The organism is Bradyrhizobium lablabi (assembly GCF_001440475.1).
Lineage (GTDB): Bacteria > Pseudomonadota > Alphaproteobacteria > Rhizobiales > Xanthobacteraceae > Bradyrhizobium > Bradyrhizobium lablabi.
The window spans coordinates 1-53815 of sequence record NZ_LLYB01000082.1 but is presented as its reverse complement, the minus strand read 5'-3'; the positions used below and the strand labels follow the sequence as shown (position 1 = coordinate 53815).

The 53815-nt window shown below is 63.6% G+C and carries 64 protein-coding genes and 1 pseudogene (1 of these 65 cut by a window edge); 34 read left to right on the top strand and 31 right to left on the bottom strand.

Annotated features, from left to right (window positions below; genetic code table 11):
* Positions 1-239, top strand: the 3' end of a protein-coding gene (gene gcvP / locus CQ14_RS22820; protein WP_057860084.1) for an aminomethyl-transferring glycine dehydrogenase. The gene continues 2635 nt to the left of window position 1, outside the view; only the last 239 of its 2874 coding nucleotides appear in the window; its start codon lies beyond the left edge, outside the window; it ends in the stop codon at positions 237-239.
* Between the two features lie 166 nt (positions 240-405).
* Here the strand turns inward: gcvP and CQ14_RS22815 are convergent, their stop codons facing one another.
* A complete protein-coding gene (locus CQ14_RS22815; RefSeq protein ID WP_057860083.1) occupies positions 406-1386 on the bottom strand; it encodes a hypothetical protein in 981 nt (326 codons plus the stop codon).
* 112 nt (positions 1387-1498) lie between these two features.
* Positions 1499-2590 (bottom strand): recombinase RecA, encoded by a 1092-nt coding sequence (gene recA, locus CQ14_RS22810; RefSeq protein WP_057860082.1) that lies wholly within the window; start codon positions 2588-2590, stop codon positions 1499-1501.
* A gap of 1032 nt (positions 2591-3622) precedes the next feature.
* On the opposite strand from recA, the gene CQ14_RS42465 reads away from it, so the two are divergent.
* From CQ14_RS42465 to CQ14_RS22790, 5 genes are all read left to right on the top strand, one after another.
* A complete protein-coding gene (locus CQ14_RS42465) occupies positions 3623-3823 on the top strand; it encodes a hypothetical protein (protein WP_082649992.1) in 201 nt (66 codons plus the stop codon).
* Positions 3824-4572: 749 nt separating this feature from the next.
* Positions 4573-4698: a hypothetical protein gene (locus CQ14_RS47650; RefSeq protein ID WP_283807258.1), complete on the top strand. Its 126-nt coding sequence runs from the start codon at positions 4573-4575 to the stop codon at positions 4696-4698.
* A gap of 526 nt (positions 4699-5224) precedes the next feature.
* Complete coding sequence (locus CQ14_RS22800; protein WP_057860080.1) at positions 5225-5548, top strand: hypothetical protein; 324 nt, start codon at positions 5225-5227, stop codon at positions 5546-5548.
* A gap of 699 nt (positions 5549-6247) precedes the next feature.
* Positions 6248-6427 (top strand): hypothetical protein, encoded by a 180-nt coding sequence (locus CQ14_RS22795; protein WP_057860079.1) that lies wholly within the window; start codon positions 6248-6250, stop codon positions 6425-6427.
* A gap of 206 nt (positions 6428-6633) precedes the next feature.
* Positions 6634-6888, top strand: coding sequence for a DUF6894 family protein (locus CQ14_RS22790; RefSeq protein WP_057860171.1), 255 nt, complete (start codon positions 6634-6636; stop codon positions 6886-6888).
* Here the strand turns inward: CQ14_RS22790 and CQ14_RS22785 are convergent.
* From CQ14_RS22785 to CQ14_RS22775, 3 genes are all read right to left on the bottom strand, one after another.
* Positions 6885-7223, bottom strand: a complete 339-nt coding sequence (locus CQ14_RS22785; protein ID WP_082649991.1) for a PilZ domain-containing protein — start codon at positions 7221-7223, stop codon at positions 6885-6887. The genes CQ14_RS22790 and CQ14_RS22785 overlap by 4 nt on opposite strands.
* A 105-nt stretch (positions 7224-7328) precedes the next feature.
* Positions 7329-7559 carry a hypothetical protein gene (locus CQ14_RS22780; protein ID WP_057860077.1) on the bottom strand — a complete coding sequence of 77 codons (231 nt, stop codon included), beginning with the start codon at positions 7557-7559 and terminating at the stop codon, positions 7329-7331.
* 81 nt (positions 7560-7640) lie between these two features.
* Entirely contained in the window at positions 7641-7919 is a 279-nt protein-coding gene (locus tag CQ14_RS22775) for a hypothetical protein (RefSeq protein ID WP_057860076.1), read from the bottom strand.
* A 207-nt stretch (positions 7920-8126) separates the two neighbouring features.
* Between CQ14_RS22775 and CQ14_RS22770 the strand changes: the two genes are divergently transcribed.
* Complete coding sequence (locus CQ14_RS22770; protein WP_057860075.1) at positions 8127-8588, top strand: PaaI family thioesterase; 462 nt, start codon at positions 8127-8129, stop codon at positions 8586-8588.
* Here CQ14_RS22770 and CQ14_RS22765 read toward each other — a convergent pair whose 3' ends face one another.
* Positions 8589-10643, bottom strand: coding sequence for a pyrroloquinoline quinone-dependent dehydrogenase (locus tag CQ14_RS22765; protein WP_057860074.1), 2055 nt, complete (start codon positions 10641-10643; stop codon positions 8589-8591).
* 55 nt (positions 10644-10698) lie between these two features.
* Positions 10699-12132: a caspase family protein gene (locus CQ14_RS22760; protein WP_057860073.1), complete on the bottom strand. Its 1434-nt coding sequence runs from the start codon at positions 12130-12132 to the stop codon at positions 10699-10701.
* Between the two features lie 220 nt (positions 12133-12352).
* Here CQ14_RS22760 and CQ14_RS22755 point away from each other — a divergent pair, with 220 nt between their 5' ends.
* Positions 12353-12760, top strand: coding sequence for an LPS-assembly lipoprotein LptE (locus CQ14_RS22755; protein WP_057860072.1), 408 nt, complete (start codon positions 12353-12355; stop codon positions 12758-12760).
* A 1-nt stretch (position 12761) separates the two neighbouring features.
* Here CQ14_RS22755 and CQ14_RS22750 read toward each other — a convergent pair whose 3' ends face one another.
* Positions 12762-14549, bottom strand: coding sequence for a ShlB/FhaC/HecB family hemolysin secretion/activation protein (locus CQ14_RS22750; RefSeq protein ID WP_082649990.1), 1788 nt, complete (start codon positions 14547-14549; stop codon positions 12762-12764).
* Between the two features lie 128 nt (positions 14550-14677).
* Between CQ14_RS22750 and CQ14_RS22745 the strand changes: the two genes are divergently transcribed.
* The 4 genes and pseudogenes from CQ14_RS22745 to CQ14_RS22730 all read left to right on the top strand — a co-directional run bounded on the left by CQ14_RS22745 (position 14678) and on the right by CQ14_RS22730 (position 20936).
* Positions 14678-15814, top strand: a complete 1137-nt coding sequence (locus CQ14_RS22745) for a FecR domain-containing protein (RefSeq protein WP_057860071.1) — start codon at positions 14678-14680, stop codon at positions 15812-15814.
* An 83-nt stretch (positions 15815-15897) separates the two neighbouring features.
* Positions 15898-18621, top strand: coding sequence for an EAL domain-containing protein (locus CQ14_RS22740; protein ID WP_057860070.1), 2724 nt, complete (start codon positions 15898-15900; stop codon positions 18619-18621).
* 173 nt (positions 18622-18794) lie between these two features.
* Positions 18795-19973: pseudogene (locus CQ14_RS42460) on the top strand (GNAT family N-acetyltransferase); the annotation flags it as partial.
* 18 nt (positions 19974-19991) lie between these two features.
* Positions 19992-20936: a cupin-like domain-containing protein gene (locus tag CQ14_RS22730; protein ID WP_057860169.1), complete on the top strand. Its 945-nt coding sequence runs from the start codon at positions 19992-19994 to the stop codon at positions 20934-20936.
* Between the two features lie 98 nt (positions 20937-21034).
* On the opposite strand, the gene CQ14_RS22725 is transcribed toward CQ14_RS22730, so the two are convergent.
* On the bottom strand, positions 21035-21673 hold the full coding sequence (locus tag CQ14_RS22725; RefSeq protein ID WP_057860069.1) for an NIPSNAP family protein: 639 nt from the start codon (positions 21671-21673) through the stop codon (positions 21035-21037).
* A 164-nt stretch (positions 21674-21837) separates the two neighbouring features.
* Positions 21838-22503 (bottom strand): DsbA family oxidoreductase, encoded by a 666-nt coding sequence (locus tag CQ14_RS22720; RefSeq protein ID WP_057860068.1) that lies wholly within the window; start codon positions 22501-22503, stop codon positions 21838-21840.
* A 160-nt stretch (positions 22504-22663) separates the two neighbouring features.
* On the opposite strand from CQ14_RS22720, the gene CQ14_RS22715 reads away from it, so the two are divergent.
* Positions 22664-23458: a thioesterase family protein gene (locus CQ14_RS22715; RefSeq protein ID WP_057860067.1), complete on the top strand. Its 795-nt coding sequence runs from the start codon at positions 22664-22666 to the stop codon at positions 23456-23458.
* Here the strand turns inward: CQ14_RS22715 and CQ14_RS22710 are convergent.
* Positions 23446-24267: a helix-turn-helix domain-containing protein gene (locus CQ14_RS22710; protein WP_057860066.1), complete on the bottom strand. Its 822-nt coding sequence runs from the start codon at positions 24265-24267 to the stop codon at positions 23446-23448. The genes CQ14_RS22715 and CQ14_RS22710 overlap by 13 nt on opposite strands.
* A gap of 48 nt (positions 24268-24315) precedes the next feature.
* A complete protein-coding gene (locus tag CQ14_RS22705; RefSeq protein WP_057860065.1) occupies positions 24316-25137 on the bottom strand; it encodes a helix-turn-helix domain-containing protein in 822 nt (273 codons plus the stop codon).
* Between the two features lie 100 nt (positions 25138-25237).
* Between CQ14_RS22705 and CQ14_RS22700 the strand changes: the two genes are divergently transcribed.
* Both CQ14_RS22700 and CQ14_RS22695 read left to right on the top strand, forming a co-directional pair.
* On the top strand, positions 25238-25459 hold the full coding sequence (locus CQ14_RS22700; RefSeq protein ID WP_057860064.1) for a hypothetical protein: 222 nt from the start codon (positions 25238-25240) through the stop codon (positions 25457-25459).
* Between the two features lie 41 nt (positions 25460-25500).
* Positions 25501-25899, top strand: coding sequence for a hypothetical protein (locus CQ14_RS22695; protein WP_057860063.1), 399 nt, complete (start codon positions 25501-25503; stop codon positions 25897-25899).
* A gap of 103 nt (positions 25900-26002) precedes the next feature.
* Here the strand turns inward: CQ14_RS22695 and CQ14_RS47645 are convergent, their stop codons facing one another.
* Positions 26003-26137 (bottom strand): hypothetical protein, encoded by a 135-nt coding sequence (locus CQ14_RS47645; RefSeq protein WP_256380295.1) that lies wholly within the window; start codon positions 26135-26137, stop codon positions 26003-26005.
* Positions 26137-26607: a group III truncated hemoglobin gene (locus CQ14_RS22690; RefSeq protein WP_057860062.1), complete on the bottom strand. Its 471-nt coding sequence runs from the start codon at positions 26605-26607 to the stop codon at positions 26137-26139. The genes CQ14_RS47645 and CQ14_RS22690 overlap by 1 nt, the downstream gene beginning before the upstream one ends.
* A gap of 87 nt (positions 26608-26694) precedes the next feature.
* Here CQ14_RS22690 and CQ14_RS22685 point away from each other — a divergent pair, with 87 nt between their 5' ends.
* Together CQ14_RS22685 and CQ14_RS22680 are read left to right on the top strand one after the other, a co-directional pair.
* Complete coding sequence (locus CQ14_RS22685) at positions 26695-27123, top strand: RrF2 family transcriptional regulator (protein WP_057860061.1); 429 nt, start codon at positions 26695-26697, stop codon at positions 27121-27123.
* Positions 27120-27440 carry a DUF6522 family protein gene (locus CQ14_RS22680; RefSeq protein WP_245320456.1) on the top strand — a complete coding sequence of 107 codons (321 nt, stop codon included), beginning with the start codon at positions 27120-27122 and terminating at the stop codon, positions 27438-27440. The genes CQ14_RS22685 and CQ14_RS22680 overlap by 4 nt, the downstream gene beginning before the upstream one ends.
* A 3-nt stretch (positions 27441-27443) precedes the next feature.
* Here the strand turns inward: CQ14_RS22680 and CQ14_RS22675 are convergent, their stop codons facing one another.
* Entirely contained in the window at positions 27444-28142 is a 699-nt protein-coding gene (locus CQ14_RS22675) for an SET domain-containing protein (RefSeq protein WP_057860060.1), read from the bottom strand.
* Positions 28143-28296: 154 nt separating this feature from the next.
* Here CQ14_RS22675 and CQ14_RS22670 point away from each other — a divergent pair, with 154 nt between their 5' ends.
* Together CQ14_RS22670 and CQ14_RS22665 are read left to right on the top strand one after the other, a co-directional pair.
* Positions 28297-28920 carry a hypothetical protein gene (locus CQ14_RS22670; protein WP_245320455.1) on the top strand — a complete coding sequence of 208 codons (624 nt, stop codon included), beginning with the start codon at positions 28297-28299 and terminating at the stop codon, positions 28918-28920.
* A gap of 107 nt (positions 28921-29027) precedes the next feature.
* Positions 29028-29375, top strand: a complete 348-nt coding sequence (locus CQ14_RS22665) for a hypothetical protein (RefSeq protein WP_057860058.1) — start codon at positions 29028-29030, stop codon at positions 29373-29375.
* Positions 29376-29412: 37 nt separating this feature from the next.
* Here the strand turns inward: CQ14_RS22665 and CQ14_RS22660 are convergent, their stop codons facing one another.
* Both CQ14_RS22660 and CQ14_RS22655 read right to left on the bottom strand, forming a co-directional pair.
* Entirely contained in the window at positions 29413-29901 is a 489-nt protein-coding gene (locus tag CQ14_RS22660) for a DUF4188 domain-containing protein (RefSeq protein WP_057860167.1), read from the bottom strand.
* A gap of 35 nt (positions 29902-29936) precedes the next feature.
* Complete coding sequence (locus tag CQ14_RS22655) at positions 29937-30671, bottom strand: TetR/AcrR family transcriptional regulator (RefSeq protein ID WP_057860057.1); 735 nt, start codon at positions 30669-30671, stop codon at positions 29937-29939.
* A 113-nt stretch (positions 30672-30784) separates the two neighbouring features.
* Between CQ14_RS22655 and CQ14_RS22650 the strand changes: the two genes are divergently transcribed.
* From CQ14_RS22650 to CQ14_RS48290, 8 genes are all read left to right on the top strand, one after another.
* Positions 30785-32188, top strand: coding sequence for a carotenoid oxygenase family protein (locus CQ14_RS22650; RefSeq protein WP_057860056.1), 1404 nt, complete (start codon positions 30785-30787; stop codon positions 32186-32188).
* Between the two features lie 140 nt (positions 32189-32328).
* Positions 32329-32736 carry an MAPEG family protein gene (locus CQ14_RS22645; protein ID WP_057860055.1) on the top strand — a complete coding sequence of 136 codons (408 nt, stop codon included), beginning with the start codon at positions 32329-32331 and terminating at the stop codon, positions 32734-32736.
* Positions 32737-32890: 154 nt separating this feature from the next.
* The gene (locus CQ14_RS22640; RefSeq protein WP_057860054.1) at positions 32891-33469 is read left to right on the top strand and encodes a hypothetical protein; all 579 of its coding nucleotides are present in this window, start codon (positions 32891-32893) and stop codon (positions 33467-33469) included.
* 43 nt (positions 33470-33512) lie between these two features.
* Positions 33513-34070: an inner membrane-spanning protein YciB gene (locus CQ14_RS22635; RefSeq protein ID WP_057860053.1), complete on the top strand. Its 558-nt coding sequence runs from the start codon at positions 33513-33515 to the stop codon at positions 34068-34070.
* 128 nt (positions 34071-34198) lie between these two features.
* Entirely contained in the window at positions 34199-34495 is a 297-nt protein-coding gene (locus CQ14_RS22630) for a hypothetical protein (RefSeq protein ID WP_057860052.1), read from the top strand.
* 38 nt (positions 34496-34533) lie between these two features.
* Positions 34534-35502, top strand: coding sequence for an SH3 domain-containing protein (locus tag CQ14_RS22625; protein ID WP_156435298.1), 969 nt, complete (start codon positions 34534-34536; stop codon positions 35500-35502).
* Positions 35503-35689: 187 nt separating this feature from the next.
* Positions 35690-36061: an N-acetylmuramoyl-L-alanine amidase gene (locus tag CQ14_RS48295; RefSeq protein WP_082649989.1), complete on the top strand. Its 372-nt coding sequence runs from the start codon at positions 35690-35692 to the stop codon at positions 36059-36061.
* Positions 36034-36240 (top strand): N-acetylmuramoyl-L-alanine amidase, encoded by a 207-nt coding sequence (locus tag CQ14_RS48290; RefSeq protein WP_430650204.1) that lies wholly within the window; start codon positions 36034-36036, stop codon positions 36238-36240. Before CQ14_RS48295 ends, CQ14_RS48290 begins: the two co-directional genes overlap by 28 nt.
* Before the next feature lie 157 nt (positions 36241-36397).
* On the opposite strand, the gene CQ14_RS22615 is transcribed toward CQ14_RS48290, so the two are convergent.
* The 4 genes from CQ14_RS22615 to CQ14_RS22600 all read right to left on the bottom strand — a co-directional run bounded on the left by CQ14_RS22615 (position 36398) and on the right by CQ14_RS22600 (position 40203).
* Entirely contained in the window at positions 36398-36979 is a 582-nt protein-coding gene (locus CQ14_RS22615; RefSeq protein WP_156435296.1) for a hypothetical protein, read from the bottom strand.
* Between the two features lie 79 nt (positions 36980-37058).
* Positions 37059-37604 carry a hypothetical protein gene (locus CQ14_RS22610; protein WP_057860049.1) on the bottom strand — a complete coding sequence of 182 codons (546 nt, stop codon included), beginning with the start codon at positions 37602-37604 and terminating at the stop codon, positions 37059-37061.
* Positions 37605-37879: 275 nt separating this feature from the next.
* Positions 37880-38554, bottom strand: coding sequence for a DUF429 domain-containing protein (locus tag CQ14_RS22605; protein ID WP_082649987.1), 675 nt, complete (start codon positions 38552-38554; stop codon positions 37880-37882).
* Positions 38551-40203 (bottom strand): fumarate hydratase, encoded by a 1653-nt coding sequence (locus CQ14_RS22600; protein ID WP_057860048.1) that lies wholly within the window; start codon positions 40201-40203, stop codon positions 38551-38553. Before CQ14_RS22600 ends, CQ14_RS22605 begins: the two co-directional genes overlap by 4 nt.
* Before the next feature lie 214 nt (positions 40204-40417).
* On the opposite strand from CQ14_RS22600, the gene CQ14_RS22595 reads away from it, so the two are divergent.
* The 5 genes from CQ14_RS22595 (at position 40418) to CQ14_RS22575 (ending at position 43144) form a co-directional block, all read left to right on the top strand.
* Positions 40418-40948, top strand: a complete 531-nt coding sequence (locus tag CQ14_RS22595; RefSeq protein WP_057860047.1) for a hypothetical protein — start codon at positions 40418-40420, stop codon at positions 40946-40948.
* A gap of 77 nt (positions 40949-41025) precedes the next feature.
* On the top strand, positions 41026-41502 hold the full coding sequence (locus CQ14_RS22590; protein ID WP_057860046.1) for a hypothetical protein: 477 nt from the start codon (positions 41026-41028) through the stop codon (positions 41500-41502).
* 153 nt (positions 41503-41655) lie between these two features.
* Positions 41656-41841 (top strand): hypothetical protein, encoded by a 186-nt coding sequence (locus CQ14_RS22585; RefSeq protein WP_156435294.1) that lies wholly within the window; start codon positions 41656-41658, stop codon positions 41839-41841.
* A gap of 229 nt (positions 41842-42070) precedes the next feature.
* Complete coding sequence (locus tag CQ14_RS22580) at positions 42071-42745, top strand: methyltransferase family protein (RefSeq protein WP_057860164.1); 675 nt, start codon at positions 42071-42073, stop codon at positions 42743-42745.
* Positions 42746-42784: 39 nt separating this feature from the next.
* Complete coding sequence (locus CQ14_RS22575) at positions 42785-43144, top strand: GFA family protein (RefSeq protein WP_057860044.1); 360 nt, start codon at positions 42785-42787, stop codon at positions 43142-43144.
* Between the two features lie 7 nt (positions 43145-43151).
* Here the strand turns inward: CQ14_RS22575 and CQ14_RS22570 are convergent, their stop codons facing one another.
* Positions 43152-43859 (bottom strand): glutathione S-transferase, encoded by a 708-nt coding sequence (locus CQ14_RS22570; RefSeq protein WP_057860163.1) that lies wholly within the window; start codon positions 43857-43859, stop codon positions 43152-43154.
* 184 nt (positions 43860-44043) lie between these two features.
* Between CQ14_RS22570 and CQ14_RS22565 the strand changes: the two genes are divergently transcribed.
* Complete coding sequence (locus tag CQ14_RS22565; protein WP_057860043.1) at positions 44044-44463, top strand: DUF3606 domain-containing protein; 420 nt, start codon at positions 44044-44046, stop codon at positions 44461-44463.
* A gap of 148 nt (positions 44464-44611) precedes the next feature.
* Here the strand turns inward: CQ14_RS22565 and CQ14_RS22560 are convergent, their stop codons facing one another.
* The 9 genes from CQ14_RS22560 to flgB all read right to left on the bottom strand — a co-directional run bounded on the left by CQ14_RS22560 (position 44612) and on the right by flgB (position 52909).
* Positions 44612-45295 (bottom strand): lectin, encoded by a 684-nt coding sequence (locus CQ14_RS22560; protein WP_057860042.1) that lies wholly within the window; start codon positions 45293-45295, stop codon positions 44612-44614.
* A 145-nt stretch (positions 45296-45440) separates the two neighbouring features.
* Positions 45441-46427, bottom strand: coding sequence for a Tim44 domain-containing protein (locus tag CQ14_RS22555; protein ID WP_156435290.1), 987 nt, complete (start codon positions 46425-46427; stop codon positions 45441-45443).
* Positions 46428-46609: 182 nt separating this feature from the next.
* A complete protein-coding gene (cckA, locus tag CQ14_RS22550; RefSeq protein ID WP_057860040.1) occupies positions 46610-49174 on the bottom strand; it encodes a cell cycle histidine kinase CckA in 2565 nt (854 codons plus the stop codon).
* Between the two features lie 147 nt (positions 49175-49321).
* Positions 49322-50395, bottom strand: a complete 1074-nt coding sequence (gene flhB, locus CQ14_RS22545; RefSeq protein ID WP_057860039.1) for a flagellar biosynthesis protein FlhB — start codon at positions 50393-50395, stop codon at positions 49322-49324.
* Between the two features lie 98 nt (positions 50396-50493).
* Positions 50494-51264 carry a flagellar biosynthetic protein FliR gene (fliR, locus tag CQ14_RS22540; protein ID WP_057860038.1) on the bottom strand — a complete coding sequence of 257 codons (771 nt, stop codon included), beginning with the start codon at positions 51262-51264 and terminating at the stop codon, positions 50494-50496.
* A gap of 14 nt (positions 51265-51278) precedes the next feature.
* Positions 51279-51542 (bottom strand): flagellar biosynthesis protein FliQ, encoded by a 264-nt coding sequence (gene fliQ / locus CQ14_RS22535; RefSeq protein WP_057860162.1) that lies wholly within the window; start codon positions 51540-51542, stop codon positions 51279-51281.
* A gap of 176 nt (positions 51543-51718) precedes the next feature.
* A complete protein-coding gene (gene fliE, locus CQ14_RS22530; RefSeq protein ID WP_057860037.1) occupies positions 51719-52030 on the bottom strand; it encodes a flagellar hook-basal body complex protein FliE in 312 nt (103 codons plus the stop codon).
* Between the two features lie 16 nt (positions 52031-52046).
* The gene (gene flgC, locus CQ14_RS22525) at positions 52047-52472 is read right to left on the bottom strand and encodes a flagellar basal body rod protein FlgC (RefSeq protein WP_057860036.1); all 426 of its coding nucleotides are present in this window, start codon (positions 52470-52472) and stop codon (positions 52047-52049) included.
* A gap of 26 nt (positions 52473-52498) precedes the next feature.
* Entirely contained in the window at positions 52499-52909 is a 411-nt protein-coding gene (flgB, locus tag CQ14_RS22520) for a flagellar basal body rod protein FlgB (RefSeq protein ID WP_057860035.1), read from the bottom strand.
* Positions 52910-53345: 436 nt separating this feature from the next.
* Between flgB and CQ14_RS22515 the strand changes: the two genes are divergently transcribed.
* Positions 53346-53815: flagellar biosynthetic protein FliO (locus CQ14_RS22515; protein ID WP_199805590.1), on the top strand; the 470-nt coding region annotated here is incomplete at its 3' end.

Here is a 53815-nt window from a genome sequence, read left to right as displayed (position 1 = left end):
AGATCGGCCGCTGGAAGGTTGAAGCCTCGCCGCTCCGCCACGCCCCACACACCGTGCACGACATTGTCGATGATGCATGGAATCGTCCCTATGGCCGCGCCACGGGTTGTTTCCCCGATGGCGTCTCGCGCACGGACAAATACTGGAGTCCGGTCGGGCGCGTCGACAACGTCTATGGCGACCGCAATCTGGTGTGCTCATGCCCGCCGGTCGCGGACTACGCGCAAGCCGCGGAGTGATGGCCGTGTAGGATGGGTAAAGCGCAAGCGAAACCCATCACAGCTATCACCGTATGCGGCACGATGATGGGGCTCGCTTCCGCCTTCGCTCGTTGAGCTACGGCGGGCAAGTCGCTCTACCCATCCTACGGTCTACCGTGAGGCGTTCGCTTTCGCGCACCCGCTGCTACGGCACGAGCAGGACGGGATCCCAGCGCCACAGCCGGTCGTTGGTCAGGTGCGTGCCGCCCCACCAGCGATCGATCGGGTTGTGCCGGCTGAAATCCTCGGTGCCGGCCAAAATTGCCTTGCCGAGCGCGGTGAGCGACAGCCGGCTTGCCTTGTATCGCGCGAGACGCTCACGCTCATTGTGCACCAGCGTGAACGGCCATTCCGCGAGGCCTGACACGGCCGGTACCGGGGCGAGCGCAAGCCCTTCCAGGAGAGCGCCGGCCTCCCAATAGCCGAACACGCGGCGCTGAAAGCGCTGCCTGTAGTGGGGAAACACGTCGAACGGATACACATACCCGGCTGCGATCAACTCCAGAATCCGCAGCTCCGACGCACCCAGCCCGGTTGCGCGCGCCGGCAGCTCTTCGAGCATTTCCAGAACGCATCTCCGAAGCTGCGGCAAGATGCTCAGATCCCTGCTCAGCAGGTTGAACCAGTCGTGCGGCGTCGGTGCCCGGATGGACTGCCACGCCAGGCCGGCGACCTCGATATGGCGGTCATCGATGGCGACACCCGGAAATTTCATCTCGGCGAGGCGTGCCGGTTCTGTCTCGCCGAGAGAGGCATCGACGTGCCGCAGCGTGATGCCCAGGCTCTTCGCCTGCGGGCCGAGATGATCGAGCAGCCAGATCAGGACCAGCTGAGCATTCGGCTCTGTATCCATCCAGAACTCGACGGTTTCAGCGCGCCGGCACGCGTCGATCAATCCGAGATCGCTCATGCCGAATTTCTGCAGACGCCACGGCGGCACCGAATCGAGCCAGTGGGAGCCTGGCTCCTGGCTCGTTCTCGCCGCCCAAAAGGCTGCAAGCTCCGCATCGGAGCGTGGCGGTCCCCAGACCATCCGAAGCTCGATGGCGACAGCCAGATCGGCGTGACCGGCCGATACAACGCCGCCCGCACTTGAGGAATCCGCCGTCAGGACCAGATGCGTCATACTCGTCACCATTCACAGACAACAAAACGGGCGCTGTAGACGTCGGCAACTCAACGTCCGCAGCACCCGTCCGTCACGTTTCAGGCCTTAACCCCTGAAGCGTTTCTGAAATTTATTCGTCGTCCGCCGGCTCCTCGCCGTCGGCGTCGCGCTCGGCGGGGCCAGCCAGAATCTGCTCGGCGATCAGGCCGGAGTTCTGGCGGATCGCCGTCTCGATCTTGGCGACCATGTCGGGATTGGCCTTGAGGAAGGTCTTGGCGTTCTCGCGTCCCTGCCCGAGACGTTGGCTGTCATAGGAGAACCAGGCGCCGGACTTTTCGACGATGCCGGCCTTGACGCCGAGATCGAGGATCTCGCCCATCTTGGAGACGCCCTCGCCATACATGATGTCGAATTCGACCTGCTTGAAGGGCGGCGCCAGCTTGTTCTTCACCACCTTGACGCGGGTGGTGTTGCCGACGACTTCGTCGCGCTCCTTGATCGCGCCGATGCGGCGGATGTCGAGGCGGACGGAGGCGTAAAATTTCAAGGCGTTGCCGCCGGTGGTGGTTTCCGGCGAGCCGTACATCACGCCGATCTTCATGCGGATCTGGTTGATGAAGATCACCATGGTGTTGGACTTGTTGATCGAGGCGGTGAGCTTGCGCAGTGCCTGGCTCATCAACCGCGCCTGCAAGCCAGGCAGCGCATCGCCCATCTCGCCCTCGAGTTCGGCCTTCGGCACCAGGGCGGCGACCGAATCGACCACCAGCACGTCGATCGCGCCCGAGCGCACCAGCGTGTCGCAGATTTCCAGCGCCTGCTCGCCGGTGTCGGGCTGCGAGATCAGGAGTTCGTCGATGTTGACGCCGAGCTTGCGCGCATAGACCGGATCGAGCGCGTGTTCGGCGTCGATGAAGGCGCAGATGCCGCCCTTCTTCTGCCCTTCCGCCACCGTGTGCAGCGCCAGCGTGGTCTTGCCTGACGATTCCGGCCCGTAGATTTCGACCACCCGCCCCTTCGGCAGGCCGCCGACGCCGAGCGCGATGTCGAGCCCGAGCGAGCCCGTCGACACGGTCTCGACGTCCATCGAACGGTCGTTCTTGCCCAGCTTCATTACCGAGCCCTTGCCGAACTGGCGCTCGATCTGGGAGAGCGCGGCGGACAGGGCCTTGGTCTTATCCATGGAGGATCCTTCAACGATACGCAGGGCAGTGGCGGACATATTACGTGCTCCTTATGGCGGGGATTCGCGAGCGGGACAAACGGCGGCGAGAGGCTTTTTTGTTCGATTTCGTCTGGGAATCTTTGTACCACGTTTGTTCTATGTTCGCAATATGTTCTTCGCGCGCTGGGGATGCTGTCCCATATTCCGCTCCCCGGTCCCCTGGTTTGTGGTTACCGCTGTCCTAATCTCAAATTCGAGCGTAGGTTTCACGGCCTCACAACCTCTGGAGGCAACGCCAAATGTCTCTCTCAACAAGGAATTTCATCGCAGGCTCGGCAATCTGCCTGGCTTTCGCAGCCTTGAATGGAGCCGCCATGGCAGCGCAGGCGGAGTCGCTGGGGTATCAGTGCCGCGCCGCGGTCCGCGCGGAATTGAAGGGGCCTGATTGCCGGATGGCGTTGCCCCCTAGCCCGACCAGCCACTGCAACATACCGGCTAACGCCGACGTCGAGGTCATGGACAACAAAGTCAATGAATGCGTCAGGCGGGGTGGCCCGGGACGACAATCAAAAATCCGATCCTGATCAAGGTCTCGAGGCCGCCTGAGTTGGCGGCCTCTTGATTTGGGTGCTGGCCTGTTTCGACCCTGATGGCCTGATTTGAATTTGGCGGTCGCCTGGTTTGGGATTACGATGGCTCCATGAGCCCCCGCGCACGATATTGGACTCTGCATTGGATCAGAGTCTTGCTTTGGCCGCTGCCCGTCCTGACGATAGTCAGGGCTTGCACCGCCCGACGGTCCGTCATCGCCGCGAAGTAAGGCCAGCTCAAATTGGCGGGCCTCTTTCATTACGAGCCCTTCCCCGCATCTCCTCTGCGAGTGGTCCAGCGAGAGTTGGGGCGCATATCCTGTCCTGGATACAGAGACAGCGCGCCGTCTAAAGTTAACGCGCGTTGCGTACACAAGTGGACAGAACTATGCCCGTCTGTGGTGCATCATAAGATCATCACCGCACGGTGCTTGGCTTCTATCGGTGATGAGAACGCCTCATTGCGCTCCCGCCTTCCTCCAATGGAAAGGAACAGCGCGTGCGAAAGCGTCGCCGTTTCAAACAGACATCAACGTTAGAAGAGCGACTGGCCGAAGATACGGCTCAGTTGCGCGAGCAGGCTGAGACGCTCAAACCAGGCCTCGCACGGGATAATGTCCTGCGCCGAATCCGGCAGAACGAAACCGCCATCCACATCAGCGAATGGTTGGCATCGCCCGATCTGAAAGCTCCGATCTGAAGCAAGTCCGTCTCAGGTGGGCGCCGTCCGAGGACAGCACCGGAGTGATGCCCCGCTCCGGCCAGCAAGGAAATAGCTGTCTGAACCCACCTCGGCCGGCGGCCTCTCTTCGCAAGCCGTGGTCCGCCTGCGCGCAAAATGAAAGGGCCGCCTCGCAGGCGGCCCCCAGCCGGTACAAATTGGTTCGGGATGAAAAGCAGCCCCGGCGACAGTCACCATAGGGCTTTCGACGCGCGTTGGGGATTCCGTAACACCACGGTGTTTTCATACCCGGACCGCTCAAGCCAACTACGCAAACATACGGAAGTGACCCGGCCCCGGAGGCCCGGCATATTTCCCGCCCATGGGCCGACATATCCTGTTCAAATGTCCACGGCTGGGCACCAACGTTCAGCATTGGCTTCCGGCGATCGCCCCGGAAGACGGACCCAATTCGTATGTTTCCGTCGTCTGCCTAGCCTGCACCCGGCTTCATTTCATCCACAAGGAAACCGGCAAGCTTCTGGGCGAGGACTGACGGCTGGAACCGGCCCGGACCGGCCGCTGCCACCATGGCCCGCAGGGGCCGAGCGAGCGACCGGGTGTGGCGAGCCTGCTCTAAGTTCACTTTTGTACTTTTTCTCCGGAACGGATTCCGCCGCAGCGCGTAATCGCATCGGGTGCAGCGCGAAGGGTAGTAACGGGGAACCAGTATTGTGCCGGGAAAAAAATACCTGACGGAACAAGCGGCAACCTTTCTCAAGTTTGCAATGGCCACCACGGATCCGGATGTCGCAGCGGGCTTTCTCGACAAGGCCGCCGACCTTTCGGCGAGAAGTGAAGAGGCGCCGGACGCCAGCCCCCGGGCGCCTGATGTAGAGCAGCCGAAAGGCTAGCTCTCCGATGAGGCCGCCACCGGGGCGGCCTCATCGTCATTGGCTGGCCTGCACGTGAGACACCGGCGAGGTCGCTTACAATTTTAGAAGTGCTTGCAGCTTTCGCTGCACCGTCCGTCAAGGCGCGCGCGCTATGCATCGTACATGCAGACACAAATGACCGCCCTCGCCTACGAACCGATCCTGCCAATGCTTCAACGCCATGGCGCCGCTCTCCTCACACGGCTCTTCAGCCTGAGCCGCTCACCGGAGCCTTCGCGGGTACCGCCGCCCGTCCGGCCGGGAGACGCGCCGTCGCGAACCCACATTCCATCGCGGCAGCCTTATCCATCGCGTCAGGATTGAGAGCGGCAGCTGCCGCGCTCTCTCCCTTCAAACGCGTCGCCTGCCCCGCTGCATCCTGCCGTGGTCGAGCTTGCGTTCGGCGGCTTGGGCAATCCCTCGCACATTGCCGAAATGTTAGACGACGACTCTCATCCTTCGTGGTTGCATGCCGCACATAACAACACCGCGAAGGGAGAGCCGAATGAAGATCGCCGCTGTCGTCCTGTCGCTTGCCGTTTCCGGCATTGTCCTGTCGACCCCGCTTGCGCCCGCGTCCGCCTCTAAAATGAACGGCAAGTGTTGCCAGTCGTCCGATGGCGGCCGCTCGGCCGCCTACGTCAGGCAAATGAACCGCCGCGCGATCCCGCACACCTGCAGCGCCTACGCGGCTTCGTGCCTTCGCGATTCCGCCGACCGATCCGACAGCGTTCAGATGTGCACAGCCGCCAAGACGGAGTGCATGAAGACCGGCGTTCATGTCGGCCCTTATAGCGGCAGACATTACGCCGGCATGGCCAGGATCTAGCGCACGATCCGAAAAAGCCGGCACCGGTTTTCCCGGCGCAAGGAGGGCTGGCCGCCCGCGCCAGCCCAACGACCCCGCCGCATGGGGCTATGCAGCGAGGTCGCCGACGGCGGGGAAAATCTGGAGGACCACCCCGCCCTCGCGAGCAGATACGTCCGCCCCACGCCGCTCGTTTCAGCGCGCAAATCGCCCGGCAAATTCGCCTGAATGGCGTTGAACCTTTTTCGTCGCCCCCAGACAAAATTGTTGCCTGGGCAATTGCATACTCGGGGAATAGGCCTGCGCCGCCAAGCGACGATATTCCGCTTGCGCGGCGCAGTGCTTTTTGCGGGGCATAAAAACGGGACAGCCGGGAATTTGGACGCGTCCGCGGGGTTGAAACGCCTACAGCGGAGGAGGACTTCGCCGTGCGCACCCCGCGCGGCGACCGTTATTTATCGAACAGACGACCAGCGCTTGCGCTAATAGCCCTGCGTCGCATCCAGTTGAAGAATTGATCGCGAGCTGACGCAACGGCGCGCCAAGCTGACGCCCCGAATCGGGGCCTGCGCAGGTAACTGCAAACCTCCCCCGCTCCCGTCGCCGGTGTTAAAGACCGGCATGTGACAGGCTCCCTGTCTAGCTGTACCGAATGCCAATTGCAATTTTAAGTATGGGGATTGAATTTTGAAGCGGTGGGAACCGCAGCAGGATTCTTATATGATTCACAAGGGCGTTGAATACAGCGTGACCGCGGTCGCTCCGGGCGTCTGGAAATGGCAGTTCCGTATTGGCGAGCGGGTGGTCGCGGGAAAGACCGAAGCCAAGCTCAATCTGCTTGCCATCCGGCGGGTCCAGCTTCGGATCGACCGGGAGCTAAAAAAAGCTGACCAGGAATAACCCGTTGGCCGGCTGCCTTTGCAGGAAGAGATTTTTCAGCACTTACATCAAGTTAGAGGCGAGGGATCATCCCCTTTATATGCCCGTCAACGTGCTTAGCCCGTAAAAACCCGGAGTTGATCTTTGGATAGGCCAGGAATTCACTCCACGGCGCTTGGGTGGAGCACGGGCCAGCGGTGGCCCATTTTGCATTTGGTCAGCTTGCCATGCCGATCTTCTTCTTCTGCGTTCGACATGGCGAGGACGCAAGCGTCAGTAATGATGGCGCGGAATTTGCCGACCATAACGCCGCCTGGAAGGAAATGACCGGGGTCTGCGGCGACATGATCGCGGATGTTTCCCGGAAACTCTCCGAAAATGCCGAGTGGCAGATGGAATTGCTGGATGAATCCAAAAAGCCGGTGTTCCGGATTCGCCTGGTTGCGGAGACGCTGCAGGATACTGATCGAGACGAGCGCTAGTTAGCGGGCGCCTTCCGGGAAGCGGGATCTCCTTCGGCTGGCGGCGCCACCTCGCCCCGAAGCTCCTTGGCAGATACAAATCGGACGCCGACCAGTTCGCCCCTGCGCCAGATCAACGTGCAGACCCGCCGCACCTCGCCGCCTGCGGTCAGCGAAAGGCCGAACATCTTCGGCACCGCGAGGTCGCCGACATCAAGACAGGCGCCATTGTCTGATATGTCGAGGATGTAGCACTGGATCCATGGCGCATCCGGCGCCGGGATCAGGAATCCCTGCTTGTGCAGGTCGACCCGAACGAACTTGCGGGCCCCCAAGTCTTTGCGGTCTCTCGCCATGATTTCTCCACTACGTAGAAATTACTAGGCGGAACACCTGAATACCGAGTTATCGGAATTCGGCAAAAATCGGGGAGTCGATGTTAATTCCGGCGGGACCCAAGCTTAATCGGCGCTGGCAAGCCGGCGCATCGTGAATTCGATCTCGCCGCCGGGCAGCTCGCGCCAGCTTTCGACCGAGCTCATATAAGCCGCCTTGGGATAACGGGTGAGGAAATCGCGCGCCCTCGCCCTCGCTTGGTCGCGCGGCAGCGTAAACGTCTCGCGCAGATAGCCGTCGCCCGGCTTGCGCCGGCCGGCCATCCGACTCGCGAGATCGCGCGGACGAAAGACCATGTCGCAACTCCAGACACGATGACGACAGGTCAAATATATGGGACGCGGCGAGTGAATCCTACTCGCCGTTGTCGCGAGGCATTACTGGCTGCTGGTGCCGGTCTTGCTCTTTGACTGCTTGACGGGCGCAGCGGCCTTGGGGGTATCCGTGCTGCGCACGGTCCCCCAGGGATCGGAAGCGGCCTTGGCATCGGGAATCTTCTTCAAGGATTCCTTGTAGGCCTTATCCTTGATCGCATCCGCCTCCTTCTCCTCCGGCGATTTGGACTGGAACTCCGGCATCAGGTTGATGTTGGGGGTCTGCGCGTAGGCCGGCGCCGTCAACAACACCACCACTGCGGCCGCGCTCAGCATTCTCATGACGATCTCCTTTAGGACGCTGACTTTGCGTTTCCGGGTAGGATACCACCGGCCCAACCGCGTCGCCAAGCATTGGAGCCCAACCTTTGATTCGACGCGGACTCGCAGGATTTCTTGCCGTATTTGTGGCCCGCCGCCGGTGTTCCCTTCATCGAAATGACCACTACAATCGGCCGGCAACAATATCAGGCGGGGAAACGGGCGTTCATGCAACAACAACCACAAACGGCGGAATTTGGTATCGCGGAAGCCAGGCGCGTGCTCGGCGAGGTCTTTGCGCCCTGGGTGATGGATCTCAACCTGTCGATCGAGCGCTTTGACGCTACCCCGCCCGAGGATGCCGCCGACTGGCAGCCGGGCGCGGTGCTGCGCCTGCCGTTCTCGGAGCGGCTGTGCCGCAATGGCGGCACCGTGTCGGGCCAGGCGCTGATGGCGTTCGCCGACACCGCGATGGTGATCGCCAACCTCGCCGCCAACCGCGGCTACCGGCCGATGACGACGGTCGACCAGACCACGCATTTCATGCGCGCGGTCGCCGCCTCCGACGTCCTGGCGGATGCCCGCGTCGTCCGCCTCGGCCGCACCATGAGTTTTGGCCGCGTCACGCTGCTTTCCGCCGCCGACAACAAGCCGGTGGCCATGGTCTCGAGCGCGTTCGCGATGCTTTAGCTACTGTGCATGGGGTTGTTTTCGTAGTTTTCGATTCCGCCGCCAGCGCCAGGCCAGCATCGCCATCAGCAGCACCACGACCGCAGCCGCGGCCGCACCGGCTGAGAATCTTCCGCCCGGCCGGTCGATGGTTCTCGACATCAGCGAGGGCGACTCGCCCGGTCGCGCCAGGCGGAACGCCACCACGCTGTCGCCAATGGTCGTGCCCGACTCGGAATGACCGCCGGCGCCGATCGCGACATATTGCTCGCCCTTCCATAGATACGTCATGGGATTGGCAACGCCCGGCACCGGCAGCCTTCCCTGCCACAGCTCCTGCCCCGATCGTGCGTCGAAGGCGCGCAGATACGCATCCATCGCGCCGCTGAAGACAAGGCCGCCGGCAGTGATCGCGACGCCGCTGACGAGCGGCGTGCCGAAATGAAAGGCGATGCCGAGCGGCGCGCGATCCTCCGTGGTACCGACCCGCGCGCGCCAGAGAATTTTCCCTGCCTTGAGATCGACCGCGACCATCTCACCCCAGGGCGGCTTGTTGCATAACAGCCCGAGCGGCGACAACGCGACCGCGCGCGTCATCGCAAACGGCGTGCCCTGCTGCCGTCCGAAGTCGTGGCCGGGCGGCGGGTTGAAGCCATCGGCGACCGTCGCGCGTGGCAGCAGCTTGACGATATGGATCGCCCGCGTCGTATTGGCGTAAAGGATCTGATTGACCGGATCGAACGCCGCGCCGCCCCAGTTCACGCCGCCACCGGTCATCGGATACACCACGGTGCCTTGCGTCGACGGCGGCGTGTAGAGACCATCATTGCGCGCCGACGCGACCTGCGCGCGGCAGGCTTCGCCATCCCAGAACGGAATCAGGCCAAACACGCCATCGGCCGAAATTTGCTGCGGCAGCATCGCCGGCACGTGGGTCGGAAACGGCTGCGTCGGCGAAAGCTGCTCGCCTTCGGCGCCGCCTTGCGGAACGCTGCGCTCCTCCACCGGCCATATCGGCTTGCCGGTGTCGCGATCGAGCACGAACACAAAACCCTGCTTGGTCGGCTGGATCACGACGTCGCGCTGGCCCTCGCCGGTATCGATGCGCGCCAATGTCGGCTGCGCCGGCAGGTCGTAATCCCAGACATCGTGATGCACGGTCTGATACGACCAGACCCGTTCGCCGGTCCCGGCGCGCAGCGCCACGACCGAATTGGCATGATCGTTGTTGCCGGGCCGCTTGCCGCCCCAGAAATCCGGGCTCGGCGACGACGTCGGCAGGAACACGAGCCCGCGCTCCTCGTCCACCGACATCGGCGCCCAGACATTGGCGTGGCCGGCGGTGACGCCGTCATGCAGCAGCGGATCAAAACTCCAGCGCGGCTGTCCCGTCCGTGCATCGAAGGCGCGCACCGTGCCGGGCGGCGCTTCGGCGCGGCGGTTGTCCGCGATTGCGGAGCCGACGATGACGGTGTCGCTGGCGATGACCGGCGCCGATGTGATCTGGAATTCGCCGGGCCATTCCAGCGCCATGTCGGTCTCGAGCCTGATCTCGCCATTGGCGCCGAAATCGGTGCAGGGAGTGCCGGTCCTCGCGTCGAGCGCGATCACGCGCGCGTCGTTGGTGCCCATGAAGATGCGCGCGCGGCAGGCGGCATTTTCAGCGGCGCGTCCGTCGACCCAATAAGCGACGCCCCGGCAGTTGTAGCGGTTGGCCGGACGCTGCGCGGTCGAGATCTTCGGATCGTATCGCCACTTCTGCGCACCGCTGCCGGGATCGAGCGCAATGACTTCGTTGAAGGGCGAGCAGAAGATCAGGCTGTCCTCGACAAGCAGCGGGGTCGCCTGAAATTTGGTCCGCCGCATCACCTCGGGTGCGCGGCGGTCGAGATCGCCGGTGCGAAACTCCCAGGCGCGGACGAGATTGCCGACATTATCGGGCGTGATCTGGTTGAGCGGCGAAAACCGCGATCCCCCGCGATCGCCGCCCCAATGCTCCCAGGCCGAAGCAGGAAGCAGGTTACCCGCGCCAAATATGGCAATGACGAAAGCGAACAGACAAACCGGATTTCGCATCCTGCCCCGCAAACGCAACCTAAACGCTTGCGGGACCGATTACCCTATTGCCGACTCAGTATCCACCCCTCTGGCCGCCATAGTGGCCGCCGCGTCCGCCGCCGAACCCGCCGAGACCGATCCCGATGCCGATGCTGACCGGCGGTGGCGGCGGCGCATCGTACACCACGCGCGGGGGCGGACGGCGAACGACCACGACGTCGTCATCTTCCTCGCGTACGCGCCGCGGCGGCTTGCGATCGACCCGCTTCGGCGGATCGGGCTCGATCCGCCGGACCGGCGCATTGACCTTGATCGGCTGCGGCAGCTGTGGCGGCTGCACGTTGCAGGGACAGGTCAGCGCGACGTTCTGCGGCAGCGCGGCGTTGGCAGCCGCAACGGCTGGCGAGAACTCGGGACGGTTGCGCAGCCGCTCCTCCAGCTTGCGCGCGGTCGCGCTGAGATCGCTGTCGGGGAATCGCGTCAGGAACGAGCGATAGCCGGATGCGGTGTTGATCAGCACGGCATTATTCCACGCCACCATACGGCGGTGCCTGACCAGCCAATCCCGCGCCAGCCGCCCGAGCGACGTCTGCGGGTAGAGGCCGGCAAAGGCCTCATAGGCTTCGTCGGTGCCGTCGGCCACGATCAGATCGTTCGCCGCCTCGACCGGCTTGCCGTTCAGGTCGCGCGTCCACTCGGCAACGCTCTTCTTGGGCGCAGCGGCCGGCTTGGGCCCTGCGATGGAGGTGCCTGAAAAGCGGAAATCCTCGGTCAGCGACGAGCTGTCCCACGGGGTCTGCCGGCCTTCGGTGACCTTGTTCACCGCCAGCCGCACGCGCTTGAAGGTCTCCTCGATCGGAATCCCCTGCTCCTTGCCGGCCGCGAGCAGCGCGGTCGTATACGGGCTGTTGTTGCCGGAGCCGTCCTCCGCGACCGCGCCGGGCGAGGTTGAGAACGACAGGAAGGTGCCGGGCGCGCCGACCTTGGCATCGACCAGCGCCAGCCCGCTGCCGGCGGTCTTCAGCTCGGGGAACGGATTGTTGCGGCAGGCATCGAGCATCAGGATGCGCATTCTGCTCGGCACCGACGTCAGCGTATTGAGGATGTCGTTGAGGCGCACCGCCTGGATCGGAATGTCGGCTTCGCGCTTCGCATCGATGTCGACCGGGATCAGAAAATTCTCGCCGTCGACCTGCAAGCCATGGCCGGCGTAAAACACCAGTGCCACGGTGTCGGCGCCCTTGGCCGCTACCCGGCCCGCAAATTCGCTCACCGCCTCGCGCATCTGATTTTGCGAAAGATCGGACGCGGTCGAAACCTCGAAGCCGGAATCGGTCAGCAATTTCGTGACCGCCTTGGCGTCGTTGGCCGGATTGGGCAGCGCCGGCACCGAGCGATAGGCGGATTGGCCGATCACCAGCGCGAGGCGATTTTCGGCGAAGGCAGATGGTGCGCCCAACAGCAACGCGGCTGGAACCATCAAACTAAACAGCGTGTGACGGAGCATGATGCCATCTCCCGACAATGCAGGCTTCGGGTTGGTCACGCCCCCGAAGCCAAAGGTTCAAGCCGGTCGCGCCATGTGAGGCGCGACGACGGCCCGATTGAAGGGCGATGTTGTCGCAGGCCGAGAATCCCCTGCAGTGATCCAAATCACAGTCGCGAGATCGTTTTGTGTGCGGCGATCCCCTGTCCGGAATGGCCCTGCCGGGCTAAAACAACCTCCGATGCGGCGGATTGGGGTTCATATAGCGCTGGTGGCGGGCGCGGCGCTAACGCTCGCGGGTTGCGGCTTCGCCGACGTCCGCGCGCCGGTGCCCGACTTCATGCGCGGCAAGGCGCCCGACCCGCCCACGCTGGGAACGCCGCCCGACGTCAAATTGCTGCTGCGGCAGAAGCTGGACTCAGTATTCGTAGCAGCCTCGCAGCCTACGCATGTTCGCGTCTCCGAGCCGCGCCCCAACCTCCGCGGCCCCGGCTGGACCGCCTGCGTCAAGGCCGAAGTGGTTTCGGTGACCGGCAAGCCCTTGGGCACGCAGACCTATCGGATCGAGATTTCCGACGGCGTGATCGCCGACCGGCAAAAGGTCGAAGCCGAGGACACCTGCACCAGCGAAAGCTACGAGCCGGTCTGAGCTACAAGCACCTTGTCGTCGCGCGCACCGGGCAGAGCTTCAGCGCGCTCGTCAGCGAGAACAGCACGCGCGCGCCGCGGGTTGGATTATCTGGCGCGCGGTAGCTGAGCGGCGCGGCGGCGCCGATGTCGGCTTGCAGGCCGTCGGCGAGGAAGAAGCGGACGCCGGCGCCGGCCGAGGTCAGCGACAGGCCGTCGCTCAGATGATAGCCGTCGTTCCAGGCGACGCCGCTGTCGACGAAGGCGTAGATCTGGTAGCCGCTGAGATATGGCAGGTTAGTCTTCTGGTCGAAGCGCAGTTCGGCCGTGCCGGCAAGACCGTTGTCGCCGCTGATCTCGGCGCTGCCATAGCCGCGGCCGAACGCGAGGCCGCCGAGATAGAATTGCTGCGAGGTGAAGAGCGGACCGGACGCGGTCTGGCCGGCCGCGGCCAGTTTCAGCGACCACGCATCTGTTATCGTTTGGTAGCGCGTGAACCAGAAATTCAGCGCGGAAAATGTGGCTGACGCGCCGAAGCGCGACAGGTCGTCGTCGCCGCGCTGCGAGGCGCCGAAAATGTCGAGGCCCTGGCGATAGCTCGCGGTCAGATAATTGGTGCCGCCGAAATCGTCCTGCAGGCGGTAGTCGGCCGTGAGGCTGGCGGTGCGGATGCGGTCGGCGTAGATCGGGCCGAACACGTCTTTCTCGGACGCATTGGTGAATCCGGCAGCCGCAGTCAGCATCAAGCCGGACTTCTGCGATTGCAAGGGAACGATGCTGCCGCGAATTTCGAACGACTCGGTCTTGATGGTGTCGCTATAGAGACGGCGGTAATCGCCGGGCCGAACCTCGCTGTAATAGCCGGACGCGCCGACGCGGGCGCCGTCGGTGCCGACCGGCACCTCGTAGGACATGCGGCCGAATGCGAGCTGCCTGACATCGCCGGGCGTGGTCGAGAGATTCACCACCAAGGAATCGCCTGCTACGAGATAGGAGTTGAACGCCGCCGTTCCGTAACTCTGCCATGGACCGACCGAGGACGATCCGAAATTGTCGACGCCGAACGAGGTGAAGACGTGCCAGGTTTTCACCGACAGGATCAGGCGGAAGTGACCGCTCGCGGTGCCGATCTCCTCGATCGCGGTGTCCTCGATCCGCACGCCAGGCCTGCCGTTGATCAGCAGCAATTGCCGTTCGAGCGTTGCAAGCCGCGACGGCCGTTCCGCCAGCACGGCAGCGAGCATCGGCTGGACGCCGAATTGCTCGGCGCCGTCGCCCTTCAATGTCAGATCCGTGATGCTGCCTTCGATGACTTGAATGCGAAGCACGCCGCTCTGAACGTCCTGCGGCGGAACGATCGCCCGGCTGAGATGAAAGCCGGCAGCGCGATAGACATCGCCGACCGCGGCGGCCATCGCGGCTAGGTCAGCCTGCGATACTTTTTTCCCGATGTAGGGTTGATACGCCGTTACCAGCCGGTCCTGCGGGATCGCGACGGCGCCGCTGATCGAAACGCGTCGAAGCACGAACAGCGGCATGGCGCTCCCCTGCCCCTCCGTTCCGGCGAATTGCGGCGACGGCAGCCGCGGCCGCCCGTTCGCGCCCTGACTCGATTGCTGGTTCTCGAAACGTTTCTCGGTCTGCCTTGGATCGTATCCGGGCTGGTTGGCGTGCTGCGCTTGCGCCGGGCAGCAGGCGATCAAACTCCACAGGCCGAGGCTAATCGTCACCACGCGGGACAAAGCTGAAATGGCCTGTCTCCGTAGTTGTACGGATGACGAACCCAAGTTGGTGACGGGACTGGTAGCCATATGATTTTTAATAAAAAATTATGGTCAATGAACGGTTAATGCATCGCGACGGGCACATGGCTTTCGCTCACGCAATATTGAAACATTTCTCCTAGCCTCCGGGACAAAGCGGCAATGGAGAGCGTTTCATGCGTGCGGCCAATCCGATCTCGTCAGCACTCGCCGGAGCATTGATGCTGGCGGCGACGTCCGGTGCGTTTGCCGCCGACGGCGGCGACTGGACCGTGAGCAAATCCTCGGGCGAAGTCTGGCTCGCCGGCAGCGGCGTGCAGCAGGTGTCACTGAAGCAGGAAGACGTGTTGAAGCCGGGCGACACCGTCCGCACCGGCCGTAACGGCCGCGTCCTGCTGACACGCGGCGACGAAACGATCCTGGTTGCGCCGAATTCCGAGGTCGGCGTCCCCACCGGCAAGAAGGAAGGGCTGTCGACGACGATCATGCAGAAGGCGGGCACGATCCTGCTCGACATCGAAAAGCGCAACGTCAAGCATTTCGAAGTCGAGACGCCTTACCTCGCCGCCGTGGTGAAGGGCACGCAATTCCGCGTCACCATCAATGCGGGCAAGACCAGCGTCGACGTGATCCGCGGCCAGGTCGAGGTCTCCGACTTCAAGACCGGCCAGATCGCGCAAGTGATGGCCGGCCAGCATGCGACCGCCTTCGCCACCGGCAAGACCGGCCTTTCGCTCGGCGGATCCGGCGTCCTCGCCCCGATCGAGCAGGGCAAGCCCCGCGCGCCCTCGATCGAGCGCACGCCGGTGCCGCGCGGAGGCTTTACGGCGATCCGCCACGCCGGCAATGGACAGGGCGTCCAGCCCTCGCGCCAATCGGGCGTGCATCTCGTAAGACCGGGCGTGACCCGCATTTCGTCGTCGATCGGTGAAATCCGCCTCAACGTCCATCGCGTCACGCACGGCCTCGCCCGCGAAAAGTCTGCGGTGCATGGCGGATCGCGTAATGCCGCCAGGAACGACACGATCTGGGACGCGTCCGATACCGCGAACAACAGCCAGAGCAACGGCGCCACCAACAGTGCAGCGAGCAGCGCGTCCAGCGTCAGCGCTGCGATAGCTGCCTCCAGCGGCTCGGAAGGCGGCGGAAACGGCAATGGCAAAAGCAACAATGGGAACGGAAACGGAAACGGCAACAGCAACGGCAACGGCAACGGCAACGGGGCCAATGGCAATGGCCGGGGCAATGGCAACGCGAATGGCCATGGAAACGGCAATGGGAATGGCAACGGCAACGGCCGGGGCAGAAGCTGAACCGGCAAGCCGATGTGCATAACCTGAACTGAAAGTCATCAAGCCCAACGACGCCATATTCGAACCACCAGAATGGTGACCACGTGAAACAGTATCGGCCGCATGTTTTCGTGATGATCGCGTTGGCGATCGTCCTGGCGGGCGGCTGGCATGGCTCGCTGCGCCACGCTTTGGCCGACCTGCGATTTTCCTGGCAGTCACGCCAGGTCAGCGGCGACATCGTGGTGATCGCGATCGACGCATCGTCAATCGAAAGGATCGGCGTCTGGCCGTGGCCGCGCCAGCTCCACGCCGAGCTGCTCCGGCAGCTTCAGAAGGCGGACGTCCAGGACATCGCGCTCGACGTCGATTTCTCGACGCCGTCCGACGCTTGGTCGGATCGAAACTTTGCCGAAGCCCTGCACGGCGCCGGCGGATCGGTCGTGCTGCCCTCCTTCCAGCAGCCCCGCACCGACAGGGCGACGCTTCACGTCAACCGCCCGCTGCCGCAATTCGCGGAACATTCATGGCCCGCGCTCGTCAATGTCGAGGTCGGAACCGACGGTCTCGTTCGCCGCTATCCGTTCGGCGAGAAGCTGGATGGCAAATTCGTGCCCTCGATGGCCGCCGTCCTCTCCGGCCAATACGCCGAGAAGCGAACGCCGTTCCTGATCGACTTCAGCATCCGAACGGCCGGCATTCCCAAAGTATCCTTTGTCGACGTCCTGCATGGCGACCCGGCGACACTGCAAAAGCTTCGGGGCAAGAAGGTCGTCGTCGGCGGCACCGCCCTCGAACTCGGTGACCGCTTCAGCGTTCCGAACGGCGTGATCCTGTCCGGCCCCGTGCTGCAGACACTGGCTGCGGAATCGCTGCTGCAGAACCGCGCATTGCAATGGACTTCAGGGGTCGTCACGGCGACGGGGCTGGTCCTGCTTGCCTTGATCATGCTGCTCTCATGGCGTCGCCTTTCCGCCGGCAAGCGTGTCGCGATGCTCGGCGCAACGGCGCTCACCCTCGAGGTCGGCGCCTTTGCCCTGCAGGCGGCCTTCCCGCTCATTCTCGACACGTCGCTGTTTCACATCGCCATCATCGTCTATGTCGCCGCCATTGCGCTCGACGAAATCAACATCCGCGATCTGCTCGGCAGGGTCGCCGAGAGCCGCTTTCAGCGCGTGGCTATGTCGCTCGGCGACGGCCTGATCTGCACGGATTCCCGTTACTTGATTACGGTCTGGAATCCCGGCGCGACCGCGATCTTCGGCTATCGGCCCGAGGAAATGATCGGCCGCCCCTTCGACGAGATCTGCGCCCGCGACGAAGCCCTCCCCACGTCTTCCTTTTCGATCGAGAGCGCTGCCCATCTGGCCGCCGGATCGGTGGTCGAGTTCGACGGACGCCGCAGCAATGGCGAGGTGTTTCCGGTCGAAGCCTCGTTCTCCGGCTGGCAAGGCGCCGACGGATTTCAATTCGGCGCGATCCTGCGCGACATCTCGGTGCGCAAGCGCGAGGCCGAGAGAGTCAAATATCTGGCGGAACACGACACGCTGACGGGGCTCATCAACCGAAACACCCTTCACGCCCAACTCGACACGAAAATTTCCGCCGACGAGGCAAGCGGCGACAAGGTGGCACTGTTGGTGATCGGCATCGACGGCTTCCAGCAGATCAACGACATGCTCGGCCATACCTGTGGCGATCTCGTGCTTCGCGCCATTTCGCAGCGACTGGCGGCGGCTACTCCTCCGACGGGGCTGGTCGCGCGTTTGAGTGGCGACGAATTCGCCATCGCAGTTCCGACGAGCGACATCGCAGAAAACCTCAGCCGCTTTGCCGAACAGATCGGCGACAGCTTCGACGCGCCGCTATTGGCCGGAAGCCGCCACCTCCGCGTCAAGGTCAGCATCGGCGCCGCCGTTTGCCCGGGCGATGGACGAAGGGCGGACGAGCTTCTCAGCAATGCGCACCTGGCGCTGAGCCGCGCCAAGGCGACCAACCGCGGCGGCCATGTGCTGTTCGAGGACTCGATCCGCCGCGAACTGGAGAAGCGCCTGACGCTGGAAGCGGAGCTGGCGCTGGCCGCGGAACGCAACGAGTTCGAATTGTTCTACCAGCCGCAACTGCGTCTGGCCGACGGCCGGTTGATGGGCGCCGAAGCCCTGATCCGCTGGCGTCATCCCGAGCGGGGCCTGATTTCACCGGCGGAGTTCATGCCGGTCGTCAACACCTCACCGATTTCCGAGCGGATTGCCGAATGGGTGCTCCAGACCGCCTGCGCCAAGGGTGCGGCCTGGGAACGCGCGGGACACAAGCTCCGCATCGGCGTCAACCTTTCGCCGTCCCAGTTGGAGTCCGGTGGCCTCGCCGTTTCGGTCGCACAGGTGCTCGCCAGCACGGGTTTGAGTCCAACCAGCCTCGAGCTCGAGGTCACCGAGGATATCCTGCTCCACGATGAGCAGGGCGCGCTGAATACGTTCCTCGAGATTCAGGAGCTTGGCGTTCGCCTCGTCTTCGACGATTTCGGCACCGGCTTTGCCAGCTTGAGCTATCTGAAGAAATTCCCGCTCGACGGGCTGAAGATCGACCGCTCCTTCGTATTGGGCTTGCTGACCAATCCCGATGACGCCGCGATCGTCAGTTCGACCATCGGGCTCAGCAAGCAGCTCGGCCTGTCCGTCATCGCCGAAGGCATCGAGGACGAGGCCACCGCCGACTTCCTGGTCCGGATGGGCTGCGAAGAAGGCCAGGGCTATTGCTTCGGCAAGCCGATGCCGGCCCGCGATTTTGAAGCCAAGTTCCTGACGGCTCCCGCCGCCGAGGTGGCGTAGCGGCCGGCGGCCTGACCAGGCTGAACGATCCGTTAACGCGACCGCTCAAATCCGGCCCTCGCCACAACGCGATTTTCCACCTCTTACCACTAGCCTTGCCCCGTGAACGCGATGGACCACCCGGCGCCCTCCAGGCGTCGCTGGCCACATAATCGCGAGCGGGGATTGGGGAAGTGGCCGATATTGCCGATACATCAACGGTGCGCCGCGCATCGGGCAAGGACGCGGACGCACGCGCGCCGGGCTCCGGCGGGGCGCTGACGCCGCTTGCGGACATTTCCGCGTCCCACTGGCGCGCGCTCTCGATGCGCGCCGCCGAGCCGAACGGCTATTACTTGCCCGAATGGGAATTGGCAGTAAACGCTTCGGCGCCGGGGCGTGGCAATGCTGCCGCGCTCGGCGCGTGGCGCGATGCATCCACCCTGATCGGTCTCGTGCCCGTGGTTTCTATGTGGTGCACCTACAGGATCCCGCTGCCCGCATTGGTCAGCGCCGACCCCTATGGCACGCTTTGCACGCCGCTGCTCGACCGCGACATGGCGGCGGAAGCGGTGACCGGCATCTTGCGGCGCGCCCGGCGGGCCGGCGCGCATGCGCTGATATTCCGCGCCACCTCGCTCGATGGCCCAGCCATGAAGGCGTTTACCGACGTCCTGCATCGCGGCGGCATGCAGCCGCTGGTGCTGCAATCGCATGTCCGCGCCTGCCTCGACGCCACCGGTGACGCGGATGCGCTGCTGCGCGAGGCGCTTGGCGCGAAGAAACTGAAAGAACTGCGCCGCCAGCGTAATCGCCTCGCCGAACACGGCGCCGTCCATTTCGACGTGGCGCGGACGCCGGCCGAGGTCGCTGCCGCCATCGAAACATTCCTGGTGCTGGAAGCCAGCGGCTGGAAAGGCCAGCGCGGCACCGCGCTCGGCCAGGACGAGGGCGACGCTGCCTTCATCCGCCGCGCCACGTCGGCGCTGGCCGAGACCGGCCAGTGCGAGATCGTCATCTTGCGCGCCGGCGAGATGCCGGTAGCGGCGGCGATCGTGCTGCGCCACCAGGACCGCGCCTTCTACTTCAAGCTCGGCGTCGACGAGCGCTTCGCAAAATTCTCACCGGGCGTGCAACTGACGCTGGAGCTGACGCAGCATCTCTGCGCCGATCCGGCCATTACCAGGGTGGATTCCACCGCCAGTCCCGACCATCCCATGATCAACCCGATCTGGCGCGGACGCCTTGCGATCGGCGACGTGCTGATCCCGCTGCGGCGGAACGATCCCGTTGTCGCGCTGGTCCGCGCTGCCCTGGCATTGCGCGGCGCGATCCGCGAGCCGGCGCGCCGGATGGTTCATCTGATCAGAAAACGGCAGGAGCGATCCCAAATGAACACCCTCACCGCCATCGCCTCCGTCATTACGGCCGATCACGATGCGCTCCGCCGCGACTTTCCGCTAAAGCCATTTGCGATCCATCACAAGCTCGCCGGCCATCCGCTGCTGACGCTGCCGCGCATCGCGCAACTGGCCTCCGAACTGCCGCGCGACCTGATCGAATATAATTCCGGCAAGGTCGCGATCAGCCAGGATCCGGATGCGATTCCCAGCGTCGATCTCGACCCCGTCGAAGTCGTCAAAAGCATCGAGACCGCCGGCGCCTGGATGGTGCTCAAGCGCGTGGAAAACTCACCGGAATACCGGGCCCTGCTGGAGGACACGCTGCTTTCGGTCGCCCGCGCCCGCGGCTACAACAGCCTTCTCGATGCCGGCTTCGAGCAGGTCGAGGGCTTCCTGTTCGTGTCCTCGCCGAACTCGACCACGCCGTTCCATCTCGACAGCGAAGACAATTTCTTCGTGCACATCCACGGCGAAAAGTTCTTCACGATCTTCGACAACACCGACCGCTCGATCGTGTCCGACGACGAGATCGAGCGCTCGATGACCAAGCACCGCAACCTGAAATACGACGAGAGCATTGCGCCGCGGGGCACCGAATTCCACCTGTTCGCGGGCGACGGCTGCTACGTGCCCTATCAATGGCCGCACTGGGTGCGCACCGCCGGCTCGTTCTCGATCTCGATGGCGATCACCTGGAAGACGCGTGAAGTGCGGCGGATGAACGATCTGCACTTCTTCAATTCGATGCTGCGCGGCATCGGCATGCCGCAGCAGCCGCCCGGCAAGCAGCCGGTGCTCGATGCGGTGAAGCTCGCCTTCTATCGCACGGTGACGACGGCGATCAAACCGCTGCGGGCCTCGATGGCGATGCGTCGCGTACTGCGGCGGATCGCGCTCGGAAAACGGGCGAATTATTATTTGAAGGGGGCGTAGTCGTAGCCCGGGTGAAGCGAAGCGTAACCCGGGATCGGGCGGCTAGATGCGGCAGCCCGGATTGCGCTTCGCTCCATCCGGGCTACGTTGTTCGCAACTCACTTCAACGGCGAATGCGGCGCCGGCAGCATGATGGTCGAGTGCATTTCCTCGAGGAAGCCCGGCCCCTTGCCCAAAAATTCCTGCCACGCCGGATCCTTCATCGCATTGCCGCGCGCTTCAGCCCGCGCATTCAAGCTGGGATAGGCCCAGATGTGGCAGGCTTCATTCGGTTGGCCCGCTTCGGTGGTCCAGAGGCCGACGATCTTTGAATATTTCTCGCGCTCCGGCAGCACGCCGGTGAACGCATCCAGCCATTGCTTGAGGCCGCCCGCCGCCTTGGCGCGGTAATTGCGGAGTTCATAGACATTGCCCGTCGATGCCGGGGCAACCGGCGGCCTCACCGCGTTCATCAGGCGTACCTCCTGCCGGACGAGCAAGGGGCGGATCAGCGGCACATACTCGCCGGTCCAGCGCGGGTTCTTGGCCAGCTCGGCCCGCATCTTCGTGCGTTCGTCGAAACTGTTGTAGCTCCACATGTGCAGGACCTGGTTGAGCGGCCCGATCTCGGTCGACCAGTAGCCTTCCAGCTTGCCGTAATCGTCCTTGCGGATGTCGCGCGAGATGGTGCTCGCGGCCTTGATCATGTCGCCGAGCGTGCCGGGCTTTACGGTGTAGGTTCGCAGTTCGTAGATCATGACGCCTCCCCGAGTGTTTTCTTGCTGCTAGTTCCATGGGGCAACGCACATCGTCAACCGCTAGACCGCGTTGGCGGAGAGAAGCCCCTCACTCACCCCTCTAAGAGCGAGCTTTCGCTCGTCTCGACCCCGCAAGAACGGGGCGAGGGAGAAGAAGTCCTCGCTTACTCCGCCGCCTGCGCGTTGATCTCGGCCGAGACCTGCTGGATCGCGCGGGCGAGTTGCTCGGCGGGCTGGGCGCCGTTCACCGCATATTTCTGCGCGAACACGAAGGTGGGCACGCCCGAGATTCCCTTGTCGGAGGCTTCCTGCGCCTGGCCGGAAATCAGTGCGACGTCTTCGTCGGTCGCAAGTCGCTTGCGCACGTCATCGGCATCGAGGCCGATATCGGCTGCGGCCTGCACCAGCACGTTCACGTCGGTGAGGTCACCGCCATCGCGAAAGTACAATTCCATCAGGCGCTGCTTCATCTCGGCCGATTTGCCCTTGGCATCGGCCCAATGGATCAGCCGATGGCAATCGATGGTATTGGGCTGGCGCTTCACGAGCTCAGGCCGGTAGGTCAGCCCCTCCTCGCCCGCGGCCGCCACGACGCGGCCGGCGATGCCCTTGTAGGCTTCGACCGAGCCGAATTTGGCGGTGAGATATTCGTCGCGGCTGATGCCCTCTCGCGGCACCCAGGAATTGAGGAAGAACGGCCGCCAGCGCACTTCGACCGGAACATCGGGCACCAGCGCCAGCGCGTTCTCGATCCGGCGCTTGCCGATGTAGCACCAGGGGCAAACCACGTCGGAGACGATGTCGATCTTCAGGGGTTTTAAGGTGCTCATCGGGGTCTCCTCGCAGAATGATGCCCGGAAGGTAATGAGATCGCCGAAGGAGACAAGGGTGCAGCTTGCATGTCTCGTATCACTTCACCTCCGCGGTTATTGTGGCAGCCGGCCGGCCTTTCTAGAACTCCGCGTATCGATCTGAACCGGAGCCCTGCAAATGACCGCCATTTTCAAGCCGGAAGGCCCCCTGTTTCGCGCCACCGAACATGCCGGCGGGCCATGGTCGCCGGATATGCTGCAGGGCAGCGCGACCACCGCGCTGATGACCCGCGAGGTCGAGCGGCTGGCGAAAACTTCCGGCTTCGCGGTGCGCCGCCTCACCTTCGATCTGTGGCGGCCGGCCGGGTTGCGCGCCTTTGGACTGGAGACGGAGATGCTGCGCGACGGCCGCAAGGCCAAGACCATCCAGGTGCGCCTCCTGGACGGCGATGTCGAGATCGGCCGCTGCACGGCGCTATTGACGGTGCAAGGCGGCGAGTCCCCGGCCGATCCATTCTCGAAGGACGCCAGCGACGCCGCGCCGGAGACCGGAAGGCCGCCGCCGTCCTTTGCGCAGAAATGGAGCCGCTACTTTCAGAACGTCTCGGTGCGGCTGATCGAGGGCGCGCTGGAAAAGCCTGGCCCTGCGGCGGCCTGGATGCGGCTCGACGTGCCCATGGTCGAAGGCGAGACCAACACGCCGCTGTTGCAGGCGGTGCAGGCGGCGGATTTTGCCAGCGGCGTCGGCCAGATCGTCGACATGCGCGAATGGACCTTCATCAATCCCGAGATCAGCCTGTATTTCTTCCGCCCGCCGGAGGGCGAATGGATTCTGATCCGTTCGCGCACCCGTGCGGGCGCCGATGGCGCGGGGCTGACCATGGCGAGCTTAAGCGATCGCAAGGGCCCGTTTGCTGAGGTGTTGCAGGCCATGACCTTCGAGCGGCGCGCGGCGCAGGCTCAGGCATCCTGAGCGGCGAACGCGGTGAGCGCTGCCTCTGAGGCAGCGTCCGCCGGCATGAACATCTCGACGCGCAATTCCTGCAGCGTGACATCCTGCGGCGTGCCCAGCGTCAGCACGGCGCCGATCAGCCCGATGCTGACGTCGCCCTTCTTCAGGCGCACCTCGCAGAGCGGCCCCGGCGCATCGGTTTCGTTGAGCTGCGGCGTCGGGATATCGGGCAGCTTCAATAGCTCGCGCCATGTCGACTGCAGCGCCAGATCGAGCGGCGCGGCCATTGCCTCGTGGCGGGCGCGCGCGAGCAGTGCTGCGGCGACATCGGGCCAGTCCACCACGAATGGCCGCAGTTCATCGGGCGCCAGAAACATCCGCATGTGGTTGAGCGGCCGGGTCATCCGCTCCTTTCCCAGCAACATCGTCATCAGCCGCGCGGCGGCGCGGTTGGCTTGCATCACGTTCCAGCGCCGATCGGTGACGATGGCCGGAAACGGCTCATGCCGCCGCAGCAGCAGATCGATGGCGCGCTTGGCGTCGGCAACTTCGGGCGCGGAAAGATCGCGCTCGCCATATTGCCGGGCAAAACCGCCGGCCTCGAGCAACGCGTTGCGGTCGCGCAGGGAGAGACCGAGCGCGGCCGCCAGTTGCAGCAGGATGTCGCGGCTGCCCGCGGCCTTGCCGGTCTCGACATAGCTCAGATGCTTGATCGAGATGCCGGCCTCGAAGGCGAGATCGGCCTGGCTCATGGCGCGGCGGTTGCGCCAGCCGCGCAGGAGATCGCCGACGGCGTTGATCGGCGATGGTGCATGTTGGCGAGAGTCCATGCGGCGATTATGCGAGCGGGACGCGGCGCTGTAAACGGCTCCTACGCATCACAGCAGTTTCGCCGCCACCTGCCGCATCCGTTCGGCGGTCAGATCATCCGCCGGGAAGAACGTCTCCAGCGCCAGCTCCTGCAACGTGATATCGACGGGCGTGCCGAACACCATGGTCGTCGAGATGAAGCTCAGCACCTCGTTCCCGAGCCGCAGCTTGAACGGGATCGCGACATTGTCGGCCGAGATCGGGCCGGACCGCGCCGGCATCCGATAGGCCTTCAGCTCCTGATACAGCTTGAGCAATTCAGGGTCGGCCGTCGCCTCGCACTGGCGATGCAGCCGCTCCAAAAGATGCGCGCTCCATTCGGCGAGATTGACCGTGCGCAGCGCCAGCCCCTCGGGATGGAAGGCGAGGCGCATAATATTGATGGGCTGCCCGAGCCGGTGCGGCGGGATGCCATCGAGCAGCGGCGCCACCATCCGGTTGGCGGTCACCAGATTCCAGCGCCGGTCATAGGCCAGCGCCGGATTCGGCTCATGCGCCTTCAGCACCAGGTCGATCGCCTGGCGGGCGGACTTCAGCGCGGGATCATCCAGCGAGCGCTGCGGAAAGGCCGGCGCAAAGCCCGCCGCGACCAGGAGTACGTTGCGTTCACGCAAGGGAACCTCCAATCGTTCGGCGAGCTTCAGCACCATTTCGCGCGACGGCGCGGCGCGGCCGGTCTCCACAAAGCTGAGATGACGCGCGGATATCTCGGCATCTCCCGCCAGATCGAGCTGGCTCAGATGGCGGCGTTGGCGCCATTCGCGCAGGTGATCGCCGATATGGACGGGCTGGGTTCGTTCGGCTCGCGCCGTGGCAGCATGTGCGTTCATGGTGGAAAACCTACCATGCGAATTTCACCCATTCCATTACGTCCCAGGTAATCGAAACGGGCCACGGGCCGGGTCATCTTGGGGGCACAGGAGATGACCCATGCTGATGCTTTCGCTGTTCCGTCTCGCCGCCGCCGTGATCCCCTGGATGGTCGATCTGGCCACCTGGCTCGTGGCGCGCTCGCTCAACATGCCGCAGCCGGTCGTGCACGCCACTGGCGTGTTCATGTTCGTGCGGGTGCAGACGATCGAGAACAGGATCGGCAAGGCGCTCTGCCCGATGCGGCTGAGGCGTCAGCTCCGGTCACTGCTGAGACACTGATCCTGTTTCGCCCAAAGTCCCCCAAGCAAAGGAGTACTGTCATGATCCATCCGTCCACCTTCCTGAGCCGCGCCCTGCTCGCCGACGCTCTCTTCAGCGGCGTCGCCGCGGTCGCGCTGACGCTCGGCGCCGGCGCGCTCGCGCCCTTCCTCAATCTGCCGGAAGTCTTATTGCGCGAGACCGGCCTGTTCCTGATCGCCTACACGGCGCTGGTCGGCTGGCTGGCCACGAGGTCGACGGTGATGAAGGCGCTGGTGCTGCTGGTGATCGTAGGTAACGCCGCATGGACGCTCGGCAGCATCGCGCTACTGTTCTCCGGCGCGGTGTCGCCGAACCTGCTCGGTCAGGTCTTCATCGTGGCGCAGGCGATTGCAACGGGCGTGTTTGCGGAACTGCAGTATATCGGCCTGCGCAAAAGCGATGAGACGGTGACGGCTTAAGCCACAGCCGTCATTGCGAGGAGCAAAGCGACGAAGCAATCCATGCCTCAACAGGTGGAGAAGTGGATTGCTTCGCTTCGCTCCCAATGACGGGGACAGAGCCTCAGCTCAAAACCAACGCCGCGATCATTCCCGCAAATGTCAGCACCAGCCCGATGACCAGCATCGGCACCAGGCTGCTGCCCGAATACGGGTCGGCCTGCTCCTTGTTCGTCACGACATGTGCACGATAAGCCATCACACTGCTCCTGCCTGATTACGCCGAAATCGTTCCCCATTGCCGAGCATGACGCCCTGGGCGCCGGCGATGCCGAGTTCAAGGCTCGCCGCGATCCGCCGCGCCCGCTCCACGAAATGCGACTCCGCTGCGGGTGGGCAGATTTCGCGGGCGGTGGCCTCGAACAAGCCGAGCCAGCGGTCGAAATGCGCGGCGTCGACCGGCAGCGGCAGATGCTTGGCCATCGGCGTGCCATGATAGCGCCCCGTCATCAGCGCGACCGACGACCAGAACGCGCACATCTGGGCCAGATGCGGCTCCCAATCCCTGATCCGGGCCTCGAAGATCGGCCCGAGCACCGCGTCCTCGCGGACCTTGGCGTAGAAGCCGCGCACCAGGCGCTCGATCATCGCCTCATCGATGCCCGTCCGCTCCATGATCTCGGCCGTCAAGCGCTCACGCCGCTCCGGCCCTGCCACGATCGCTTCCATTTCCGCGCCTGCCCTTAAATAGGTATTTCAAATACCTATTTAGACGGCTATAGATGATTTGCAAGCAGTTCTTTTGAAGGGGCTCCCATGCGCCTGACGTCGTTCACGGATTTCGCGTTGCGCGCGTTGATGCGGCTGGCGGGCGAACCCGACCGCTGCTTCGCCACAAACGAGATCGCGGCCGAGTTCGGCATTTCCCGCAACCATCTGGCCAAGGTGGTGCGCGACCTCGCCGATAGCGGTTTCATCTCGACCCAGCGTGGCGTCGGCGGCGGCTTCATGCTGGCCCGGCCGGCGCAAACGATCACGATCGGCGAAGTGGTGCGCGCCCTCGAAGGTCCGCCACTGGTCGAATGTTTTCGCGAGGACGGCGGTAATTGTGTGCTGAAGCCGCGCTGCCGGCTGAAGGCAAAGCTCGCCGCCGCGCGCGAAGCCTTCATGCGCGAGCTCGACACCACGACGCTGGCGGAATGCGCCTATCCCGCGCCGGCCAGGCGGTATCAGGCCCACGCATGACGGCGACAACGAAGCATCAGGTGCTGCAAATGAAACCGATCGCGTTCGAAAATGGCACCATCCAGATCGACGCCGCCATCGTCGCCGAAGGCCTGGGCGTGGCGCCGGCGCGGCTGCAGGAAGAGATGCGCGCGGGCAGGATCACGAGCCTTGCCGAGCGCGGGGTCGATGCCGATCTCGGTCGGCACCGCCTGACCTTCTTCGCCGAGCACCGCCGCTTTCGCGTCGTGGTCGACGAAACCGGCGCGATCGTTCAGCGCTCGGCAGTCGACTACGGCAATGCGCTATTGCCGAAATCGGTGCGCAAGCGCGGATGACGTCTAGGCCTGAAAGGCCGGAGCCGGCGCGGAGGCCGGTTGTTTCCGGCCGGCCGGTTTCCTTCCGGCGACCCTGGCGCGGCTGGTGCCGTTCAGATGCTTACCATTCAGCGACTTGCCGTTCAGCGAATGGCCGTTGAGCTTCTTCGCGTTCTTCTCAGCCTTCGCCTTCAATTTTTCCTTCAGCCTGGCTTGTTCCTTCGCCAGCTTCTCGGCCTTTTTCAGCGCCTTGCGCTCGGCCTTGGCCTTCAGGCGGGCCTTCTCGGCTCGCGCTTCCGCGCGCTTCTTTTTGCGCTTTTTCTCGCAAGCGTCGCATTTGCAGCCGATCGGCTTCAGGTAGGCTTTGAAATAGTCGGTGCCGTAATCGTAATTGATCTCCTCGCCCGGCTCGATGTTCTTGATGGCGCGGATGAACACCTTGCGCTTGCGTGGGCGAACGTCGGATTCCGCGTTCGGCTTGCAGGCGTGGTTGATGTAGCGGGCGATGTTCTTGCGCACCGAGCCGTCGATAGTCCAGCGGTCGGTCAGCTCGAACAGATATTTGTTCTCGATCGCGTCCTCGTCCTTCTTTTTCGAATCCAGGAGCGGCCCGAAATAGCGGATGATCTTGCTGCCCTTCTTGATCGGCTTGGTGGCGAAGAGGCCAAGGCCGGTGCGGGAGCGGCCGACACGATAGGGTTTATGCGAGGGAATGGACGGCATGACGATTGAATGACTGCACGCTCGGGAAACGAGGAATCGCGAAGCCGCCCTTCTAGGACGATTCCGCGACATTGTCAGGTGTTTCGCACATTCGCCTTGAACCTTCCCCAGATTGCGGCCGTCTGACCCGATAAGTTCCACGCGAGAAGTGCAAATGAAACCCCTCCCCCATCGACAGCTCGCAGTGCCAGCCGCCACAGCGCTCTTCGTCGCTGCATTTGGCCTGATTTTACCGGCCAACGCCCAAACATTCAGCAGCAGCTACACCTCGACCGCGCCAAAGGACTGCCGCACGATCGGCAAACCGGGCGCCCAGGACGACAGCACGCAGGTGTGCCCCGGCCAATCCGGGCTGGTGGTGGTGATCAGCGAGGGCGACCTGCGCCAAACCGTCTCGGTTGGACGTACCCGCGAGGCTGCCGCCAAGGAACCGGCCGCCGAGAGCGGGTTCGGTCCGTTCAATTCCACCGCCAACACCGTCGAATGGCGGGCTGTCGACGGCAAGCCCTTCGCCATCATTCAGCGCTGGCTGATCGCCGACATCGATAATCCCGACAAGAAGACAGGAAACCCGACCAGCAAGCCGATGCTCGCCGTGACCCGGCTGCCGCCAGGGCCGGTCTGCCATGTCGCCTATATCGATGGCCAGGCCAACCGCAATGCCAACGAGCTCGCCCGCCAGGCCGCAGACGAATTCGCCCGCGATTTCAAATGCGGCAAGGACGAAGTGAAGGTAATCGGCGAAAAAGGCGCGGCCGTGGGCCTTGCGAAGCGCTGATGAAGCCGGCTACCCGGCCTGTTTTCGCCGCATTAACGTCAAAGCTTAAGGTTTGAGTGCTTATTGCTTATCAAGCCATATTCTTTCACGGCGCACTTGGGGCAGCGATGCACATAAAACTCCTGGCTCTCCTCCTCCTTGGCTCCGCCCTCTCCGGCTGCTGCGCTTCCGGCACCGGCTGTTCGACGCCGACGGCCACCGGCGCGCCAATCGCCTGGGACGGCCTGGGTGAACCGCCGACCGCGGATGGCGAGCAAGCCGGAGCAGCCAAGCCGAAGCGAAGGACAGCCGCGCGCAATCGCGATCGCGAGATCATCCTCGGCCCGCTGAACGATAGCCCGCGGAAAGAGACCACAGCCAAATCGGCCTACGAAGAGTGGACGCGCCTGCCCAATGAAGACCCCGAGGCCGACGCAAGATTAAAGCGGCAAATCAAGATCTGCCAAAACTGCTGAGCGGCATGTTGCGATAGCGGCTACAGCCGTCGAAAATTCACCCGGCAATTTCCGGCTGACCCAGCCGGCCTCTTGCGGATTTCATCCGGCCCTGCGCCGGCTGCAGCGAGCCCGCAACGCCAAGGCCGTAAGGCGGCATGTTGTTGTAGACGCTCTCATAGGCGCCGTCTTTCACCAGATAGCTTTCGTGCCAGATCCCGACATCGCCGTTGCTGCCGACGGCACGGTTGAACGCCTGCCAGGCCGGAAGGTGCAAGGCATTCGCGCCGGTCGCATAATGATGCAAATGCTCGAAGCTGCGCCAATACTGCACCACCAGAATGTTGGGTAGTCCGAAATGCGTCCTCGCGTGCAGCAATCCGAGTTCGGGCTGCGCGGCCAGTTCAGCGAGCATCCGCGGCATCTGTCGGGCAACGGGCGCCCATTTCCATATCTTCCAGGGCCTGTTGATGCGCATGCCGATCAGGAAGACGACAAAATCGCCCTCGATCCGTGCCGTCATGCGTTGCGGGATCACGTTGCTCATGGCCATCCCCGTTTTCGCGTAAAAGCGCGCCTGCGCTACACCACTGGCGGTCGCGGCACCGTCGAACGCAACATTGCGTCCAGGAGTTGCTCGACCCCGGTACCATCGGGCAGCCGGTGCATGATGTCTTTCAGCCGCCCATCAAGCAGCAGCGTGGTGAAGCCGTGCACCAGCGACCACGCCCGCGCAATCGCCGCAGCCTGGTCGAGCGATAATGCCTCCAGCGCTTCGCCCGTGAGCTTCTCGTTGCGGCTGAGGCTTACTGCGGTCGCCAATCCTTCGAACGAGGCGGTCGCCGCTTCGTGCAGCGAGGGCCGTGTCATGTCGAGCCGCTCGGTGCGGAACATCAGCCCGTACATGCCGGGACGCGCCTGCGCATAGGCGACATAGGCCTTGGCGCGCGCCATCGCCTTCATCAGCGGGAAAGTTTCAGTGTTGCCCGCCGCGACCATCGCCTCATTGAACCTGCGGAAGCCGATGGCGGCGAGTTCACTCAAGAGGCCGGTAAGATCGCCGAAATGATGGGTTGGCGCCGCATGCGACACGCCGGCCTCGCGCGCCACCGCCCGCAGGGTAAGCCCCGGCAGACCATCACGCTCCAGCACCCGCTCGGCCGCGGCCAGCAAGGCGTCATGCAGGTCGCCGTGATGATAAGGGGTTTCGCCTGCCGGCCGGCGCCGGCGATTGGCCGGCCTTTCGGTCACGGCCCTTGCAGGCCTGCGCTTGGCGGCGGGACGGTTCGGTCTGGTTTCTCGCGATGCTCTGGCCATGCGAATCCTTATAGCCGCAATTTTTACACTGTAAAGATTTTGCTTGACGGCGTCTCGCAACATGCCTACTGGTATCTTTACGATGTAAAGATTAAAACCGGAGGAGATGTGGAATGCTCGACCAGGTGACGACCGAGATGACCCGGCCCAATCTTGCGCCGATTCCGATGGAATGCGACGCGCCACTTCTCAAGGTATCAGGCGAATTGCCGCGCGAGCTCAACGGCACGCTCTATCGCAACGGTCCCAACCCGCAATTCGATGCGCCAGGCGCGCACTGGTTCGTCGGCGACGGCATGCTGCACGCCTTCCATCTGGAGAACGGCCGCGCCAGCTATCGCAACCGCTGGGTCCGCACCCCGAAATGGCTGGCCGAGCACGATGCCGGCCGCGCGCTGTTCGGCGGCTTCGGCCGCAAGCTGCCGGGTGCGCCGGCAGGGATTACCGATGACGGCGGCGTCGCCAACACCAACATCATCTTCCACGGCGGCAAACTGCTGGCGCTCGAGGAAGGTCACCTGCCGACCGAGATCGAGCCCGGCACGCTCGATCGTCTCGGCTATTGCGACTACAAGGGTGCCATCAAGGGACCGTTCACCGCGCATCCCAAGATCGATCCCGTCACCGGCGAGATGGTTTTCTTCGGCTACAACGCCGCAGGCCCTCTCACGCCTGCCCTCTCCTACGGCTCGGTCAACGCTTCTGGTGTGGTGACACGGTTCGATCGCTTCGAGGCGCCCTATGCCAGCATGGTGCACGACTTCATCGTCACCGAAAATCACCTGCTGTTTCCGATCCTGCCCATCACCGGCAGCATGGAGCGGGCGATGCGCGGCAAGCCGCCCTACGCCTGGGAGCCGGAGAAAGGCGCTTACGTCGGCGTCATGAAGCGCAACGGCTCACCTGCGGACCTCGTCTGGTTCCGCGCCGAGAGCTGCTACGTCTTCCACGTCATGAATGCCTGGGAGGAAGGCAACCGCATCATTGCCGACGTGATGCAGTTCGAGGAAGCGCCGCTATTCCCGCATCCCGACGGCTCGAAGACCGACCCGCAGAAATCGCGTGCGCGATACTGCCGCTGGACCTTCGACCTCGCAGGCAATACCGACCGCTTCACGCAAACCTATCTCGACGATCTCACCGGCGAATTCCCGCGCATCGATGATCGCCGCGCGGGCTACGCCAACAGCCACGGCTGGTACGCCTGCGCCAACCCCGACCTGCCGATGTTCGGCGCGCTGTCGGGCATCGTCCATGTCGACGGCAAGGGCAAGCGGCTCGGCAAATATCTGCTGCCCAGTGGTGACACCATTTCCGAACCGGTGTTCGTGGAGCGCGCACCCGACGCCGCAGAAGGCGACGGCTGGCTGCTGGCCGCGGTCTGGCGCGCGCGCGAAAACCGCAGCGATCTGGCGGTGTTCAACGCGCAGGACATCGAAGGAGGCCCCGTCGCACTGGTGCATCTCGGCCACCGCGTGCCCGACGGCTTTCACGGCAACTGGGTCGGCGCGGAGTAAGGCCCGCACGTCATTCCGGGGCATCGCGCAGCGATGAAACCGGAATCCAGATGTCATAAGCTCGAGATTCTCAGGTGCGCAAACTGCGCACCTGAGTTCGCGCTAACGCGCGCCCTGACGCCGTTGATGGAGGAGACGCCATGCACCTACCCTCGATCACTGCCATCTATCTCGCCCTCCTCGCCCTGCTCTACACCGTCCTCGCCGTCCAGGTCGGGCGGCTGCGCCAGCGCGACCGGGCCGCCTTCGGCGACAATGGCAGTCAGCAACTGCGCAGCGCGATCCGCGCGCACGCCAACTTCATCGAATATGTCCCGATCATCACGCTGATGGTGGCGATGCTGGAGATGTCCGGTCTGGCGCCCATATGGGTGCATCTGTTGATGGGCGCGCTGCTGGTGTCGCGGCTGTTGCACCCACTCGGCATGTACGCCGCGCCCAATACGCTGCAATTCCGCATCGGCCGCGTTGGCGGCATCACGATCACACTGGTTTTACTGCTCGCCTGCGCCCTGACGATCCTGTTGCGCGCCCTGCTTGCTGGATAGGCCCGACCCAAATTCAGCCTCATGCCATTGCAAATACAAGATTTTTAATCGTCCTCCCAAACTCATTTTGACACTGTAAAGATTTTTCTTGACGACTCCGGCGCCGAGCCTTACGGTATCTTTACGATGTAAAGATTAGTCCCGAGAGGTTGCCATGACCATTTTCCTGATCCTCGCCCCCTTCGGGTCATTCACCCTGCTGATGCTGGTGACTTCGGCCGAGATCAGCCTGTTCACGTCGGCCGCGATCTGTCTCGCCGTCATCGGCATCGACGTTTATCGCGGCCGCTCGATCAAGATGCTCGGCGCGGGCTCGGTCGTCGTGTTCGTCACGCTCGGCGCCTATGTCGCGCTGCTCGATCCGAACCTCAGCCATTCGGCCGTCAAGCTGACGGTGGATGTCGGCGTGCTCGCGATTTCGCTGGGCTCGCTGATCATCCGCAAGCCGTTCATCATGCAATATGCGCTTGAGGAGGTCGATGCCGAGACGGCAAAGCTGCCCGGGTTTCTAAAGGCGGTGTATCTCATCACCTGGGCCTGGAATGGCGCGTTCGTGCTGATGATCATCGGCAACGCGCTCGCGATCTATGTGCCCGGCCTGCCGATCTGGTCCAGCCTCGTGGTCGCCTTTGCCGCCCGCAACAGCGCCGCCTTCTTCACGACATGGTATCCACAATATCGCAAGGCGAAGTATGGTGCGCCGCCTGCGAACGCCCTGCCCGGCACCAACTGAGCCAGACTTTGTATCCGCAACACGATCAACAGAGAGCAAGACGATGAAGGACGTATTCGCCAGACTGGGCGCCGATTTTTTCTCCACCATCGTGTTCATTGCGATCTATCTCGCGACCGACAACGTCCTGCTGGCAACAGGCGTGGCGATCGCAGGCGCAGTAGGCCAGGTGATCTACTTCCGCATCAAGGGCAAGGAGCTCGGCTACATGACGTGGGCGAGCCTTGCGCTCGTCATCGTGCTCGGCAGCGCGACGCTTCTGACGCACGACCCCCGCTTCGTTCTGGCGAAACCCGCGATCGGGCATTTCGCGATCGGCCTCATCATGCTCAAGCGCGGCTGGATGCTCCGTTACATGCCGCCGATCGTGTCGCAGACCATTCCCGAATACGTCACCTTCGCGGGCTATGCCTGGGCCGCGCTGTGCTTCGCGCTCGCCGCCGGTACCATCGGCGTTGCGATGACCGGAGACATGAAGCTGTGGACGTTCTATGTGACGGTCGTGCTGGTCGGCGCCAAGATTGCCGCCTTCGCAATTCAATACATCGCGTTTCGTATTCTGGTCGGCAGCCGGATTCGCGCTGCCGCCCAGCGCGCCTGAAAATACGCGTCAAAAGGACGCTTGAGACGGTTGGGCTTGTGTGGCGAGATAGGCTATACCGCCGATCTAGTTTAGCGGATCTCGCAAGCCATTCCGGTTTGCCGGGAAGAAATGTCGGGGAGATAAAGATGGCCGTGGATGGAAACTGGAACCTCACCATGAGCACGCCGATGGGCGAGCGCAAGGCAACACTGACCCTGTTGGCCTCCGGCGGTACGCTGACGGGCACGCAGGGCGCCGACGGCAATTCCACCGAAATCTTCGACGGCGCCATCAGCGGCGACGCCGTCAACTGGAAGGTCTCGATCACCAACCCGATGCCGTTAACCCTCGAGTTCATTGGAAAGGTTTCCGGCGACACCATGTCCGGCGAAATGGGCATCGGCCCGATGGGCAGCTTTCCCTTCACGGGGTCGCGGGCCTGAGCCATGGCGAGGAGGCCGAGACGCCTCTTCGTTCTCCCATGCACAAAATAACTTTGCTTTCGATCGCCGCTCTCGCCTCGCTGGCGGGCGCGGCGATCGCGCAAACGCCAGAGCCTGAACCGGCTTGGCGCATCAGCGCGCTCGCGCTGGTGCCGCCGGGCTACATCGCAGGCGACGCCTATCGCACCGACGAAGCCGCGATGACCGGCTATCTCGCGATCTATCCCGCCAGCGCAAACGATCCGAAATCTCCGGCCAGTGCATTCGCGCCGCGGCAGGCGCTCGTCGTCAGGCTGACCAAGGGCGATAGCGGGCTGCGCGCGTTGTCCGCCGAGATGCGGCCGCGCAAAGACCCGACGCGCGGCAATCGCGACACCACCATGACCGATCCGGATGGCCAGGAGCGCGAGTTCGACAAACTCGACAGTGAACTTTCGGCCGGCCGGGCAAAACTCCCCGAGGGTACCGAGCCCTGCAGTCTCGGCGCGTGGTCGGAAGACCGCGATCCCAAGGGCCTCAACGTACGCGCCGAGCCATCGGTGAAAGCGCGCGTGCTCGGCACGCTGCCCCCGCCCTACCGGCTGAAGATGGGCGGCCGCGAGAACACGCCCGAAGGCGGCTGGCTGACCGAATTCCGCATCATCGGCTTCAAGGACGGCTGGTTCCTGATCGAGGGCGCGAAGCCTCCCGGCAAGGAATATGAGGACGAGAAATTCTACCCGCGCAACGCGCCAAAGCCCTATGCCGGACGCGGCTGGGTCGCCGCCAGCAAGGTTGGCGCGAATTACGCCAATGGCAGCACGCGCATGGGCGGGCTGTTCCAGGCACCCTACGTCGATGCGAAGTGGACACCAGCGGGGCGCAAGCTCGGCGGCACGCTCGATACCGACGGCGGCCCAAAACGCATCTTCGCCTGCAGCGGGCACTGGGGCCTCGTCGAAAGTCACGACGGCGTGCGCGGCTGGTGGCGCGCGCTGTGCTCGAACCAGGTGACGAACTGCAGTTGAGGCGACCGTTTCGCCGTCCAAGCCTTGCACGACGGCGCGTGGGCAGCGCAGCATCCGTGAATGCGCTGCATGATCCATACGAACAAGCACACTGCGGCCGCTATAGAACAAGTTGTGATTTGATCGGCGTCGCGACAGGCGCCTTTCCAGAACCGATTTTAAACAATCAATATTTCAGGAGTGCACAATGAAAATCTGTGTTGATCCAGGTCATGGCATGAGCAACCGCAGGCCTGGCGTGTTTGACAGCGGCTGCACCCACACCGAAAACGGCTTTCTGTTTCGGGAGTCCGATATCGTGCTCAAGTACGGACTTACGTTGAAAGACGTGCTGCGTGCGCGCGGGAACGATGTATTCATGACGCGTGATGACGGCACCGACCACGCGCCGGTCGGGGAACGCGCCAGGAATGCCAAAATGCCAGTTGCGAACGCTTTGTTTCGATCGACGTCAATGACGCCGACAGCGACGACGCCAACGGCTTCGAGGTGCTCTATGGCGCGCCCAAGCACAAACAACTGGCGCAAAAGATGCAGGACGCTCTGCTCAAGATCATGAACTTGAAGGACCGCAAAATCAAGGAGCGGACCGATCTTGCCGTCCTGAAGTTCAAGGGACCTGCCGTGTTGATCGAGCTGGGCTTCATCGCGCACGACAAGGATCGAGATACGATGCTCAATCCGCAGGTGCGTGAAGACGTCTGCCAGGCGATCGCCAACGTTATACTGGCGCCCTAGGGGGTCCTGTGGGCAATGCCTTCCGACATCAATCCGGAAGCGCTCGGCGAACTTTACGACAAGTGCAGCGCTCTTGCGCTGATGCGAGCATCGCGCGTAGCGCTGCACTCCCCTTACTCCGGATTCAATTACGTGAAGAAGTCGTTGCCCTTGTCGCTCAGCGACGCAGGCCGGCGGCCTCGTCGCGATAGGCCTTCTCAATGTTCTTGCGGGCAGCCTGCTCGGAAGCCGCTGCAGCCTGGTCCAGCGAAGACCGCAAGGCGCCCATGTTCGCCACCGTGGCAGCGGTCATCGCAGGGTAGACGCGTGCGATCTCGAATGGCCGGCGTTCGAGCGTGGCGGCGACCTGCTCCTCCATGGCGATGATATACATGTTCCTGATCTCGGGATGCTCCGCCAGTTTCTGGGCGTAGTTGACGGTGCGCCCCTTCGCGCCCTCCAACTTCACCTTTACGCGGGTGGCACTGTCGCCCTCCGCCTTCAGCTGGGCGGTGAAGCGGAACAATTCCTCCCCTTCCCTGCGGGCGATCCAGACGATTTGTGAGTTGCCGGTGTCGCGAACCTGCACGTCCGGCGGCTCGCTCCCGAAGACGAGGGGCGGCAGTTCCGCCCTCGAGAGAGACTGGCGCGCCTGAGCGATTGACACCCGATAGACCGCGCCCTCTGTGTTGGGAAGGATGGCCGGCAGATAGATGGATATGCCGGCAACGAGAAACCCGGCAACGTACAAAGGCTTCATCATCGATCTCCTTGCATTTCAGCGCGGCTGCCGGGACGAGCCGGGCACAGGCCGACGGCCGGCTCGGAGTCCATTCTGGTCAGTCGTCGACACGGAACGGCCGGCCCATCTCAAGACCGCCACGCTGTACGTTGCAAACGCTGTCCTTGCCGGGCCCTACGCGCTGGACGTCAAATTTCCGACCTTCGAGGATCGCGGCGACTTGTTCCTGCACGGCAGGACGAAGCGGCTGGTTGAAGGCCGGCCGCTTGTAGAATTGCGCCCCGTCATACATTTCGCCGCCGCCGGGGGCCGGAGGCACGCGTATCTCGACCTTTGTCTGTTTCTCACCGACCGCTGACAGCAACGCCGTGAATTGCACGACCTCCCTGCCGCTGCTGTGGACCTTCCAGGTGACCTGACGGTCGAGCATGCCCACGGGCGTCACATGGACGAGAATGCCGCACTGCTTCGCATAAACCATGTCGACAAGCTTGTCGGCGAGCAGGCGTCGATAGGCTTCGCTGACGCTCACGTCGTACACGCCAGGCGGCCGCTCCTTGCAACCGGCGAGGCCAAGTGTGAGGCCAAGGACCGCGAGCACGAGCGCCGCCCGTCCAGTCTGCTTCGTCGTCGACTGTCTCATGCCGCCCACGCCTGATGTGCCGTTCCGGCCGGATCGAGCGCAGCATCGACGAGAAAGATTAAAGGTCCTTGGCCGAAATCGGTGGACCCTGCGATGACCTGTTAAGTTCGGATTGGGCAAAAGCGGCGCGCCGGCACCTGCCGTGGTTAATGCTTGGCGAATCCGCGCCGGCGCCTAAAGCGGGATGACGTTTCTTCGAATCGTCATCCCGCTTTATCTTTTTGTTTGAGCATGACCTTTTCGGAAAACCGCTACACACTTTTACGGATCATGCTCTAGAACCAGATTTGCATCGGCAGGCCGTGCGCGTCCAACAGGGGCGCCCCCTCGGGAACGCAGCCGTGAGGCCCGCGTGCGGCAAGCGCAACCGCGCATGCATCCAGCACGTCGTCGCGTTTCGCGCCGGTGCCGATCCGCGCCTCGGCGAGCCACCGATCGATCTCGCGAAGACCTGCGCGCTTGAGCAGCCTGAGGCGGAGATCCTCGCCCTCCTCCGACTTCTTCGACGGCAGCGGCTTGCCACCGTTCAGCCGAAGAAACACCAGTTCGGGATGCACCTCGCGAATGTCGTGCCGGGCGTTCGCGCGGACGAACGCGTCGACTTCCATGATCTTCCTGCCGATATGCCAGAGTTGGCGCGAGACCCGGGTTTGGCCGCGGCGCAACGCTTCCTCGTTCGCCTTGTCGGGGTCGCAAAACTCCTGCCACAGCCAGCGCCGCGCGCCGGTGAAGACGCGCGAGGCATGCGGCCGCAGTTTTTCGCGCGCAAGAAGATCACAGGCGCGTTCGCCATCGCCGGTCATGCCGATCGGGATATCGATCCCGGCACGATCGAACGGACGCGCCAGCGCGTCCGCGATATCTGCGTGGAAGGAGATCGTCCGCCGGTCGCCATCAAGACATACGGCGACCCAGCCCTTGCTGAAACCGTCGAGGCCGAAGGCCCTCACCCCAGATTCAGTTCCTTGAAGAAGTCGTTGCCCTTGTCGTCGATGATGATGAAGGCTGGGAAATCGACAACCTCGATGCGCCAGATCGCTTCCATGCCGAGCTCGGGATATTCCACCACCTCGACCTTCTTGATGCAGTGCTCGGCGAGGTTTGCCGCGGCGCCGCCGATCGAGCCGAGATAGAAGCCGCCGTGCTTCTTGCAGGCCTCGCGCACCGCGACCGCGCGGTTGCCCTTGGCGACCATCACCATCGATCCGCCCGCCGCCTGGAACTGGTCGACGAAGGAGTCCATCCGCCCCGCGGTGGTCGGGCCGAACGCGCCGGAGGCGTAGCCGTCAGGCGTCTTGGCAGGGCCGGCGTAATAGACCGGATGGTTCTTGAAATAATCCGGCAGCGGCTCACCCTTCTCCAGCCGCTCGCGCAGTTTGGCGTGGGCGGAATCGCGCGCGACGATCATGGTGCCGGTCATCGAGACGCGTGTCTTGATCGGATATTGCGACATCGTCGCCAGGATTTCCTTCATCGGCTTGTTGAGGTCGATCTTGACGACCTCACCGCCGAGCGACTGTTCCACAGCCGGCAGATATTGCGCCGGGTTATGCTCGAGCTCTTCGAGATAGACGCCGTCCTTCGTGATCTTGCCGAGCACCTGGCGATCCGCCGAACAGGAGACGCCGAGCCCGATCGGCAGCGACGCGCCATGGCGCGGCATCCGGATCACGCGCACGTCGTGGCAGAAATACTTGCCGCCGAACTGCGCGCCGACGCCGAGCGACTGCGTCATCTTGAGGATTTCCTGCTCCATCTCCAGATCGCGGAAGGCGTTGCCATCGGCCGAGCCGTGGGTCGGCAGCGCGTCGAGATAGCGCGCGGAAGCGAGCTTCACCGTCTTCATGCAAAGCTCGGCGGAAGTGCCGCCGATGACGATGGCGAGGTGATATGGCGGGCACGCCGCGGTGCCGAGGGTCAGCACCTTCTCTTTCAGGAACGCCAGCAGGCGGTCTTTCGTCAGGACCGACGGTGTCGCCTGGAACAGAAAGCTCTTGTTGGCGCTTCCGCCGCCCTTGGCCATGAACATGAACTTGTAGGCGTCATCACCCTCGGCATAGATCTCGCACTGCGCCGGCATGTTGTTGGCCGTGTTCTTTTCCTCGTACATCGAGAGCGGCGCCACCTGCGAATAGCGCAGGTTGCGGCGCAGGTACGCGTCGCGCGCGCCCTCGGAGAGCGCGGCCTCGTCGTCGCCGTCGGTGATGACGTTACAGCCCTTCTTGCCCATGATGATCGCGGTGCCGGTATCCTGGCACATCGGCAGCACGCCGCCGGCGGCGATGTTGGCGTTCTTCAGGAAGTCGAAGGCGACGAACTTGTCGTTGTCGCTGGCTTCCTTGTCGTCCAGGATCGAGCGCAACTGCTTCAGATGACCCGGCCGCAGATAGTGATTGATGTCGCCGAAGGCAGCTTCCGACAGCGCCCGCAGCGCCTCGCGCGACACCACCAGCATGTCCTTGCCGAGCACCTTCTCGACCCGCACGCCCTCGGCGGTGACCTTCTTGTAGGGCGTGGTGTCCGGCCCCAGAGGAAACAGCGGCGTATGTTTGTAGGGCGGAACGGGCTTTTGGTCGGGAAAGGCAGTCGGGGCGTTCATGTTGAGATCTCGGGTTGGAGCCGGCAGCGGCCGGAACGGCGCCGCAGAGATAGACCCGTTCTAAGCATTTTTCGACCAAAAGGAAGGTTTTGCTGGCCTGCCGGATGCGGCCGAATCCGGCGATTGCGGCCGCCAATCGGCGATTGAACCGTTCCGGGTCCATTTCAGACAAATCCGAGATTTCAGATGGACTCCAAACCGATTGCGACTGGAAATGACTTCCGCGACCACATTGTCTGATGCAGCTTCCGTCGCAGCGCGCCCGCCGCGGCTGCTCGGGCTTTATCTGCTTCTGATCATCATGGCCGCGATCGAAGCGTTCGAGGGGCTGTCGCACGCGCCGATGCTGTTCGGCGACATGTCGGAGATTCCGGGGCCCGGCCTCGGCGGCGCGATCATCACGGCGTATGTGGCGTCTCATCCCCTTTTGGCGCTCGCGGCGCTGGCGTTTGCCACCATCGGCCGGCTGCGTTACGCGATCATCGCCCTTGGCGCGCTGGTGCTGATGAACTGGCTCAACTACATGCCCTCTGTGATGCGGCACGGGCTCGATTTCGGCGGCCTCTCCGCTTTCCAAACCCCGGTCCAGATCATCGCATTTCCGCTGATGGGCGCCTGCGCCATCGCGCTCGCCATCCGCCAGGAGCGGCTGGGGCTCGCTGCCCTGCTGGTCAGCATTCCCACGCTGTTCGACCTGCTCGCCGTGATCGCCTTCGGGATCAGCGTCTTCCTCTACGGTTTCTGACAAGCAAGTTGACTTCCGTCCGCGCTCCTTGCAGGAAATTCGCGCGCGGGCTTCAATGGTACAAGGGGGCATTCACAATGGCTTTGAGACCACAACTTCGACGACCGACCCTGCTCGCCGCAGCGCTGACGCTGGTCGCCGCGCTCAGTGCATCGCCGGCGAGGGCCGACCGCTGCGAGGACACCGCCAAGGAACTGAAGAACCAGATCGACGGCCTCAAGATCAGCATGAACACCGGCAACATGGTCTATCTGACCCATCCGGCCGCCAAGGAACTGTCGCTCGGCTGCCGCGGCCGCAACTATTCCATCGAGCTCTACGCCAAGACCGAGCGCAAGCCGAAGCCCGAATTCTTCGCCCTCGTCGCGTCCGCCGGCGCCATCATCTTCACGATCCCGAAGCCCGACGTGATGACCGGCTCCTCGCGCTGCATCAAGCGCATGGGCATTCTGCGCGGCGACAAGATTTCCATGCGCTTTCGCCGGCTGAACATGGAATGCACCCGCACCAAGACCGAGGCCTCGATCGTGGTGACCCGCGGCAAGGACGAGTAGCCGCTCCCGATCCGTCGCATTCTAACGATTCCGCCAGCCGTCCGTTCACCATCGGACGGGATTGGCGGGATCGGCGCGGGATTGCCGCGATGGATTCACCAATCGTTCGTTTCAAACCGGCCAGTGTCGGAGGCAACCAAAAGGATGCTTCCGATGGATGTCTCTGCTGTGCCCGCAACGGTCGTGGTCAAGGCGCCTGAAGTCCCCGTGTTCAAGGCTCCCGACAAGACCCCCGACGTACAGAACGGCGCCGCCGCCGACGGCACCCGCACGCCCCAGCCGACGTTGGTCGCTCCCCTGCCGCCCGGACAGGGAACGCGGGTCGATCGGTTGGTTTGATCTAGCTCCTCTGTCGTCGTCACCCGCCTTGTGCGCAATTGCGCACTGGGGCGGGTGACCCAGTATTCCAGAGACGCCAGCGAATCTTCGACAAGCCGCGGCGTACTGGATACCCGCTTTCGCGGGTATGACAGCCCCGCGAAAACGTGGTGCCTCACCTCACCTCGACGCCGCAAGTTTGCCGAAGAATCGCGCGATCATATTGACCGTGGGCGAACGGAACCCGCGCATGATCGCAAAGCTTCTGCTGCAGAACACCTTTTTCGTTGTCGCGCTCGGCGCGCTGTTGTTTGCATCTGCAGGCTCCCTGCACTGGCCGGCGGCGTGGGTGTTTCTGGCCGTCAGCGCGATCATCGGTCCCGCCTGCGGATTGTGGCTTGCGAAAACCGATCCCGCCCTGCTTGCCGAGCGCATGCGGCCGACGTTTCAGGCCGACCAGCCGGCCGCCGACAAGAAATTCATGCTTGTCTTCGTCCTGGCGACGCTCATCTGGCTGATCGCGACCGGACTGGACCGGCGCGCGCACGCCTCCGAATTTCCGCTCCTGCTGCAGGTGGTGGGGCTTGCGATGTACCTGCTCTCGACCGCCTTCATCATGTGGGTGTTCCGTGCAAATTCCTTTGCCGCACCCGTCGTGAAGGTGCAGGCCGCGCGCCAGCATCACGTGGTCTCGAGCGGCCCCTATGCCTTCGTCCGCCATCCCATGTACAGCGGCATCATGCTGTTCTTCGTCGGCGTCCCGCTATTGCTGGGATCATGGTGGGGCGTGGCGATCGCACCGATATTCGCCGTGCTGTTCGCCATTCGCGCCCGCATCGAGGAGCGCGCCTTGGTCGAGGGGCTGCCCGGCTATGCTGACTATGCCGCGCGCGTGCGCTATCGTCTGGTGCCAGGAGTCTGGTGACAGACGGTTTTGGTGAGCGACTAGCGGAGGTCGACCCGGATGCCCGATAGCAAGACCTACACCGGCGGCTGCCATTGCGGCCAAGTCCGCTTCGAATGCACCAGTGACCTGGCGATGGTCACCGCCTGCAATTGCTCGATCTGCACCAAGAAGGGTCTGCACTTCACCTTCCTCGACCCGAAAAGCTTTCAACTCCGGGCCGGCGAGGAAAATCTGAAGGAATATCTCTTCAACAAGCACGCGATCCATCACCAGCTCTGCGTCGATTGCGGCGTCGACGTTTTCGCGCGCGGCAAGAAGCCCGACGGCAGCGACGTGGTGGCGCTGAATGTGAGCTGCATCGACGGCATTGAACTATCGAAGCTGAAGATGACGCCGGTGGACGGACGGAACATGTGACGGCGGCTCACCCGTCCAGCACCTTGTACCTCCTGAAAATCCCGTCCTCGTTGAACCCAATCCGCCGGTCGCTGGCCAGATAGGTCTTGATGTTCGGCCGCGCGGCAACGCGGTCGCGCAGTTCGACCAGGCCGGGAATCTTCCGCTCGAACGCTTTCATCCGTTTCGGAAACGCGTAGCGCAGTCCTTCCACGATCTGGAACAGCGACAGGTCGACGTAAGTGAGGCGACGGCCGGTGACATAAGCGCCGCCATTGGCGGCGAGCAGGTCCTCGAAGTAACCGAGATATTTCGGCACGCGCTCCTTCCAGAACTCTTCGGTGCGTTTTTTCGCCGGCGCTTTCTGGTCCTCGTAGTACAGCGAGGGCCCCAGCGGATGATGGGTGTCGTGCACTTCGAGCACCAGATCGGCGATCGTGAGTTGCAACTGGTGCACCCAGAGCTTGCCGGCCTCCGCCTTCGGCGCGAGCCCGTGACGCGATCCCAGATACAGCAGGATGTTGGCGGTCTGCCCGATCACGAGCTTGCCGTCCTTGAGAAACGGCGGCGCGAAGGGCGGCGTTCCCTTCCCCGCGTCCATCATCCGCGTCATCGCGGCCATGCCGTTGCCGCGGCGCGCGACGTCGTCATAGCGGGCGCCGGCCTCTTCGAGCGCTAGGCGGACATATTCGCCGCGGCCCTGGATCATGGGCCAGTAATAGAGCTCGTAACGCATCGATGACACCTCCGCTGCCGGTTTCACCGACATAACAAATCACTCCGCGGCTGGTTCGTCACGCTAAACGCGACGTCGGCCGGTTGCGCAGATCTCCGCACCCCGAAACTGTCCGAACGCTCGCTGGGGTGTTAGGTTGCTTCCGTTCGAAGCGTCGATTTCTCAACACGACAGGAGAATGCGGATGGCGGACAACAGGAAGAAGCGCGGCGGGGCCGATCGCGGGCTGATCGCGCTGAGCGAGCCTTACGAGGTCGCCTACTGGTCGAAGAAAATGAAGATCACGCCGGCCAAGCTGAAAGCCGCCGTCAAAAAGGTCGGGCACTCCGCCAGGAATGTGGAAGCCTATATCAAGCTGCAGAAGCACAAGGCCTCCGACCGGGCGCGGATCGCGGTTAGTCAACCCTACGAAGTCAGCTACTGGTCGAAGAAGTTCAACGTCACACCCGGCAGATTGAAGGCCGCCGTCGCCGCGGTCGGGCATTCATCGAAGGCGGTCGGCGCCCATCTCGCCAGGCGAAAGGCTGCGAAGAAGACGAAGAAGAGCGCCAGGAAGACTCCCGGCAAAACGACCAAGAAACGCGCAAAGAAAAAGGCTGCGTAGAAGCGGCCTTTTAACGCAAGCCGCAGCTTGCGGGGATTCGTAGCCCGGATAAAGCGAAGCGCAATACGGGACCGCACGCGGGAGAACCCGGGTTTCGCTTCGCTTCACCCGCGCTACGGCTTCCACTCATCGCAATGACGGTGCGAACTCAGTTCGCCGCGAAGCAATACATCAGCCCGTCGCCGCCGGTGCTCTTCAGGTCGGCCTGTGAGCAGCCGCCATCCGGGCCGCGCGAGGGATGCGACGTGTTCCAGGACTTTGACGGCTCATCGTCGCGCAGACCCTTGCGGTCGAAATGGCCGACCATCGCGGCGCCTTGCGTGCTGCTCGTCCAGTTTTTGCAGGTGCGGTCTTCGCCGGCCGCAAACGCAGTGCCGTCCGCCTGCGATCCCGTGAGCACATCGTGGCGGTTCGGCGAGTCGCCGGCACCGCTGATGACCTCGCCTTTTTCGGAGAGCGCGGTCTGCTTGGTGAGGTTGTTGCTGGCGCTGTGGAGATCGGCGACGTCCTTGGCGACCACGACGCCCTTGGAATTCTTCCACGGCCCCTTGCCGATGCGATCGCGCGCGTTCACGGCAGGCGCACCATCGGCCGCCTGCGTCGAGAGATAAGCCCGCCAGGTTTTCCCGCCTGCGCCTGCTGCCTGCGCCAGCGTCTGGCAATGATTGTCGGCGCCGGCGAGACCGCCGAGATTGCCGCCATTGCCGATGCCGTTGCTGGTCAGGAAGAAACTGGTATCGGCCGATTGCGCCTGCGCGGGCGCGCTGGCGAGAGCCGATATGGCGGTAAATGCAAAGCATGCCGGCGAGATGATTCTGGCGAAGCTCTTCATCTGGTTTCTCCCTTTTGTTTTTGGTTCGTTGTCATCAACACGTCGCAGCAGGCATTATTCCGGCGCGAGATGAAGCTGGCATTCTCGCAAAGAAAAAGGCGCTGCGGAACAAGCCGCAGCGCCTCTGTCGTCTTTGTACTGGCGATCAGTTGGTCTGCTGGATCGCCGAGAGTTCCCAATCGGCGCCGCGTCGGCGCGCGAAGGTCCAGACCTCGGTGGCTTCGGTCGGGGTTTCGCTGCCCGCGACCAGACGGCCGGTGGTGCGCTCCAGGGTCTTGTCGACCAGCGAGAACCGCATCGCCACGCTGGCGTAGTCGGTTTCGCCTTCGCGCCAGGCTTCCGCGAGGTCGCCCTGCAGCAGCTTGACGTCGGACACCTTGTTGACGTCGTTGTTGGCCTTGTTCGCCTCGAGGTCCTTGGAGAAGTAGGACACCATCTCCGGCGTCGCCAGCGTGTGCAGCTTGGCGACGTCCTCGTTCGACCACGCGGCCTGGATCTCGCCGAGCAAGCGCTCGAACGCCTCATAGTCGGCCGGCTGGATTTCCAGCGCCGGCTGGCTCGATCCCAGCCCGAAGCCGCTCAGTCCGGAGCGGTAGCTGCTCTGTGCACCGGGGCCTTCGGCAGGCCCGCCGGGGGCCGGTCCGGTCGCGTAGGCGGACGCCGGCGTATGGCGGCGCTGCCACCACGACATCGCCAGCCGCACCACGATCACGATCAGGGCGATCTGCAGCAAGAGGCCGATGATCGACGACAGGCCGCCGAGACCGGAGAACAAGCCGCCGCCGAACAGCATGCCGAGCAGGCCGGCGCCAAGGAAGCCTGCGGCGAGACCGCCGAGCATGCCCATGCCAGGCCGGTTGAAGAAGCCACCCTTGTTGGCTGCGCCAGCCGCCGGTGCGCCCATTCCGGGCGTGCCCGGCTGGGTGAAGGTACGGTTCATGGGTTGCGCCGTGCCCGGAGCAGTGGTCGTGCTCGGGGGCGCCGAAAAGGTCTTCGATCCCCGCGAACCCGAGCTGCCGCCGCCGCCAACGCGGGCGTCAGCCGCCGAGATCGTGATCGCCAAGGGAACCGCCACCGAAAGGACAATGGCGAAGGCCCTTACAATTCCGCGCGCAGTCTGCGTGAAATTCATATCTGTTTCCTCGTTCCCCTCCATGGGGAAGTGCCCCTAAGATGGGCAGAGCGACCCAAAAGTGAAGCAAATATCGGGAACTGCGGCTGCGGCCCTCAGTCGCGGGGATGTGACGATTTGGCCGTGAACTTCGCATTCACCATGCGCAAGCAGGCTTTCGGCCACGCGTTTTACGTGGGCGTTTACTTGGCCGTCATCGTCTCCTTGACCTTCTCCACCAGCGCGCTCAGCGCGAACGGCTTTGGCAGAAAAGCGAACTGCTCGTTCTCCGGCAAGCTCTTGTCGAAGGCCTCTTCGGCGTAGCCGGAGACGAAGATGATCTTGAGGTTCGGGTTGCGCTTGCGCATTTCGCGCAACAGCGTCGGGCCGTCCATTTCCGGCATCACGACGTCGGAGACGACGAGATCGACGGCGCCGTCCTTTTCGTCGAGCGCCTCCATCGCCTCGATGCCGTTGGAGGCTTCGATCACGCTGTAGCCGCGCGAACGCAGCCCGCGCGCGTTCAGCGAGCGCAGGCCGTCCTCGTCTTCCACCAGCAGGATGGTGCCCTGCCCGGTCAGGTCGGGCCGCGGCTTCGGCGGCTCGGCCGCGCCTTCCTTGGCCGCGCCATTGGCGGCCTGCGCGTCGGGCTGCGCTTCCAGCTCGGGCCGGTGACGCGGCAGGAAGATGCGGAACGTGGTACCTTCGCCGGGCGTGGAGTCGACGTAAACGAAACCGCCGGTCTGCTTGACGATGCCGTAGACCGTGGAGAGGCCGAGCCCGGTGCCCTTGCCGACCTCCTTGGTCGAGAAGAACGGCTCGAAGATCTTGTCGACGATTTCGGCCGGGATCCCGGTACCGGTATCGGAGATGTCGATGCGGACATAGTCGGCGGCCGGCAACCCCTTGTAGGAGAGCTGCGCGGAATCATCCGCCGTGACGTTTGCGGTCTTCACCGTCAGCTTGCCGCCATCGGGCATCGCGTCGCGGGCGTTGACAGCAAGATTGACGACCACCTGCTCGAATTGCGAGACGTCAACCTTGACCGGCCAGAGGTCGCGGCCGTGCACGAGATCGAGCTTGACCTTCTCGCCGATCAGCCGCCTCAGCAGCATGGTGAGGTCGGAGAGCGCATCGCCGAGATCGAGCACCTGCGGCCGCAGTGTCTGGCGGCGCGAGAACGCGAGCAGTTGCCGCACCAGCGTCGCGGCGCGGGTGGCGTTCTGCTTGATCTGCATGATGTCCTGGAACGACGGATCGGTCGGCTTGTGCGCGTTCAGCAGGAAGTCGTTGGCCATCATGATGGCCGAGAGCACGTTGTTGAAATCGTGCGCGATGCCGCCGGCGAGCTGGCCGACCATGTCCATCTTCTGCGACTGGTTGATCTGGTTTTCCAGCGTGCGCCGCTCGGTGGTCTCCAACAGGTAGACGATGGCGGCTTCGGTGTCGCGCTCGTCCTCCTCGACCGCGGTGACGAAGAACTGGCCCCAACGCTCCTTGGCGCCGTCGAGCATGGCCTCGACGGGCGCGATGTCGCCCTGCCCTTCCGCGGCCTGGTTGATCGCCGCGATCAAAAGGTTTCGGTCGCGCGCGTTCACCGCGCGGAAGATCGACTTGTTTGCCGCACCGTCAGCGCCCAGGCTTTGCGCCAGCTTGGCGAAACGGGCATTGGCGCGGACGACAGCGCCGCCGCGGTCCACCGTCGCGATCGCCATCGGCGTATGATCGAAGAAGCGCATGAAGCGGACTTCGGCGGCGCGTTCGGGGTCGGAATGTTCGTCGCGCGTGCGGCTGATCACCAGCGTGCGCGACGACCCCGGCGAGCCGTCGGCGCCGAAGGCAAGCTTGTGATAGAGCCGCACCGGCATGGTCTTGCCGCCGCGCATGCGCAGGTCGATGTCGAACACTTCGGTTTTGACTTCGCCCGGCACCGCCACGATCGAGGTCAGAAGCGAAGCGCCGTCGCCGGAGACGATATCGGAGAGCTTCAGCCCGCCGGATCCGATCTCCGCGAGATCGTAATCCAGCCAGTTCGCCAGCGTGGCGTTGACATAGATGACGTCGCCGGCTCGATTGACCGAGAAGAAACCGCACGGCGCGTGGTCGAGATATTCGATCGCATGCTGCAGCTCCCGGAACACATCCTCCTGGCGCTCGCGGTCGCGCGTGATGTCGGCGATCGACCACACCGCATATTTGGCTTCGCGCTTGCTCTGGCCGAGCGGCCGAACGCGCATCCGCAGCCAGCGGCCCTGCGCACCGTCGGAGCCGGCGATGCGGACCTCCTCCTGCTGCCGCTTGCCCTCGCGGGCGGCCTTGAGCAGGCGGAACACGGCCTCCGAGACGTCGGGGTTGCCGATGAAGACGCGCTCGACCGGCCGCACGTCCTGGCGGCTGGCAGCTCCCGTCAACGCCAGATAGGCGGCGTTGGAATAGACCACGTGGCCCTTCGGGTCGGTCACCGCCAGCCCGTCATGGGCCTGATCGGCGATACGGCCCATCACGGGGTCATCGGAGGTGCGGTCCGTGAAACGGACGATACCGGCGGCAAAGGCGAACAGGTTGAACAGGCCGACCATGGCCAGCAGCGCCAGCACGCCCAGGATATAGGGCTGGGCCTGGGCGCGGCCGATGGTCATCAGCGCGATCGCCACCCCGACAATGCCGGCGGCCACCAGCAGCACCAGCACGATGCTACCTCCCCGCCGCGCCGGTTCATTGGCCGCGAAGCGCTCGGTGGGCGGATGGCTGTCGGTTTCGGCGGTCATCAGAAGAGGCACGGCCCTTCGGCAAAAAGGAGACGCGCGGATTCGCACGCCCCTCCTGAGTGCCTGAATCGGACCTGCAAGTGCAAGTCCATCAGGCGGTTATTTGACAGGTTGAAGGCATTTCAAGGGGTTTTCCAGCGGTTCCCATCACATTCTTCGACTGCCGAGCCCGTTCTTGAGGCGCATGACGTAGCCGATGATCTCCGCGACCGCATGGTAGTGCTCGACCGGAATCTCCTCGTCGATGTCGACGGTGGCATGGAGCGCGCGCGCCAGCGGCACGTTCTCAACGATCGGAATGTCGTGTTTCTTGGCGATTTCCCGGATCTTGAACGCGACGTTGTCGACGCCCTTGGCGACGCAGACCGGCGCCGCCATGCCGCGATCGTAGGCCAGCGCCACTGAATAGTGGGTCGGGTTGGTGATGACGACGCTGGCGTTGGGAACGGCGGCCATCATGCGCTTCTTCATTCGCTGCTGGCGCAATTGCCGGATCTTGCCCTTGATGTGGGGGTCGCCTTCGGACTGCTTGAACTCGTCCTTGATCTCCTGCAGCGACATCTTCTGGCGCTCGAACCACTGCCGGTACTGGAAGAAGTAATCGACGATCGCGACCGCGGCCAGCATCGCCACCACTGCGCCCATCAACTGCAGCGTCAGGTTGGTCGTGACGCCGAGGATCGCCGATGGATCGAAGCGCAGGAACGATTCGAGCCGAAGACGCTCGGGCCACAGCACGGCCATCATGACAGCACCGAGCGCAATCAGCTTGAACAGGCCCTTGAGGAAATTCGCCAGCGCCTGCTTGCCGAAGATGCGCTTCAGCCCTGCGCCCGGAGATACCTTGCTGAACTTCGGCTTGAGCGATTCCGACGACCACACCAGCCGGTGCTGGATCATGTTGCCGGCGATCGCGGCGAGCGCCAGCATCAATAGCGGCACGCCGATCGCGCCCAGCACGGCATAGCCCAGCGTGTTGCCGAGCGCGAGCAGCGCCGCGCCGTCGGTGCGAAGCTGGCCCGCATTGGCGATCAGGTTGCGCAGCGGCATCAGGATGCCGCCGCCGACCGATCCAGAGAACGTCGACAATATCAGCGTGCCACCCGCGATGATGAACCAGGTGTTGACCTCCTGGCTCTTGGCGACGTCACCCTTCTCCAACGCATCGTCGAGACGTTTTTGCGTAGGGTCTTCTGTTTTATCGTCTGAATCGTCGGCCATCGCGGCGCTCTGGTTTTTTGTTTGAGCAAGATTTCAGCGCAAGCGCATTCCGCGTTTGTCGCGATGAAAAACCGGTACCCGCCTTTCCGGATCCCGCCCTATTTCAGCGGCGTCAGCTCGTGCATCACGCCGATGACGTAGTTGAGATAGGTTCCCATCATCGCTGACAGGACGAGGCCGAAGATCAGGAATCCGATCATGATCGACAGCGGCACGCCGACGAAATAGACCTGCATCGCCGGCATCAGCCGGGCCAGCACGCCAAGACCGATATTGAAGACGAGCCCGAACACCAGGAACGGCGCGGAGAGCTGCATGCCGATCTTGAAGGCGGTCGCGAAGGCGCGCGTGGCCAGCGCCGCCACATCGCCGCTCGGCATCAATTCGCCCGGCGCAAAGATCCGGTAGCTTTCGTTCAGCGCCGCGATGACGAGGTGATGGGTGTCGGTGGCGAACAGCAGCGTCATGCCGAGAATGGAGAGGAAGTTGCCGATCAGCACGCCCTGCTGTCCCTGCGTCGGATCGACGGCGGTGACGAAGCCGAGGCCGAGCTGCTGGGCAATCACCGAGCCGGCCACCGCAAGCGCCGCCAGCGTCACGCGCGCGGTGGCGCCGAGCACGATGCCGATGACGATCTCGTGCACCAGAAGCACCCCGAGCGCGCTCATCGAGGAGAGGTCGATCTGGTAGGCGGTGCGATGCAGCGGCAGGATGATCAGCGTCAACAGCAGCGCGATCCCGAGCTTGATGCGCACCGGGATGTTGCTCTCGCCGAACCCCGGCAACAGCATCACCATCGCTCCCACGCGGGCAAACACCAGCATGAAGGTGGCGGCAAGGACGGGCAGCAGAGAGATGTCGACGCGCATTCATGGACAATGCATCAACCGCCTATGATTCGCGACGATATCCGCATCATGTGACCGTGCAGCGAATCCGCCATGAACGGCAACGCCAGCAACAGCGTGACGAAGATCGCGAGGATCTTCGGCACGAAGATCAGCGTCTGCTCCTGGATCTGGGTCAGCGCCTGGAACAGCGACACCACGACGCCGACCACGAGCCCAATCACCATCAAGGGCGATGACACCACCACGATGGTCCAGATCGCATCGCGCGCCACGTCGAGGGTTTCGGCACCGGTCATTTCAATTTCCTCTTCCTGCGCGAACGCTCCACCGTCATTGCCTGCAACAAACACGAAGCGTTTGTGCAAGGGAGCGTCAGCGACGAAGCAAACCATTTGTGTTTGTGACCCGATAGATTGCTTCGCTTCGCTCGCAATGACGAAGCTCTCGGGCTGCGATGACGTCCCATGGCACGTCAGATCGGCATCTTCATGATGTCTTCATACGACTGGATCACGCGGTCGCGCACCGAGACCAGCGTCGAGACCGCGACATCGGTTTCCGCCACCGCCGTCACCACGTCCATGACATTGGCCTTGCCGGAGGTCATCGCCATGGCCTGCGAGTCGGATTTCTTGCCGGCATCCAGCACGCTTCCGACGGCGTCCTTGAGCAGCGCGCTGAAGGATGGGCCGCCGGTGGACTGGTTGCCCTTCTCGGCGCCGCCGGATTCCACGATGCGCGAAAGCGCGGCGTAGGCATTTGCTGCAACGGTTGGTGAAGCCATTTTCTATGGTTCCTGTTCAGGCCTTGAGGATGTCGAGCGTGCGTTGAATCATGCGGCGCGTGGCGCTGATGATGTTGAGGTTGGCCTCATAGGATCGCTGCGCCTCGCGCATGTCGGTCATTTCGACCAGCGGATTGACATTCGGATATTTGACGTGGCCGGTCGCATCCGCCGCCGGATTGCTCGGCTCGTGCTTGACGCGAAACGCCGACTGGTCGGTCCTGACCTTGCCGAGCGTCACCACCCTTGCGTCCAGCGAGCGATCGAGCGCGGACGAAAAGGTCGGCACCTTGCGGCGATAGGGATCGCCGCCGGCGGTCGGTGATGTCGAATCCGCATTGGCGATGTTTTCCGAGATCACCCGCATCCGTCCCGCCTGCGCGCGCAGGCCGGAGGTCGCGATGCTCATCGAGCGGGCGAAATCGCTTGCCTCATCTGCCATGATCCGGTTCTCCTAATCGGGCTGCGTCAGCGTTTGCCGATGGCGGTTTTGAGCAGGCCGAGGCTGCGGGTGTAGAGCGACGTGGCGGCCGCATAGTCCATCTGGTTGGCCGAGACCTTCAGCATCTGGTCTTCGAGGTTGACCGAATTGCCGGCAGGCCTGGTCAGAAAGCCGCTCCTGCCGCCGTCCCCCCTGAAACTCGGTCCGCCGCCGGAGACGGCCATATGGCTCGCGCTGGTGCGCATCATGGCGAGCGACCCCATCGCGCCGCCGACATTCGCGCCCTTGTTGTCGAACTTCGGCTCTACCAGGTCGCTGGGCCGGAAATTCGGGGTGTTGGCGTTGGAGACGTTTTCGGCGAGCACGCGCTGGCGCTCCTGGTGCCACTGCATCTTGGTGCGCAGCGCCGACAGGATCGGAAGATCGTTGATGGCCATCGAGCTGTTCCCCGTTAACCTCTGGCAGGCGCCGGGAGGTAGGCAGAATTTGCCCGGTGTATGGTTAACGGCTGGTTAAAATCGCCCACGGAGCCCTCGGACGGCCGCGAATACCCGGCTGTGGTGACGAAAGGAGCGCATTTTCGCCACGAAAACTGCGTTAACCAGCAGCTACCAACGCGACTTGGGGCGCTCAGAAGTCGTTTTGGCTCAAGCGATTCTTGGTCTATTAATTAACCGGACGGCGGCGCTCGCCGCGGGGAATTAAGGAATAAGGCTGATCTCGGGCGTGATTCGCCGGCTGCGGATCGCTTCGGGGCATGGTCAGGATGGCCGGGAATTCGTGTTCCCGGGGAACATGCTCGGACGGGAAGACCGAAGACCGCACTCGTCGAAGCCAGCATCAAGAGAACGGCTCGTGGCCGGGGACTAAAGAATGCAGACACTGACATTCCTCTTCGCATTCATCGCCGTTCTGGCGCTGATCGGCGTGGCCGCATGGCTGGTTCGTCGCTTCGCCAACAACCGCCTCGGCGCCAACACCCAGCGCGGACGGATGCCGCGGCTTGCCGTGATCGACGCCGCCGCCGTGGACGGCCGCAGGCGCCTCGTGCTGGTACGGCGCGACAATGTCGAGCATCTGCTGATGATCGGCGGCCCGAGCGACATCGTGGTCGAGCCCAACATCGTGCGCGCGATGCCCAACCGCGAGCAGATGGCGCCGCGTCCGGCGGTCGCCGAGCAGCCGCCGCGGATTGCGCCGCTGCCCGATGCGGCCTGGAGCGAAGAGCCGGCACGGGCCGATGCACGATCGACCGACAGCTTCGATCATCCCGCCGAACCGCAGGTGCCGGAGCCGCCGCCGCGCCCCGCGCGTCCCTCCTTCGCCGACGAACTCCGCCGGCC

Coding starts and splice junctions, on each gene's coding strand:
- CQ14_RS22815 (WP_057860083.1), bottom strand. CDS start 1,386: ATGACGCATCTGGTCCTGACGGCGGATTCCTCAAGTGCGGGCGGCGTT.
- recA (WP_057860082.1), bottom strand. CDS start 2,590: ATGTCCGCCACTGCCCTGCGTATCGTTGAAGGATCCTCCATGGATAAG.
- CQ14_RS47650 (WP_283807258.1), top strand. CDS start 4,573: ATGGCCACCACGGATCCGGATGTCGCAGCGGGCTTTCTCGACAAGGCC.
- CQ14_RS22800 (WP_057860080.1), top strand. CDS start 5,225: ATGAAGATCGCCGCTGTCGTCCTGTCGCTTGCCGTTTCCGGCATTGTC.
- CQ14_RS22795 (WP_057860079.1), top strand. CDS start 6,248: ATGATTCACAAGGGCGTTGAATACAGCGTGACCGCGGTCGCTCCGGGC.
- CQ14_RS22790 (WP_057860171.1), top strand. CDS start 6,634: ATGCCGATCTTCTTCTTCTGCGTTCGACATGGCGAGGACGCAAGCGTC.
- CQ14_RS22785 (WP_082649991.1), bottom strand. CDS start 7,223: ATGGCGAGAGACCGCAAAGACTTGGGGGCCCGCAAGTTCGTTCGGGTC.
- CQ14_RS22780 (WP_057860077.1), bottom strand. CDS start 7,559: ATGGTCTTTCGTCCGCGCGATCTCGCGAGTCGGATGGCCGGCCGGCGC.
- CQ14_RS22775 (WP_057860076.1), bottom strand. CDS start 7,919: ATGAGAATGCTGAGCGCGGCCGCAGTGGTGGTGTTGTTGACGGCGCCG.
- CQ14_RS22770 (WP_057860075.1), top strand. CDS start 8,127: ATGCAACAACAACCACAAACGGCGGAATTTGGTATCGCGGAAGCCAGG.
- CQ14_RS22765 (WP_057860074.1), bottom strand. CDS start 10,643: ATGCGAAATCCGGTTTGTCTGTTCGCTTTCGTCATTGCCATATTTGGC.
- CQ14_RS22760 (WP_057860073.1), bottom strand. CDS start 12,132: ATGCTCCGTCACACGCTGTTTAGTTTGATGGTTCCAGCCGCGTTGCTG.
- CQ14_RS22755 (WP_057860072.1), top strand. CDS start 12,353: ATGCGGCGGATTGGGGTTCATATAGCGCTGGTGGCGGGCGCGGCGCTA.
- CQ14_RS22750 (WP_082649990.1), bottom strand. CDS start 14,549: ATGGCTACCAGTCCCGTCACCAACTTGGGTTCGTCATCCGTACAACTA.
- CQ14_RS22745 (WP_057860071.1), top strand. CDS start 14,678: ATGCGTGCGGCCAATCCGATCTCGTCAGCACTCGCCGGAGCATTGATG.
- CQ14_RS22730 (WP_057860169.1), top strand. CDS start 19,992: ATGAACACCCTCACCGCCATCGCCTCCGTCATTACGGCCGATCACGAT.
- CQ14_RS22725 (WP_057860069.1), bottom strand. CDS start 21,673: ATGATCTACGAACTGCGAACCTACACCGTAAAGCCCGGCACGCTCGGC.
- CQ14_RS22720 (WP_057860068.1), bottom strand. CDS start 22,503: ATGAGCACCTTAAAACCCCTGAAGATCGACATCGTCTCCGACGTGGTT.
- CQ14_RS22715 (WP_057860067.1), top strand. CDS start 22,664: ATGACCGCCATTTTCAAGCCGGAAGGCCCCCTGTTTCGCGCCACCGAA.
- CQ14_RS22710 (WP_057860066.1), bottom strand. CDS start 24,267: ATGGACTCTCGCCAACATGCACCATCGCCGATCAACGCCGTCGGCGAT.
- CQ14_RS22705 (WP_057860065.1), bottom strand. CDS start 25,137: ATGAACGCACATGCTGCCACGGCGCGAGCCGAACGAACCCAGCCCGTC.
- CQ14_RS22700 (WP_057860064.1), top strand. CDS start 25,238: ATGCTGATGCTTTCGCTGTTCCGTCTCGCCGCCGCCGTGATCCCCTGG.
- CQ14_RS22695 (WP_057860063.1), top strand. CDS start 25,501: ATGATCCATCCGTCCACCTTCCTGAGCCGCGCCCTGCTCGCCGACGCT.
- CQ14_RS47645 (WP_256380295.1), bottom strand. CDS start 26,137: ATGGCTTATCGTGCACATGTCGTGACGAACAAGGAGCAGGCCGACCCG.
- CQ14_RS22690 (WP_057860062.1), bottom strand. CDS start 26,607: ATGGAAGCGATCGTGGCAGGGCCGGAGCGGCGTGAGCGCTTGACGGCC.
- CQ14_RS22685 (WP_057860061.1), top strand. CDS start 26,695: ATGCGCCTGACGTCGTTCACGGATTTCGCGTTGCGCGCGTTGATGCGG.
- CQ14_RS22680 (WP_245320456.1), top strand. CDS start 27,120: ATGACGGCGACAACGAAGCATCAGGTGCTGCAAATGAAACCGATCGCG.
- CQ14_RS22675 (WP_057860060.1), bottom strand. CDS start 28,142: ATGCCGTCCATTCCCTCGCATAAACCCTATCGTGTCGGCCGCTCCCGC.
- CQ14_RS22670 (WP_245320455.1), top strand. CDS start 28,297: ATGAAACCCCTCCCCCATCGACAGCTCGCAGTGCCAGCCGCCACAGCG.
- CQ14_RS22665 (WP_057860058.1), top strand. CDS start 29,028: ATGCACATAAAACTCCTGGCTCTCCTCCTCCTTGGCTCCGCCCTCTCC.
- CQ14_RS22660 (WP_057860167.1), bottom strand. CDS start 29,901: ATGAGCAACGTGATCCCGCAACGCATGACGGCACGGATCGAGGGCGAT.
- CQ14_RS22655 (WP_057860057.1), bottom strand. CDS start 30,671: ATGGCCAGAGCATCGCGAGAAACCAGACCGAACCGTCCCGCCGCCAAG.
- CQ14_RS22650 (WP_057860056.1), top strand. CDS start 30,785: ATGCTCGACCAGGTGACGACCGAGATGACCCGGCCCAATCTTGCGCCG.
- CQ14_RS22645 (WP_057860055.1), top strand. CDS start 32,329: ATGCACCTACCCTCGATCACTGCCATCTATCTCGCCCTCCTCGCCCTG.
- CQ14_RS22640 (WP_057860054.1), top strand. CDS start 32,891: ATGACCATTTTCCTGATCCTCGCCCCCTTCGGGTCATTCACCCTGCTG.
- CQ14_RS22635 (WP_057860053.1), top strand. CDS start 33,513: ATGAAGGACGTATTCGCCAGACTGGGCGCCGATTTTTTCTCCACCATC.
- CQ14_RS22630 (WP_057860052.1), top strand. CDS start 34,199: ATGGCCGTGGATGGAAACTGGAACCTCACCATGAGCACGCCGATGGGC.
- CQ14_RS22625 (WP_156435298.1), top strand. CDS start 34,534: ATGCACAAAATAACTTTGCTTTCGATCGCCGCTCTCGCCTCGCTGGCG.
- CQ14_RS48295 (WP_082649989.1), top strand. CDS start 35,690: ATGAAAATCTGTGTTGATCCAGGTCATGGCATGAGCAACCGCAGGCCT.
- CQ14_RS48290 (WP_430650204.1), top strand. CDS start 36,034: ATGCAGGACGCTCTGCTCAAGATCATGAACTTGAAGGACCGCAAAATC.
- CQ14_RS22615 (WP_156435296.1), bottom strand. CDS start 36,979: ATGAAGCCTTTGTACGTTGCCGGGTTTCTCGTTGCCGGCATATCCATC.
- CQ14_RS22610 (WP_057860049.1), bottom strand. CDS start 37,604: ATGAGACAGTCGACGACGAAGCAGACTGGACGGGCGGCGCTCGTGCTC.
- CQ14_RS22600 (WP_057860048.1), bottom strand. CDS start 40,203: ATGAACGCCCCGACTGCCTTTCCCGACCAAAAGCCCGTTCCGCCCTAC.
- CQ14_RS22595 (WP_057860047.1), top strand. CDS start 40,418: ATGACTTCCGCGACCACATTGTCTGATGCAGCTTCCGTCGCAGCGCGC.
- CQ14_RS22590 (WP_057860046.1), top strand. CDS start 41,026: ATGGCTTTGAGACCACAACTTCGACGACCGACCCTGCTCGCCGCAGCG.
- CQ14_RS22585 (WP_156435294.1), top strand. CDS start 41,656: ATGGATGTCTCTGCTGTGCCCGCAACGGTCGTGGTCAAGGCGCCTGAA.
- CQ14_RS22580 (WP_057860164.1), top strand. CDS start 42,071: ATGATCGCAAAGCTTCTGCTGCAGAACACCTTTTTCGTTGTCGCGCTC.
- CQ14_RS22575 (WP_057860044.1), top strand. CDS start 42,785: ATGCCCGATAGCAAGACCTACACCGGCGGCTGCCATTGCGGCCAAGTC.
- CQ14_RS22570 (WP_057860163.1), bottom strand. CDS start 43,859: ATGCGTTACGAGCTCTATTACTGGCCCATGATCCAGGGCCGCGGCGAA.
- CQ14_RS22565 (WP_057860043.1), top strand. CDS start 44,044: ATGGCGGACAACAGGAAGAAGCGCGGCGGGGCCGATCGCGGGCTGATC.
- CQ14_RS22560 (WP_057860042.1), bottom strand. CDS start 45,295: ATGAAGAGCTTCGCCAGAATCATCTCGCCGGCATGCTTTGCATTTACC.
- CQ14_RS22555 (WP_156435290.1), bottom strand. CDS start 46,427: ATGAATTTCACGCAGACTGCGCGCGGAATTGTAAGGGCCTTCGCCATT.
- cckA (WP_057860040.1), bottom strand. CDS start 49,174: ATGACCGCCGAAACCGACAGCCATCCGCCCACCGAGCGCTTCGCGGCC.
- flhB (WP_057860039.1), bottom strand. CDS start 50,395: ATGGCCGACGATTCAGACGATAAAACAGAAGACCCTACGCAAAAACGT.
- fliR (WP_057860038.1), bottom strand. CDS start 51,264: ATGCGCGTCGACATCTCTCTGCTGCCCGTCCTTGCCGCCACCTTCATG.
- fliQ (WP_057860162.1), bottom strand. CDS start 51,542: ATGACCGGTGCCGAAACCCTCGACGTGGCGCGCGATGCGATCTGGACC.
- fliE (WP_057860037.1), bottom strand. CDS start 52,030: ATGGCTTCACCAACCGTTGCAGCAAATGCCTACGCCGCGCTTTCGCGC.
- flgC (WP_057860036.1), bottom strand. CDS start 52,472: ATGGCAGATGAGGCAAGCGATTTCGCCCGCTCGATGAGCATCGCGACC.
- flgB (WP_057860035.1), bottom strand. CDS start 52,909: ATGGCCATCAACGATCTTCCGATCCTGTCGGCGCTGCGCACCAAGATG.